The organism is Burkholderia sp. 3C (genome assembly GCF_054589155.1).
Genome location: NZ_BAAILN010000071.1, coordinates 1 through 42,864, shown reverse-complemented (window position 1 = coordinate 42,864; position 42,864 = coordinate 1). Strand labels below are relative to the sequence as shown.

Here is a 42,864-nt window from a genome sequence, read left to right as displayed (position 1 = left end):
GGCGGCGCGGCTCGCCGCCGCGCCGCCGCCCAAACCCGCGATTCCGCCTGCGGCGCTGGCGGCCGACCGGCTGGCCGGTTTCTATCGTGGGCTCGGCGATTCGACGCATACCGGCGAGATCGTCCAGCATCTGTTCGAGGCTGCTGCTGCGGCCGGCGTGACGCTCGACAAGGCCGAATACAAGCCGGGGTACGATGGGTTCGGCCGCTTCGATACCTACACCGTCGTGTTGCCGGTGAAGGGCGATTACGCGCGGCTGCGGCGGTTCGGCGAGACGGTGCTGGCGGCCGTGCCGTACGCCGCGCTCGACGACATGCGCTTCAAGCGCAGCTCGGCCGAGGATGCCGGCGTGGAGGCCAATCTGCGCTTCACGGCGTTCTTGCGGCCGGTGGCGATCGCGCCGTTGAGCGCGTCGGAGGAGGCGGCGATCGAGGCGGGGGCTTCGGCGGCTGACGGTGCTTCGGCGGTTGCGGGGGCTTCGGCGGTTTCGGCGGTTTCGGCGGTTTCCGGGGCGTCGGCTGTCGATACGACCGGGCGTGTGCTGGCCTCGGGCGACGGCTTCGTGCCGTTGCCGGTGTCGGATGCGGCAGTGGGGGCAGTGGGGCATCCGGCGACGGTCGTGTCGGTCAACGCGCAACCGCGTGGAGCGGATGCCGCGTTGGCGAAGGGGCCGGTGACGTTGCCGGGGCTGGCGGTGATTCGGCCGGTGGAGACGCGTTCGGCGCAGACGAAGGGAGCGGTTGCGCCGGAGGCGCGTGCTGCCGAACCTCGCGAAGCAAAAGCGCAGTCGCCGGAGGTGCGTGCGGGTGGGGCGCATGAAGGGAAGACATCGTTGCCGGTTGCGGGTGCTGTCGAGGCGCATGAAGGCAAGATGCCGTCGCCAGTTGCGCGTGCGGCTGAAACGCATGAAGGCAGGATGTCGTCGCCGGTTACGCGTGCGGCTGAAACGCATGAAGGCAAGACCTCGTCACCGGTGGCGCGTGCCGTCGAAACGCGCGAGCCAAAGCCGGTGTCCCCGGCTGCACGTTCGGCCGCCACGCGCGAAGCAGAAGTCGCATCGCCGGTCGCACGCGCCAACGCAACGCACGAGGCAAAGCTCCCGTCGCCGGATACGTATTCGACTGCAAAGCCCGAAGCCCGCACCGCCAATGCGGCGAACGCGCCCGGTGCGGCTGGCGTCGCGATGCCGGTGGCGGTGCCACCACCGGCCGCTACGGCCAGGCGCGAGGCAACGTACCTGCCCGCATCGGCACCGGCCGCGCTCGCCCGCTCGGTGGTTGCGTCGACCGAACCGGCAGCCCCCCATCCCGCCTTGGGCGGCTCCGCCCGCATGGCGAACCTCGCCGCGCAAGCCGCCGTTGTCCGCCGGTTCGCGCCGACGCCCGCATCGTCCGGCCCGGCTCGCCCGTTCGCGCCGACGCCCGCATCGTCCGGCGTGGTTCGCCCGTTCGCGCCGATACCCGCATCGTCCACATCGCCAGCATCATCGTCATCCGCGAACGCCGTGCACGTTATCGATCTGCATGCCCAATCCGGCGGGTCCACGCGCACCTTTGCGAGCGGCGCGGTGGTCACGCCGGCCGCGCTCGCCGCCGCCGCCGCTTCGGCCCCCGATCCCGCCGATGCCACCGCCTCCCCTCCCGGAGGCACCCCATGAAAAAGCCGCAACCGAAGCACATCGCGATGGCCGTGCTGTTCGTCGCGTGCGCGGTGGTGCTGGTGTTCACGCACCACGATGCCGACGACGGCCTGGTCGAAGCCGCCCCGCACGCGGCGCGGCCCGGCGGTGCGTCCGACACCGCGCCGGCCACCGCGCGCGCCGCCGACCCGCGCGCGCCGGGCGCCGTCGAGATCGCCGCGATCCGTCCGCGCACCGTGCGCGGCGATGCCGGCGCGCACGCGCTGTTCGGCACCGTGATGCTGGCGCCGCCGCTGCCCTCGGCCGCACCGGCGCAGGCCGATATCCCGCCGCTGCCGAACACGCCCGCGATGCCGTTCGCGTATCTCGGCAAACAGAAATCGGCCGGACATTGGGAGGTGTATCTCGCGCGCGGCGACGACACGCTGATCGTGCACGACCAGATGGTCATCGACGGCGCCTACAAGATCGATTCGATCACGCCGCCCACCATGACGCTTGTCTATCTGCCCCAGAAACTAGTTCAGACGATGGATATCGGCAGTGCCGACTGATCCGCGCGCCATGAGGAACGAACCGTTGCGCAAGCTTTCTTCGAATCGAATCCGCCCGCGCGCGCCGCACGCCGTCGCGATCGCGCTGCGGCGCGCCGCGCTGGTGGTCGCGCTGTCGGTCCTGCTCGGTGCGTGTGCCGCCCAGCAGGCCTTTCACGACGGTCAGAAGCTGACCGCGTCCGGCAAGGTGGACGCCGGCATCGCCAAGTACAACGAAGCGTCCAAGGCCGAGCCCGAGGACGCCGAATACCGCAAGACCTGGCTGGCCGAGCGCGAGAAGGCCGTCGACGATCTGGTGGTGGCCGGCGACCGGCTCGCGGCGGCCGGCTCTCGCGAGGACGCGCGCAAGTCGTACCAGCACGCGCTGGCGCTGAACGCCGGCAACGAGCGCGCGGCGGACGGCATCGCGCGGCTCGACGCCGACGCGCGCCTCAACATCGCGTTGAGCCGCGCCGAGGCGCTGTTCCTGCGCCACCAGCCCGACGACGCGCGCCGCCTGCTCGATGCGGTGCTGACCGAGGCGCCCACCAACCCGCGTGCGCTCGACCTGCAACGCCGGCTGGCCGGCGAAACCGGCTCGGCGCGCGTCGAGGCCGCGCTTGCGGCGGCCTATCGCAAGCCGATCCAGATCGACTTCCGCGATGCGCCGCTCAAGCAGATCTTCGACGTGATCTCGCACAGCTCGGGCATGAACTTCCTGTTCGACCGCGACGTGAAGACCGACCAGCGCACCACGATCTTCCTGAAGAACAGCACGATCGACGCGACCGTGCGCTACGTGCTGGCCACCAACGGCCTCGCGCAGCAGGTGCTCGACGAGAACACCGTGCTGATCTATCCGAACACGGCGGCCAAGATCAAGGATTACCAGGAGCTGGCGGTCCGCACGTTCTTCCTGTCGAACACCGAGGCGAAGACCATCGCCAACACGCTGAAGACGATCCTGAAGATCCACGACGTGGTGGCCGACGAGAAGCTCAACATGGTGATCGTGCGCGACACGCCCGACGCGATCCGCATGGCCGAACGGCTGGTGTCGCTGGAGGACGTGCCCGAGCCGGAAGTGATGCTCGAAGTGGAGGTGCTCGAAGTGCAGCACAACAACGAGCTGAACCTCGGCGTGGCGTGGCCCGGCTCGGTGAACGTCACGCCGCTGCCGCTCGGCAGCGTGATCGCGCCGGTCACGGGGCAGACCACCACGACCACCACCGCGCTGAACCCGTTCGGCATCGGCAGCAGCGTGGTGGGCAGCGGTTCCGGCGTCAATTCGCCGGCGCTGACCATGAACGACCTGCTGCACCAGACGGTGCGCACGCTCGGCCTGTCGTCGCTGCAGGCGACCGCCAACGCGAACGTGCAGGATTCCACCGTCAAGCTGCTGACCAACCCGCGCATTCGCGTGCGCAACCACGAGAAAGCCAAGATCCTGATCGGCGAGCGCGTGCCGAACTTCACGTCGACGGCGACTTCCACCGGCTTCCTGTCGTCGTCGGTCAACTATCTCGACATCGGCCTGACGCTGAACGTCGAGCCGACCGTCTATCTCGACGACACCGTCGGCATCAAGCTCGCGCTGGAGGTCAGCAGCCTCGGCAACTCGATCCAGAGCAGCACCGGCACGTCCGCGTTCCAGATCGGCACGCGCACCGCCAGCACCGTGCTGCAACTGAAGAACGGCGAGACCGACGTGCTCGCCGGCCTGATCGACAACGAGGAGCGCACCTCGGGCAACAAGGTGCCCGGCCTCGGCCAGTTGCCGATCCTCGGGCGGCTGTTCGGCGCGACCGACGATCAGGCCAAGAACACCGAGATCGTGCTGGCGATCACGCCGCACCTGATCCGCAACATTCGTCGCCCCGATGCCGACCTGGCGTATTTCACGTCGGGCACCGAAACGAATCTGCGCAGCATGATCCAGTCGAACGGGCTGGCGCAGCCGGCGGTCAGTTCGGGCGGCGCGGCGGCAGGTGCCGCGGCTTCGCGCTTCGGCGCGGGCGGTGCGGGCAACACCGGGGCATCGGCCGGTGCGAACGGAGCGGGCAGTGCCTACGGCGCGAGCGCGGGCAGCAGCGGCTACGGCGGCGGCTATGGCACGGGCACGCTGGGGGGCGACGGGCTGGCCGCGCCGGGCGTCGGGCCGACGGTCGGCACTGCGCAGATGACGGTGGACGGGCCGCCGCTCGTCAAGACCGGCGATTCGGTCACCGTATCGCTGACGCTGTCGGCCGATCAGCCGGTGGCGAGCGCGTCGACGACGGTGGGCTTCGACGCCACCAAGCTGCAGTTCGTCGGCGTCAGCGAGGGCGATTTCATGAAGCAGGGCGGCACGCCGACCACCTTCTCCAGCCGCGTGGGCACGGGCCAGGTGCAGTTGTCGGACGCCGTGCAGGGCGGCTTGGGCGCGGCCTCGACCGGCACCTACGCGGTGCTGACGTTCAAGGCGCTCGCACCGGTCTCGCAGACCTCGATCAAGGTCCAGCCCGGCGCGTTCGTGGGCCTGACCGGCGGGCCGATCACGCTGGCCACGCCGTCGGCTTATACGCTCGGCATCGATCCGAGGCCATGATGGGGGCGCTGACTTTGCGGTTGGTCGGGTCTTGGCTGCGGCGGCTGGTTTTGGCGCAGGTGTGGCCTTTGGCGCAGGTTCTGCCTTCGTTGCGGTCGCGGTTTTCGTCGCAGCGGCAGGCTTTGTCGCAGGCGCGGCTTTCGTCGCAGCGGCAGGCTTCGTTGCAGGCGCGGTTTTCGTCGCAGTGGCAGGCTTCGTCGCAGGCGCGGCTTTCGTCGCAGCGGCAGGCTTCGTCACAGGCGCGGCTTTCGTCGCAGCGGCAGGCTTCGTCGCAGGCGCGGCTTTCGTCGCAGCGGCAGGCTTCGTTGCAGGCGCGGCTTTCGTCGCAGTGGCAGGCTTCATCGCAGGCGCGGTTTTCGTCGCAGTCGCAAGCGTCATCGCAGTCGCGGCCTTCGTCGCAGCGGCAGGCCCCATCGCAGGCGCATCCTTCATCGCAGTCGCAGTCGCAGTCGCAGTCGCAGTTGCCGTTGCCGTTGCCGGCGCAGCTTTCGCAGCCACCGCGCATGTCCCGCTGGTTCGCGACGGCGCGGCGCGCGCACGGCGAGTGCGCCGCCATGCGCCCGTCCACCACGCGCCGGGCCGCCGGCTTCACGCTGATCGAGTTGCTCGTCACGCTGGCCATCCTCGGCGTGCTGGCCAGCATGACCGTGCCCGTCGCGCAGGTGATGCGCCAGCGCGAGCGCGAGCAGGAACTGCGCGACGCGCTGCATCAGATCCGCACCGCGCTCGACGCCTACAAGACGGCCGGCAAGGACGGCCGGATTCCCGTCGAGAGCGGCAGCTCGGGCTATCCGGCGAAGCTGTCGGTGCTGGTCGAGGGCGTGAAGGACCAGACCGACCTCAAGGGCCGCAAGCTCTATTTCCTGCGCCGCCTGCCGCGCGATCCGATGAACCGCGACGCCGCGCTCGACGCCGCCGACACCTGGGGCAAGCGCGCCTATTCGAGCGAACCCGACGATCCGCAGGAAGGCGACGACGTCTACGACGTCTATTCGCTGTCCCGGGGCGTCGGCCTGAACGGCATTCCCTACCGCAATTGGTGACGGCGATGACACTTCCTCCGATCGGCCGCGCGGGTGCGCCGCGCCGCCCTCTCGGCCGCGGCTTCACGCTGATCGAGCTGCTGCTGGTGCTGTCGATCATCGCGCTGATGCTGACGATCGCGCTGCCGCAGTATTTCCATTCGATCGATTCGTCGAAGGAGAAGATCCTCGCCGAGAACCTGCACGCGACGCGCGACGCGATCGATGCGTTCTACGGCGACGCGGGGCGCTACCCGGATTCGCTGCAGGAACTCGTCGACAAGCACTACCTGCGCGCGCTGCCGTTCGATCCGGTGGCCGACAGCGCGACCACGTGGCAGATCATCGCGCCCGAGGAGCAGTTCCCCGGCAAGGTCTACGACCTCAAGAGCGGCGCACAGGGCGCCACGCAGGACGGGCGGCCGTTCGATTCGTTATGACGGCGACCGGACGCCGCCGCGCACTCGCCCGCATTCGCCGCCGCGTTCCACGCGCCGGGCAGCGCGGCTTTGCGTTTATCGCGTTGCTGATCGGCATCGCGATCATCGCCGTGGCGGCCGCCGCCACGATCCAGATCGGCGCGCTGTATCAGCGGCGCATGGCCGAACGCGCGCTGCTCGATGTCGGCGACGCGTTCCAGCGCGCGCTGCTCAGTTACGCCGACAGCACGCCGGCCGGCCTGCCACGCGCGCCGAGCACGCTGGAGGATCTGCTGCACGACCCGCGCTTTCCGAACCCCACGCGGCACCTGCGTCGCATCTACGCCGATCCGCTGACGGGCAAGGCCGACTGGGTGCTGATCCGCTCGCCGGACGGACAGGGCATCGTCGGCATCCATAGTGCGTCGCGCGCGCGGCCGATCCAGATCAAGCAGTTTCCGAAGGAGTTCGCCGGCTTCGAGAATCAGCGCCGCTATACGCGGTGGGTGTTCGTCGCGAATTCGCCGGAGCGGGCGAACCTGCCGGCCGGCACGCTGGGCGGGGCGGTGGGGCCGGGAGGCGGGGCCGTGCCGGTGCCGGTTGGTGGAGGCGTGACGGTGAATGGGCAGCCTGCGTCGAGCCTGGTGGGGAAGGACGCGGACGATCCGTTCGGCGACGACGATGGCGGTATCGCCAACGGTGCGGGATTTGCGGGCGGTGGCGGGTTCTCGAACGGCAGTGGATTTTCGGGCGGCGGCGGGTTCTCGAACGACGGCGGTTTTTCTGGCGGCGGCGGGTTTTCGAGCAACGGCGGCTTTTCTGGCGGCAGCGGCTTTTCCAACAACGGTGGTTTTTCTAGCGGCAGCGGATTTTCGAGCAACGGTGGCTTTTCGAGCGGCAGCGGGTTCTCAAGCAACGGTGGCTTTTCGAGCGGCAGCGGGTTTTCAAGCAACGGCGGATTTTCGGGCGGCAGCGGCTTTTCAAGCAACGGCGGATTTTCTGGCGGCAGCGGATTTTCGAGCAACGGCGGTTTTTCCAACGGCAGCAGCATGTCCGGAGAAAGCGGCTCTGCGAATGGCGGATTTTCGTCCGGCGACGGTTCGGTCGGCCGCTGATCGCTCAAACGCCGCTCACTCACCTCTTCAGCCGCCGATCACTCGTTCTTCACCCGCCGCTCACCACCCCCAACCGCGCCAACCGATCCGGCCGCGCCACCGCTTCTCCGGCCAGCCAGGCCCGCGCCTGCTTCGCCTCATCGACGCCCACCGCCACCCCGCTGCCCAGCGCCGCGCTCGGCACGAACACCGGCGTCTCGCGTTCTTCACCCGCCGCTCACCACCCCCAACCGCGCCAACCGATCCGGTCGCGCCACCGCTTCTCCGGCCAGCCAGGCCCGCGCCTGCTTCGCCTCATCGACGCCCACCGCCACCCCGCTGCCCAGCGCCGCGCTCGGTACGAACACCGGCGTCTCGCCGTCGCGCCATGCCGAGGCCGACGCCAGCGCCTCGGTCACCACCGGGCTCGCCGCGCGCCGCGCACCCGCGTGGTCGGCTCCACCAGCCTGCGCGAACGGCGTCAACGCGCCGCCCGCCACCATGAACAGCAGGTTCTGCCGCAACTCGCCCGCATTTCGCGTGGCCCCGCCGCCGAGCCGCGCGACGATCTCTCCGATCGGCATCGCGCCGTGCGCCATCAACGCCCGCAGGTCCTCGACGAAATCGGGCTGAAAACTCAGCGCCCCGCGCGGAATCGTCACGCGCGCCTCGATCCGCGCCGGATCGCCGACGCAGCCCACCGGCAACGCATCGAGTTGCCGCAGCGCGTCGCCGGGCGCCTGCGCGGTGCGCGCGCCGCGCACGAACACGTCGCGCCGGAAGCGCCGGTTGACCGCGAAATCCTCGGCCAGATGGCGCAGCCGCGCATTCGGCAGCGCGCCGATCGCGTCGGCGGCCGGGCGGTCCATCAGCAGCATCGGGTAGTTGTCGGCGAGCGTCGCGCTGCCCGCGTACGCCAGGCCCGCCGCCGCGAACTCGTCGGCCACGTCGACCGAGTAGTGCACCTGCCAGCTTCGGTTCAGGAATTCGTGCGCGAGGTAATCGTGCGGATCGTTCGCGAGCGCGGCCAGCGCCTCGGCGGCCGACGGGTTGTCGCGGAAGTAGCGCAGCGCGGGCTGGCCGAGCCGCTGCAGGTCGGCCACGGCGCGGCCGGTGCGCGCGGCGGTGTTGCCTTCGGCGGCCTGCGCGAGTTCCAGCATCAGCTTGCGCAGCGGCGCCTCGGCGGCCCAGCCGGGCTGGCAGTTGTAGCTCAGATACACGCGCCCGTTCTCCGACAGATGCCGCGCCACCAGTTGCCGCACCGTCTCGCGCACGTCGGCATCGACCCAGCTGTACACGCCGTGCATCGCGATGAAGTCGAACGACGGCAGCCCCGCATCGAGCAGCGCCGCGAAGCTCGCCTCGTGGAACACCAGGTTGCCGACCCCGAGCCGCTCGGCGCGGTGGCGCGCCATCGCGATATGGGCCGGATTGATGTCGCAGACGTGGAATTCGGCGTGCGGGAACGCGGCGGCGTGGATCGTGCTGGCGTAGGCGAAGCCGCAGCCGAGATCGAGGTAGCGGAACGGGCGGTCCAGCGGGACCGGGCGAAAGCCGCCCGGCACGCTCGCGTAATTGAGCCAGGCGGGCGACAGCTCGCGGTGAAAACGGTCAGGAAACGTGATGTCGCTGACGTAGCCGGAATAGGGATCGGATGCGTGCATGAGTCTCGTCGACACGGCGCGGAAGGGCCGCGGCGGCGGCTGGCCGCGCGAGCTTACCACGCAGGCCGCGCGCCGAATTCGTCACGCCGTTGCCGACGCGACGGCCGTCCGGCATTACGATCGCCGGGCTGTGCCGTGTCATGATGCCGCATGTCGGCGGGCAGACGATGCGTAGGGCGAAGCCGTCCCCGCCCCGAATCCGACGAGGAGGATGACGACGTGACCGATCCGAAAACGAACCCCGGCCGCAAGCCGGCCGACCCCGCCGCTGCCGATGACGGTGGCCGCGAAGCCAGCGCCGCCGCGAACTCGGCCAACTCGGCCCACCGCCCTGCCGGCACGCCCGATCCCGACCGCCGCCGCGCGCTCGGCGGGATCGCCGCGTTCGGCGCGAGCCTCGCGCTGGCCGGCTGCACCACGCGTTCGCAGGACAGCGCCGCCGCCGCGCCCGTGCCGCGCACCGAGGCCGAACTGCGCGTGGACAGCGCGCTGCGCGAGCAGGTGCGCCACATCGTGGTGATCTACGCCGAGAACCGCAGCTTCGCGAACCTGTACGGCGATTTCCCCGGCGTCGAGACGCCGCTGTCGTCGGTCGCGGCGGCGCGCGCCACCCAGCTCGACCGCGACGGCAAGACCCCGATGTCCACGCTGCCCGCGATCTGGGGCGGGCTGGTGCCGCAGGCGCAGGAGGTGAACGGCACGCGCTACATGATCGCCGAGCGCGATATTCAGGGCCTGAAGAACGCGCCGTTCCGGATTCCCGACGCGCACGGCAAGCCGCTGCCGAACGGCGTGATCACGCGCGACCTCTGGCACCGCTTCTATCAGAACCAGATGCAGATCAACGCGGGCAGGAACGACCAGTTCGCGGCCTGGGCCGATTCGGGCGGCCTGGTGATGGGGCATTACCGCAATTCGGCCGACACGCTGAAGCTCTGGCAGCTCGCGCGCGACTACACGCTGTGCGACAACTTCTTCATGGCGGCGTTCGGCGGCTCCTGGCTGAACCACATGTTCCTGATTTCGGCGCAGGCGCCGTTCTATCCCGACATCGCCACCAGCCCGGCCAAGCATCTGGCCTCGGTGGTGGAGGGCGACGATCCCGCCGGCACGCGCCTGAAGGTGGCCGGCGATTCGCCGGCCTCGGCGCTCGACGGCCCGCCGAAGTTCGTCAACGACGGGCTGTTCACGCCCGACGGCTACGCCGTCAACACGATGGCGCCGCCGTATCAGCCGAGCAACGTGCGCCCGCCGGAAGACGGCAATCCGGCCTATGCCGATCCGTCGAACCCGCGCGTGCTGCCGCCGCAGCGCTACGCGACGATCGGCGATCGCCTGTCGGAGAAGGGTGTCGACTGGGCCTGGTACAGCGGCGCGTGGCAATACGCGATCGACCATCGCGACACGGGCATGATGCCGGACTTCCAGCATCACCATCAGCCGTTCAACTATTTCGTGAACTACGCGCCCGGCACCGAGGCGCGCCGCCGCCATCTGCGCGATGCGGGCCTCGGCGACGATCCGTCCACCAACCGCCTGCTGGCCGATATCGACGCCGGCAAGCTGCCGGCCGTCACGTTCTACAAGCCGCAGGGCAACCTGAACATGCACGCGGGCTATGCCGACGTCGAGTCGGGCGATCGGCATATCTCGACCGTCATCGACCACATCCGCCGCGGCCCGCAATGGGCCAACACCGTGATCGTGATGACCCACGACGAGAACGGCGGCTGGTGGGACCCGGTCGCGCCGCCGCAGGGCGACCGCTGGGGGCCGGGCTCGCGCATTCCGGCGCTGGTGATTTCGCCGTTCGCCCGGCGCGGCCATGTCGATCACACGCTCTACGACACCAATTCGATCCTGCGTTTCATCAGCCGCGTGCATGGCCTCGCGCCGCTCGACGGCGTGACGCACCGCGACCGCGCGTTCGCCGCGCGCGGGGCCACGCCGCCGGGGGATCTGGTCAATGCGTTGACGATCGGGGACGCGGCGGCGTGATGCGCCGGTGAGGGCACCGCGCTGAAACGCGCGCTGCAACGACAACGGGCAGCCGCGATGGCTGCCCGTTGTCGTTTGAAGCACGGCAAGCCGCGCCGCTCGCTCAGTGATGCGACAGCCGCAACGTCAGCGCGCCCGCGCCGTCTGGCGCACGGCAAGCCGCGCCGCTCGCTCAGCGATGCGACAGCCGCAACGTCAGCGCGCCCGCGCCGTCTGGCGCACGGCAAGCCGCGCCGCTCGTTCAGCGATGCGACAGTCGCAACGTCAGCGCGCCCGCGCCGTCTGGCGCACGGCAAGCCGCGTCGTTCGTTCAGCGATGCGACAGTCGCAACGTCAGCGCGCCCGCGCCGTCTGGCGCACGGCAAGCCGCGTCGTTCGTTCAGCGATGCGACAGTCCCAACGTCGGCGCGCCCGCGCCGTTTGGCGCACGGCAAGCCGCGTCGTTCGCTCAGTGATGCGACAGCCGCAACGTCAGCGCGCCCGCGCCGATCAGCACCGCGCCGCCGCCGTAACCGAAACGGCGCTGCGCATCCGCGCCGGTGAGCCGCGAGGCCGCGTAGCGCGCGAGCCGCGCATAGCAGGCGGCGTTCAGCGCGGCGAGGCAGACGAAGGTCGGCAGCAGCAGCGCGCATTGCGACGCGAAGCTCTGATGCGGCGAGACGAACTGCGGCACGAACGCGACGAAGAACACGATGCTTTTCGGGTTCAGCGCGGTCACCGCATAGGCGGCCAGGAAGCGGCGGCCGGCCGATTTCGGTTCGACCGGCACGCTCTGGCGGCCGGCCGCGCGCGCCTGCAGGATCGAGCGCACGCCGAGATAGATCAGATACGCGCCGCCGGCCAGCTTCAGCACCGTGAACGCGGTGGCGGAGACGGCCAGCAGCGCGCCCGCGCCGGCCAGCGAGACGGCCATCGCGGTGGTGTCGCCGGACGCGACGCCGGCCACCGTGCTCCACGACGAGCGGTTGCGGTTGGCCAGCGAATCGCCGATCACGAGCAGGATGGTCGGGCCGGGGATCAACAACAGCAGGATGCTCGCGCCGGCGAACGCGAGCCAAGTTTCGAGGCTCATCGGAAGGTTCCGGGAAAGGGAGGAGGCCTCAGTGATCCACGGCGGGAGCAGGGCTGTCAAGCGGGACGAGGATGGCGGCGCGATTCGGTTCGACGGCCGGTTCGCGATTCGACCGGGTGGCCGGTAGGCGATTCGACTCGCGCGTCGGCCCGCGCTTCGGGCTCGAGAGTCGGTCCGCTTTCCGGCCCCATCGCGCAGCCCGAAACGCCGGCCGAAACACCGGCCATCGCGTCCATCGCGCCACCCGGAACGCAGTCCGCCCCGACCCTTCAGGCCGCCCCGACCCTTCAGGCCGCCCCGACCCTTCAGGCCGCCGAGGCCGCCGCCGTCACGGCCACCGCCACCCCAGGCCGCAGCGCCGCATCGAACGCGCGGCACGACGCGCGGAAATGGTCGATCTTCGCCTCGGTATCGGCCGGGAACGTGAGCGGCGCCATCTGCCACGCGTCGCGCGGCATCCGTTGGCAGATCGCATGATCCTCGTCGAACACCTGGCGGTTCAGCCGCGCCGTGGAGGCGAGGAACGGCTCGACGATCGCATCGGCCGACGCGCCCGTGGTGGGCACCGCGTAGAGCCGGCTCGTGAAGCGCGTGACGTTCGCGTCGCCTCCGGGCGGCAGGAAGTGCTGGAGCGAATACGAGTAGCCGTAGGTCGACGAAATCATCGTGAACGGGAACAGGTACAGGCTCAGGTAGCCCTCGTACTGAAAATCGATCGCGAACAGCCGGCGCAGCTTGGCGAGCTGGTTGCGCTGGCGCGAGGCGCCGAGCGGCGCGTACCAGGCCGAATTCGCGCCGTCGTAGCGGTTCTCGCCATCTTCGAGCGCGAGCGTGCCGAGCGAGCCCGGATGCACCGCGCCGATGTGATACGGCTCCAGCGCATTTTCCACCGCCAGCGGCCAATAGCACTGGAAATCGTAGCGGTTCAGGTCCACACGGCGGTCGATGTTGAACGAGATGTCGGCCACCAGCGCCTCGAACTCGCCGAGCTGGGTGCTCAGATCGGTGGCCGGACGAATTCCGACGAACAGGAAATCGCCGCACCAGTCGAGCGCGTAGCGGCGCAGTTGCGCGCGCTCGACCTGGCAGTGCCGGAAGCGCTCGCGTTCGGGCACGATCAACTGCCCGTGACGATAGGTCCAGCCGTGATAGGCGCAACTGGCCGGCTGGTTGCCGCCGTCGTCGAGGTACATGCGCGCGCCGCGATGCGGGCAGCGGTTGTCGAACGCGACGTAATCGCCGCCGTCGTTGAACACCACGATTTCGCCGGCCGCACAGTCGAAGCGCACGAAATCGCCGTCGGCCGGCAGCTCGCGCCGATGCGCCACCAGGTGCCAGTGCCGCGCGACGAGTTCGAGATCGAAATCCATCTCAGAGCTTCTTGGCCGGGGCCGCGTACAGGGTCGCGCCGTCGGGCACCTTGCGCATCACCACCGCGCCCGCGCCGATCCGCGCGTCGTGGCCCACCGTCACGCGCGGCAGCACGCGCGCGCCCGAGCCGAAGAACACGCGCTCGCCCACCACCACGTGGCCGGTCAGATCGACGTGCGCGCTGAGCGTGGAGTAGGCGCCGAGCACGACGTCGTGGCCGACGCTCGACAGGATGTTGATGGCGGCGAAATCGCCCACCCGGCAATCGGCCGACAGCACGGCGTGCGGGCAGATCACCACGCCGATGCCGAGCGTGGCGCGGCGCGCCACCACGGCGCTCGGATGGCGCAGCGAGGCGAAGCGCGCGCCGCGCGCGGCCAGCCGCGCGACCACGCTGGCCTTGCCCAGCGGATCGCCGATCCCGATCAGCACGGCGTCGCCGTCGGCGGGCTGGTAGGCGTCGATGTCGCCGAGCCAGGGCAGGTCGTAGCCGAAGTTGGCCAGCGCATCGGCGCTGGCGTCGAGAAAGCCGGCCACGCGCGGGCCGAGCCCGGCGTCGGCCACATCGTCGGCCCAGTTGATCAGCTCGCGCGCGAACGCGCCGCCGCCGGCGACGATCAGGCGGGTGGCGTCCGGTGCGGCGGCCAGGGCGAGCGGGGCGGCCTGCGCGGCGGTGAGCGATGCATTCATCGGCTTGCCCTCAGCGCACGCGGTAGCCGCCGTCGACGGCGAGCGCGGTGCCGGTGATCCAGCGGCTCGCCGCCGACAGCAGGAACAGCGCGGCCTGCGCCACGTCGTCCGGTTCGCCGAAGCCGAGCAGGTGGCTGGCCTCGTAGGCGGCCACGGCCTCGTCGGGGCTGCCGCGCGTGAGGCGCTCGTGCATCGCGGTGCGCACCGCGCCCGCGGCGATCGCGTTGACGCGAATCCGGCGCGGCGCCAGCTCGCAGGCGAGCGAGCGCACCAGGCCCTCGATGCCGGCCTTGGCGGCCGAATAGGCGGTCATGCCGACCTGACCCGTCGCGGCGGCCACCGACGACATCAGCACCAGCGAGCCGCCGTCGGCCAGCACGCCCTTCTTCGCGGCGGCGCGGGCGATGCCGAACGCGGCGAACAGGCTGCCGCCGAAGGTCTCGTCGAGCTGCGCCTGCTTCGTCATGCGCGCCGGGCGGATCAGTTCGGTGCCGGCCGCGTGGAACACGCCGGTCAGGCCGCCGTGCTGCTCGGCCAGTTGCGCGACCCAGTCGGCGGTGGCGTCGGCGTCGTCGAGCGCGCGCGCGTCGGCCGCGTGGCCGTCGCCGGCCAAGGCGGCGAGCGTGGCGGCGAGCCGTTCGGCGTCGCGCCCGCCGGCGATCACGCGGCCGCCCGCGGCGGCGATCGCGACGGCCGTGGCGCGGCCCAGGCCCGACGACGCGCCGGTGACCAGATAGGTGCCGCCGGCCAGGCAGCGATCGGAGAAGGCAGTCATAGTTCGATGGTGTCGACGACGGCGAGCGGCCCCGTCACGAGCGAGGCCGAGGCCCACGAGTAGCCGACGCCGAAGCCGAACATCGCCAGTCGCATCTCGCGCGTGGCGAGCGCCTCGCGCAGGTCGGTGGTCATCAGCAGCGGGATCGAGGCGCAGCTCGTGTTGCCGTAGGCGTTCAGGTTGAGGGGCACGCGATCGGCCGGCAGCCCGGCCTTCTTCGCGAGGTGCTTCAGCATGAACAGGTTCGCCTGGTGGAACAGGAAGGCGTCGTGGCCGTCCACGCCGTGGCCCGAGAGTTCGAGCGTGCGCGCCACCAGCGGCGGAATTCGCTTGAGCGTGAAATTGAAGATCTCGCCGCCGTCCATGTACAGGTGCGCGAGCGAGCGGCCCGCCAGGCGCGCGTCGTCGGCCGGCGCGGGGCGGCAGCCGCCGGCCGGCACGATCAGGTTCGGCACGCCGCCGCCGTCCGAGCCGATCACGAAGTGCGCGTCGGGGGCGGTGTCGTCGGCTTCGAGCGCCGTGACGGTGCCCGCGTCGCCGAACAGCAGCGCGGTGGCGCGGTCCTCGGGATCGACCAGCTTGCTGATGGTGTCGCCCACCGCCAGCAGCACGCGGCGCGCCGCGCCGCTGCGGATCAGGTTCATGCCGAGCCACAGCGCCTGCGGATAGGCCGAGCAGCCGAGGTTGATGTCGAGCGCGATGGACGCGGCCGGCAGCCCCAGCGCGGCCTGCAGCACGAAGGCGGTGCCGGGCAGGCGGTAGTCGGGCGTCTGCGAGACGAACAGCACCGCGTCGACGTCCTCGCCGCGCCAGCCCAGCCCCTGCAGCAGATGCGCGCCGGCCGCGCGGCACAGGTCGCCGGCGGTCTGGTGCTCGGCCGCGCGGCGGCGGCTTTCGACGCCGATCATCTTGACCACGTCGCGCACCGCCGCCTCGCCGAAGCGCTCGACGAACACCGTGTTCGGCACTTCCTGCGCGGGCAGGCACGACACCACGCCGGCCAGGCGGACGCCGCCTGCGCGCAGTTCCCGGCCGATCGGGGCGAGCGGCGCGTTCAAGTTCAGCCCTTTTGCGCGGCGACGAGCGCGTCGATGTCGGCGACCGTCTTGCACTCGCCGAGCGCCTGACCGCTCAACAGCACGCCGAAGCAATCGTCGGCCAGCGCGATGGTCGAGACGATCGCGAGCGAATCCCAGTTGTGTTCGGCGAGCACCAGGGCGGGCGACACCTCGGCGGTGTCGATTTCAAAGACTTCCGCGAGTCCTTCGTAGAATGCGTTCATTGCGTTTCCTGCTAACAGTTCAACAGACAGCCGGCCCACGAGTAGCCGACGCCGAATCCGAGCAGCATCGCACGCGTGCCGCGCGCGAGCCTGCCGTCGGCGCGCAATTGCTCGAGGGCGAGCGGCAGCGTCGACGACACCGTGTTGCCGGTGTGCTCGACGAGGATCGGGAAGCGATCCTCGGGAATCTTCATCTTCTTGCGCAGCGCTTCGAGCATGAACCGGTTCGCCTGGTGCAGCACGAAGCAATCGATCTCGTCGCGCGCGAGGCCGGCGCGCTCCAGCAGCCGGTCGGCCGCGCGCGGCACCTCGGCGAGCGAGAACGCCATGACCTCGGCGCCGTTCATGTACAGGTGCTCGTCGGTGCGCACGTTGCCGGAAGCATCCTCGCGCTCCACGGCGCTCGCCGCGCTGCGCGGCTCGCGGAACAGGCCCGCGCGCACGATCAGGTTCTCGGCGCCGCGCCCGTCGGTGCCGAACACGAACGGGCCGATGGGCTCGGGGCTGGCGGCGTCAGCGTGCTCGTCGGCGCCGATCGCGGTGGCGGTCGCGCCGTCGCCGAACAGCGTGCGCACGCTCTTGTCGAGCGGGTGCAGGTATTTCGAATAGGTATCGGCCGTCAGCAGCAGCACGCAGCGCGCCGCGCCGGTTTCCACCAGGCCCTTGGCCAGCGACAGCCCGTACACGTAGCCCGAACAGCCGAGGTTCACGTCGAACGCGCCGGCGTGGGTCGGGATGCCGAGCCGGTGCTGCAGGATGCAGGCCGAGGCGGGCAGGATGTAGTCGGGCGCCTGCGTGCAGAGGATCACGAAATCGATTTGCGACGCGCTCACCGTGCCCTTCGCGAACAGCCGCTGCGCGGCCGCGAACGCCAGGTCGGAGGCGGTTTCGCCGTCCGCGGCGATGCGCCGCTCGCGAATCCCGGTCTTCGCGAGGATCTTCTCGGCCGGCCACTCGGGATAGAGCGCCGCGAGCGTGTCGTTGCCGAGCACGCCGTCGGGAAGATGGCTCGCGATGTCGAGGATCGCGGCGCGTGGGTTCATCGGCCGGCCCCGGCGATCAGCGACACCACGCGCTCGATGTTCGCATCGGTGAGCGCCGGGTAGATCGGCAGGCACAGCACGCGCCGCGACACGTCGCGCGCGACCGGCAGGTTGTCCGGATGCGCCGACGGCAGCCCGCGATAGTTCGGGAAATCCGAGATCAGCGGATAGAAGTAGCGGCGGCTGTAGATCTCGTGCTCGCGCAGGTGCTGATAGAGCGCGTCGCGTGCGAGCGGGTAGTCGTCGTCCACCAGGATCGGGAAGTACGAGTGATTGACCACCTTCGCATCCACCGTCGGCACGCAGCGGATGCCGGGCACCTCGGCCAGCAGCTCGCGATAGCGCGCGTCGATCTCGGCGCGCCGTGCGAGCGCGGCATCGACGTGTTCCAGTTGCAGCAGCCCGAACGCGGCGTTGATCTCGCTCATCTTGGCGTTGATGCCCGGCGCCACCACCGTCACCTCGTCGACGAAGCCGAAGTTCTTCAGGTGATCGATGTGCTGCTTGGTCTTCGCGTCCGGGCAGATGATCGCGCCGCCCTCGAAGGTGTTGAACACCTTGGTGGCGTGGAAGCTCAGGATCGACAGGTCGCCGTGCTCCAGCACGCTGCTGTCGTGCATCTGCACGCCGAACGCGTGCGCGGCGTCGTAGATCACCTTCAGGTTGTAGTTGTCGGCGATGCGGCGGATTGCGTCCACGTCGCACGGCCGGCCGTAGCAGTGCACCGGCATGATGGCGGCCGTCTGCGGCGTGATGGCCGCCTCGATCTTCTTCGGATCGAGGTTCAGCGTGTGCGGATCGATGTCGACGAACACCGGCTTGATGCCGTTCCACAACAGCGAATGCGCGGTGGCGACGAACGAATACGGGGTGGTGATCACCTCGCCCGTGATGCGCAGCGCCTGCAAGGCCGTGACCAGCGCCAGCGTGCCGTTGGTGAACAGCGCCAGATGCTTGACGCCGAGGTATTCGCAGAGCGCCTTCTCGAGTTTCTGGTGGAACGGGCCGGCGTTGGTGAGCACCTTGCTGTCCCAGATCTGTTCCAGATACGGCAGGAACTCGGCCAGCGGCGGCAGGTGCGGCTGCGTGACATAGATGCGCTCGTCGGCAACCGGTTCGACAACCGATTCGACGGCGCGCAGCGGCAGGGCGTTCATCGTGCATCTCCGGTGAGAGCGGCGGATTCCTCGGCAGCGACGGCGGGCTCGGCGGTGCGCTCGGGCACCGTGAACGGCGCGGCCGGCTGGTCGGCGCACCAGCGCCGCCAGGCCATGCGCATCGCATCGGCCACGCCCTGCGCGACGCGCGCGGGCTGGAAGCTGGTCATGTTGCGGCAACGCGCGCGCATGCTGCCGCGCAGGGCGGCCAACTCTTGCGGGTCGTTCGCGAAGGCCACCGCCTTGGCCACGAAATCGTCGGCGTCGCGCGCCACGAACTGTTCGAGGCCGACCGACGACATCCACACCGCGCCGGCGCTGCCCGCGAGCGTGGCGCCGCGGATCGTCACGGTCGGCACGCCCATCCAGAGCGCGTTGAGCGCGGTGGTCGAGCCGGTGTACGGGAACGTGTCGAGGCAGAGGTCGACGTGGTGGTGCTGTTGCAGGTACACGGCGATCGGTGCGCGCGGCTGCAGGTCGAGCCGGTCGTGCGCGATGCCTTCGGCCGTGAACCAGTCGAGCAGCATCGCGGTGCCGCCGTCCTGCGGGATCGCGCCGATCCGCATCCGCGAGCCGGGCACCGCGTGCAGCACGCGCGCCCACACCGCGATCACGTCGCGGCGCAGCTTGTTCAGGCGGTTGAAGCTGGCGAACGTCACATGCCCGTTGTGCAGCGCCGGCAGCAGGTTGACCGGCGGCGCGTTGTCGGCCGGCTTGAACGCGCTGTTGGCCGGCATGTGGATGATCTTTTCGGTGAACTGGCGTTCCATCTCGCCGAACGGGATCGCATGGCGGTCGGCCAGGTAGTAATCCATCGCCTCCAGGCCGGTGGTGCCCGGGTAGCCGATCCAGGTGATCTGCACCGGCGCCGGCTTGCGCGCGAACACCGGCAGCCGGTTGCGGCCGGTGTGGCTCGACAGGTCGAGCAGGATGTCGATCCGGTCGGCGCGGATGCGCTCGACCAGGCGGTCGTCGGTGAAGCCGGCCACCGTCGTCCAGTGCTGCACGCAGGCGCGCAGCCGCACCGTGATCTGATCCTCGAGCGTGTGGTTGTGATAGACGTGCAGCGAGAACGTCGGGTCGTCCTTCAGCGTCTCGAGGATCGGCAGCGCGTACGAGGCCACCGCGTGGTTGAACATGTCGCCCGAGACGATGCCCACGCGCAGCTTGCGCTCCGGTTCGCGCTTGTTGGCGTGGCGCGGCCAGCGCGCAAGGTACGGCGCTTCGTGGATCTTCGCGAACTGGCGGTGTTCGTCGAACAGCGTGGCGGCGTCGAGGCCCGGGTGGTGGGTGCGGCAGAACAACAGGTTGCTGTGCATCGCGGCGTCGCGCGGCGACAGTTCGTGTGCGCGGCCGAAGCTGGCCTCGGCTTCGGTGGTGGCGCCCAGTTCGCTGAGCGCGACGGCCAGCGAGCCATGCATCTGCACCGAATTCGGCGCCAGCTCGACCGAGCGGCGGCCCGCCTCGATCGCCTCGACGGTCCGGCCCGCGGCCGTCAGCGTCGCATTCAGCACGCGCCACATTTCGGCGTTGTCCGGATCGAGCGCGAGCACGCGGCGGATCTCGCGTTCCGAATCGGCAAGGCGGTTGCCGAGGCGAAACACGTCGGCGAGCAGCAGGCCCATCGCGACGTCGCTCGGATCGAGCGTGGTGGCGCGGATGAGCGGTTCGGTCGCTTCCAGGTATTGGCCGTCCTTGTGCATCGCGTTGCACAGCGAACGCCAGGCCACGCTGCTCGACGGGTAGCGTTGCGTCAGCGTGTGCGCGAGCTTGATGGCTTCGCCATAGCGTTTCTTGTTGTAGAGCGCGTTGAAGCGGCTCGTGTCCTGAGCGCTCGGATGGCGCACCACACCGCGCGTTTCCGCGGCCGGCGCGGGCGCCGGGGCTGCGGCCACGCGGGCCGGCGCGGCGCTGGCTGCGTTCGCGGCGGCCGTGAACACCGTGGCCGCCTTGCCCTCCGCCGACAGCGCCAGGCGCTGGATCAACCCATCGACCGCCGGCCCCTTGAAGCCGCGCTGCTGGCACATGCCGAGCGCCGTCCAGGCCGCCGAGACCTGGCCCGCCTCGATCAGCGCGTTGACATAGCTGACCCAGTGCTGGCCGTTGTTCGGATCGATGCCGAGCGCTGCCTCGAAGTGCGGCAGCGCGCCGTGGGCGTCACCGCTCTGCACTTTCAGCACGGCGAGGTTGTAGTTGGCGTCGACCTGATCGGGCTTCGCGCCGAGGATCGCCTCGTAAAGCGCCTGCGCGTCGGCGAGCTCGCCGCGATGATGATGGGCGATTGCGTTCTTGAGCACGAACGCGATGTCCGCGTCGAACTGCTGTTGCTGTTCAGGCGAGAGGCCGGCGGACATCGTATCGGACATGGGAAAACCGGACGGAAGAAGCGAATGGTGAGAATTATCCGGCTGGCCCCGGCCCGGCGAAGCGTGGAACTGACCGGTAAACGGGCGTCAATTTCATCGATGTGAATGCGGACGGGGAAACGGGGCGGGAACGAAGACCGAGGGGGCGGGATGCGTGGGGCGTCGGCGGCCGCACAGAAAAAACGGCCCGCGCAAGGCGGGCCGTGAGTTGAACGAGCGCGCGCTCGTGCGCGCGAATTGTTATTCGGGCAGGCCGCTCAGAAGCGCAGTGCGGCCTGGTTGTACTGTTTGGCCGCGTTCAGGCGTTCCGAGGCGGTCCGGTATTCGTGTTGCAGTTCCTCGCTGGCGCGCGCCGTTTCGGCCGTGATGCCGGCGTCGAGCGCCTGGATTTCGCGGATCATCAGCAGATCTTCCGGCGTTTGGGCCGCGTCGAGCGATTGCAGGTAGGGCGCGCGCGCGCCGATCAGGCGCTCGGCGCCTTCCCAGTCGGCAAGCCGCACCGCGCGGTCGATCTCGTGCGTCATCGACAGCAGTTGCGAGACGAGGATGTGCTGGTCCATGTCCGGTTCTCCAGGAGGCGGGCGTGGCTCAGGACGACTTGTTGGTCGCCAGCGCGCCGGCGCTGTTGGTGCCGCCGAACAGCGCGGTCAGGTAGTTCTGCTGCTGGTTCATGTTGGCCAGCACGGTGTTCAACTGCGTGAACTGCGCGTTGTACTGCGTGGTCAGCGTCGCCGCGTAGGCCGACAGCGTGGTCTGCTGCGCCGTCAGGCTCTTCAGGTCGGTCTGCACCGCATTGGCGCTGAGGGTCAGAATGCCGCTTTTGGGGTCCGTGTACGACGTGATCGCCGCGTTGATCTGCTCGCCGAGGCCGTTGGTGCTGTTGAACAGCGTCGAGGCCGCGGTGGGATTGTTGGTCAGCGCGTTGGTCAGGGCCGTCTGGTCGACGATCAGCGTGCCGGCCGGCTGCCCCGCGGTGGTGCCGTCGGCCACCGTGATGCCGAGCTGTTGCAGCGTCGCACCCACGCCGTTGCTGTTGACGGCGCTGCCGAGGATCGACTGCATCTGGGTGCTGATCGTGTTCAGCGTCGAATCGCCGAACAGCGGGCCGGTGACGGGGGCGGTCGGGTTGGTGTTGTCGAACGAGCCGACCGTGGCGATCGCCTGCACCAGCGTGTTGTAGTTGCTGACGAACGTCGTGACCGCCGAGGCCTGCTTGGTCGTATCGGCCGCGATCGTCAGCGTTTGCGTGGTCGCCGGGTTGGTCACGGCGGCTTGCGTGAGATTCAGCGTGACGCCGTTGATCACGTTGGTGACGGCGTTGGTCGGGCTCAGATTGGTCACGCCGTTGACCGTGACCGAGGCGTCCTGCGCGCCCGACGATTGCGTCCATTTGGTCGCCGTGGTGGTGCCGGTGGTGATCGTCGACTGGCCGCCCGTGGTGTTCGGCGTCGAGCTGACCGCCAGGTTCGACAGGCCGTTGTCGGTGGTGGCGTTGACGGCCACCGAGATGGTGTTGGCCGCGCCGCTGTTGTTCGAGCGCAGCACCAGGTGGGCGCCGTCGCTGCCGGTCACGATGCTGGCCGTCACGCCGGGGTTGTCGCTCGCGTTGTTGATCGCGGAGGCGATGCCCGACAGCGTGTTGTTGGTGGAATCGAGCGAGATCGTCGACGATTTGCCGTTGACCGTCAGCGTCATCGAGCCGGTGCCGAGCGCGGCGGTGGAATCGAAGGCCGGCGAGGTCAGCGATTGCGATTGCGCGATCTGGTTGACGGTCACGCCATAGGAGGCGGCCACGGCGCCGGAGGCGGTGGTCGCGGTCAGGCCCGTGCCGCCCGTGGTGGTCGCGGTGAAGGTTTGCGCGAACGAGCCGTCGGTCAGCGTGGAAAGCGAGCTTTGCAGGTTCTGCAGCGCAGTCTGCAGGCTGGTGTACGCAGCGGCCTTGTTGTTGTCGGTGAGGACAGCGGTCGACAGGATCGCCGTTTGGCCGGCGGTCTTGGAGTTGACCAGCGCGGTCACGAGCGAATTGACGTCGAGGTTGGCATTGCCCGTCGTGCCGTTGATGATCGACTGTGCGGCTTGCTGCAACGCGGAACTGCTGCTGATCGCGTTGTTGGACGTGGATGACGTGGACGAAATCGTGGACATCGCGGAGCTCCGTGGCGCTGACAAGTCGGTTTGACCGTGCGGATACTGCGGGAAACCGGGGGAAAACGGAAGACTTCAAAAGCAAAAAACGCGCGGCAGCCACGAGGAAGACTGCACCGCCGCGCGAACGGGCCGCCCATGAGGGCGCGGCCCGGTTTTCAAAGCACCTGCCAGATGCCTTACTGCAGGAGCTTCAGAACTTGCTGCGGCAGCGAGTTCGCTTGAGCCAGCACCGAGATGCCAGCTTGTTGCAGCACTTGTGCCTTGCTCAGGTTCGCGGTTTCCTGCGCGAAGTCCGCGCTCTGGATTTGCGACTGGGCCGACGACAGGTTCGTCGAGTTTTGTTGCTGCGTTTGCGCGATGGCGGTCAAACGGTTTTGCGTCGCGCCCAGCGTTGCCTGCAGGTTGTTCACCGTCGACAGCGCGTTTTCGATCGCGACCAGGGCCTGGTTGGCGCCCGTGGTGTTGCTGATGTTGATGTTCGCCACGGTCGGCGGAGCGTTGACCGAGTTGATCTGCGTGATCATGTTGGCGGCCGCGCTGGCTTGCGCCGTCGTCATGCCGCTCGTGGCGCCCGTCGACAGCGTCAGGTTCGTGACGGCCGTGCCCGTGCCGGCTGCCGTACCCGTCGTGAAGATCGCGCCGACTGCCGTCGTGCTCAGCGCTTGACCGTTCTGGTCCGTGAACGTGAAGCCGCCCTTGCCGTCCGACAGAACGTTGACCGACGTGATCGCCGGGTTCGTTGCGGTCGTGGCTGCGCCGTTGGTGTCGAGGTGCAGGTTCGAGATCGTGCCGACCGTTTCACCTTGTGCCACCAGACCGCCGCCGATCTTGGCAGCCGACAGGCTTTGGCTCAGGTCCAGGCTGACCGTCTGGCCGACGTTCGCGCCGACCTGGAACGTCGTGATGCCGGCGGAACCGTCGAGCAGGTTCTTGCCGTTGAAGTTCGTTTGCGAAGCAATACGATTCACTTCCGAGATCTGCGCGGCAACTTCTTGCTCGGCAGCAGCCTGGTCGCTGGTCGACAGCGTGCCCGTTGCGGCCTGGTTGGCCAGCGTCCGGATACGTTGCAGGCTGGTCGTCAGTGCCGACAGGGCGCTCGACGAGCTCTGGATCAGCGAGACGGCGTCGTTCGTGTTCGACACGCCTTGGTTCAGGCCGTTGATGGCCGTTTGCATGCGGGTCGAGATTGCCAGACCGGCTGCATCGTCTGCTGCGCTGTTGATGCGGTTGCCCGACGACAGACGCGTGATGGCTTGCGACAGTGCGCTTTGCGAGCCGTTCAGGTTTTGCTGAGCGACCAGCGAGTTGATATTGCTTGTAATTCCGAGCATGGTAAATCTCCTAAAAGCCGATAAGCCTTTGACAAGCCAACGTGGGCATCGGCGGACGCACTCGTTCTTTGCTGGCCGCCTCAAAGCAGGATTTCGGCGCTCCCAAAAAAAACTTGAGGGGGAAGATTGCGATCACTTGCAATTTCTTCCGATTTTTTGTCGGAGGCGCACTTGCCGGGGATGTTTCGCTCGAATCCCGCAGTGGTGCTGCGTTGCGGGATGCCGAGCGGGGGTGTTGCAGCCCCGTCCCTGATTGTTAACGGTTTTCTCGCGATTCTCTTGAGTCGTCGTGTGCTCGAAATTTGTCTGGCAGGCGTGGTAAACCGCTGGCTCTACGAATGTTTACCTGCTAGCATGGCGGGCTGAATTGAGATTTCTGTCAAGCCCTTGCCGTTTCGGCATGTCAAAGCTGGCAGTCAAACGCGGCGCCGGTTGCAGCTTGCCGAGCGTTTCGCGGCGCATTCCGCCTCTCTTTTCCGGCCTCCCAGGCCACAAAACCCGCTCGTTTCGCCTGTTGTGGGAACGCCCGGAAGGCCGGTGCGTGGCGCTTGGCCGCTACGTTTTTGACCGTATCAAGCAATTTAGGAACGACATGACGACGATTCTTCTGAAAGAAAACGAGCCGTTCGAAGTAGCGATCCGCCGCTTCCGCCGCGCGATCGAAAAGAACGGCCTGATCGCTGAGCTGCGCGAGCGCCAGTCCTACGAAAAGCCGACCGCCGTGCGCAAGCGCAAGAAGGCGGCAGCTGTGAAGCGCCTGCACAAGCGCCTGCGCAGCCAAATGCTGCCGAAGAAGCTCCACTAAGGCTTCCCCGGTTCGCATTGAAGCGGCGGTGTCCCTCGAAAGAGGGGCGCCGCCGTTTTGCTTTGGGGCGGCGGTTTCTTGTTTAACGTGGTGTTGCGTTCAGGCCACGCCGGTTTTTCCGGCCCGCTTGGCGGTGGCCGGCTTTGCGGCACCCGGTTGTTTCACTGCCCTGGCCGTGGTTTTCTCCGTTGCCTTGGCGCCGGGCTGGCCCAGCGCCGCGCAGGCGTCGCGGCACGGGCAGTCGAATTCGTGATCGTTGACCATCCCGGTGGCCTGCATCAGCGCATAGCAGATCGTCGAGCCGACGAACTTGAGGCCATAGCCCTTGAGCGCCTTGCTCATGGCGTCCGACAGGGCGGTGGAGGCCGGCGCGTCGCGGTACGACTTCCAGCCGTTCTGGATCGGCACGCCGCCGACAAAGGACCACAGAAAGGCATCGAGCGAGCCGTGTTCGGCGCGAATGCGCTGCACGGCGCGCGCATTGCCGATCGTCGATTCGATCTTGGCGCGGTGGCGCACGATGCCGGGGTTCTGCATCAAGGTGTCGACCTGCGCGGGCGTGAAGCGCGCCACGGCGTCGGCGTCGAAATTCGCGAACGCGGCCCGGTAGCCTTCACGCTTGTTGAGGATCGTCGACCACGACAGCCCCGCCTGTGCGCCTTCCAGGGTCAACATTTCGAACAGATAGCGTTCGTCGTGGGCCGGACGGCCCCATTCGGTGTCGTGATAAAGCGCATCGGCATCCGTGCGGACCCAGTTGCAGCGTTCACTCATCGATTCCTCGCGCCTCGGGTGGGTGCCGGCGCCCATGCCGGCACGGAAGGCGCCCAGCATAGCGCAATGCCCGTGCCGCGCAAGCCGGCCATCCGGCCAATGGGCGGGGCGCGCCGATGCGGTTAAGCTCTCGGCTCGACTGATCGGCAATCCCGGAGTGTTTCACCATGACAGAGCCCACTTACCTGATCGGCATCGATGGCGGCGGCACCGGCACGCGCGCGGTGCTGGCCGATGCCCGCGGGCGCGAACTCGCGCGCGGCAGCGGCGGCCCGTCGGGGCTGGCGCTCGGCATCGAGGGGGCATGGCGCTCGATCGAGGCGGCCTGCGCGCAGGCGTTCGAGCAGGCCGGCCTGTCGCTGGACTGGGCGCGCTGCACGATGGGCTGCGGCCTGGCCGGCAGCAATCACGCGGCATGGCTCGCGGCGTTCCTGGCCAGCGCACCGGTACCGGCGCTGGCGGTGGAGAACGATGCCTACACCACCGTGCTCGGCGCGCACGGCGGGGCGGCGGGCGTGATCGTCGCGCTCGGTACCGGCAGCGTGGCGGCCGCGATCGATGCGCAGGGCGCGTGCCGAATCGCGGGCGGCTACGGTTTCCCGTCGGGCGACGAAGCCAGCGGCGCCTGGTTCGGGCTGCGTGCGCTCGCGCATGCGCAGCAGGCGCTCGACGGTCGCGCGCCGCGCGATGCGTTGGCCGAGGCGCTGATCGGCCTCACTGGCGCGACCGACCGCGACAGCCTGGTGGTCTGGTCCTGCGCCGCCAACCAGACGGCCTACGCCACGCTCGCGCCGGCCGTATTCGCGCACCGCGCGCATCCGCTTGCCGAACGCCTGATTGCCGAGGCGGGCGAGGCGATCGGCCGCATGATTGATGCGCTTGATCCTGATCAATCTTTGCCGGTTGCGCTGTGCGGCGGGCTGGCCGGTCAACTCGAAGCGGCCGTGCCGGCTGCGCACCGGGCCCGGTTGCGCGCGCCGCTGGCCGATTCCGCGCACGGCGCGTTGCAACTGGCGCAACGCGAAGCCGCGCGCCGCGCCGGGGGGCGCTGAGGTGGGCGATGACCGGCCCGGCCGGCAGGCTGCGGCCGGCGCTGCTGCAGCGCGACGCGTTGGCGCGGCAGCGTAAAATGCCAGCTTTCCGCGCCCAGCCCACCCCCGCCATGTACAAAGTCATCTGCACCGATCTCGACGGCACGCTGCTCAACCGCGACCACCAGCTCGATCCGTACACGGTCGAGACGGTCCAGCGGCTGGCGTCCGACGGCGTGCCGTTCATCATCGCGACGGGGCGCCATCATGCCGACGTGGCCGGCATTCGCGACGTGCTCGGCATCCGGCCGTACCTGATCACGTCGAACGGCGCGCGCGTGCACGCACCCGACGACACGCCGCTCCACGCGCGCGACATCGCGCCGGAAATGGTGCGTGAGCTGGTGCGTCCCGAAGTGGTCGGCCAGCACGGCCGCGTGATCGTGAACCTGTTTACCGACAAAAGCTGGCTGATCGACCGCGAAGCGCCGGATCTGCTCGAGTTCCATCAGGATTCGGGCTTCGTCTACCGTGTCACCGATCTGCTGGCGCACGACGGCACCGATGTCGCCAAGGTGCTCTATATCGGCGAGCCGCAGGATCTGGCGGCAGTGGCCGCCAATCTGAAGAACCGCTTCGGCGAAGCGTTGTACGTCACCTATTCGCTGCCCGATTGCCTGGAAGTGATGACGGCCGGCGTCTCGAAGGGCCGCGCGCTGCGTGTCGTGCTGGAGCGGCTCGGCCTCGATCGCGCGCACTGCGTGGCGTTCGGCGACAACATGAACGACATCGACCTGCTGGAAACGGCCGGCTTCCCGTTCATGATGAACAATGCCAATCCGGACCTGATGCTGCGCCTGCCCGAGGTGCCGCGCATCGGCAGCAACGCCGAAGCCGGGGTGGCCCGGCATCTGCGCAGCCTGTTCGAACTCGACGCCGGGGCCGGCATCGCGCGCTGAGGGGCACCGGCCCGGAACCCGTCGGCCGGCCTTCACACTCGGGCGCCATCGCGCTCGCTGATAAAACAATGCGCCGGAGTACCGGTTGGAGAAAATAGACCGAATGGCGTTTCTGATTCGGCAGTGCCGGTGCCGGGCGTTTCTCCATTGCCGTGCATGCACCATTCGGCTAGCCGCCAGCCTTTTGCCGGCGTGGCTTGGCGCGATTGCACAACACCTCTCGCACGTTAACTTTCCGACACCTTTTCGTCACGATTCGAGTCAAAAAGGGCGTTAATTTTGTCACCGTGATGGGACGTAACGCGATGCAATTGACGCATCCTGTTTCGTTAAGGATTATGGGGAAAGCCAGAGCGTGTCGAAGCGTCAAGGATTGTTAAATCCGAGATGGATCCGGTACGAATTTCTTTAGAATTAACTCGGTGTCCAAATAGAGTGGGTCCGCTATAAATTCTTTTCGTAAGCATTCGTTTTGATTGAATTCCGGTGCAGTGCCGATTGCGAAAAGCGGGAATAGTGATTAGGCTCCGATGGCCTGGCGAATCGTGAATAGGGAGTAAACATGTCTCAATACGCAAAACTCAAGGCGCAGATCGCTGACCTTCAAGCGCAAGCCGATGACGTTCGCCGTCAGGAAGTGGAGGCCGTGATAGCCGATGTGCAACGCAAGATCGCCGAATATGGCCTGACCGCGCAGGATCTCGGTTTTGCCGAGAAAGCCCGGCGCGGCCGTCCGCCGAAAAAGGCGCCGCTGCCGCCCAAGTATCGGGATCCGAAGTCGGGTGCCAGTTGGAGCGGCCGGGGCAAGCCGCCGAATTGGATCGTCGGTAAAAATCGCGAGCGCTTTCTCGTCGAGTAAGCCGCCGCGTTGTGTTACCGGAAATAAAAAAGCCGCATCGTCGATGCGGCTTTCTTTTTTTGATTCGAATTTCGGGCCGCTCGGCCCGAATGCCGATCAGCTTGCGGCCAGTCGCGTCAAATGCGGTTGACTTGCGGTGGCGCCCAGCTTTTCGTAAATCTCCACGTATTGGCGCGCCATTGTCTTCGAGCTGAAGCGGGTTTCGAAACGTTCGCGAATCGCGGTGCGCGAGAGCATATCGATTTTCTGCAGTGCGCCCACCGCGCTGTGTTCATCCTCGACGATGAAGCCGGTCAGACCGTCTTCGATCACTTCCGGCACCGAGCCGCGGTTGAACGCGATCACCGGCGTGCCGCACGCCATCGATTCGATCATCACCAGGCCGAACGGCTCCGGCCAGTCGATCGGGAACAGCAGCGCCTTGGCGCCCGACAGGAACGCCGGCTTCTGCGCTTCGTTGATCTCGCCGATGAATTCGACATCGGCCGATGCCAGCAGCGGCTCGATCTCGGTCTTGAAGTATTCCTCGTCGACCTTGTCGACCTTGGCCGCGATCTTCAGCGGAAGGCCGCTCTTGGCCGCGATGCGGATGGCGGTATCGACGCGCTTTTCCGGGCAGATACGGCCCAGGAACGCCAGGTATTCGGGCTTGCGGTCGGTGTGCGGCGTGAGCAGCGTGTCGGGCAGGCCGTGATAGACCGTGCCGGCCCAGCCGGCTTGCGGCAGCGGCACGCGCTGCGAGTTCGAGATCGACACCACCGGCGCATTCGGGAACGCGTTGAACACCGGCTGCAGCTCGGGCAGGTCGAGACGGCCGTGCAGCGTGGTCACGTAAGGCACGTCGAGGCGCGAGAGCAGCGGGAACGGCAGATAGTCGAGGTGCAGGTGAAGCACGTCGAAATCCTGGGCGACGCGAGCGATCTGCTCGAGCAGGCGCATGTGCGGCGCCATCGAATCGCGGATCGACGGGTCGAGACGCAACGCGCGCGGCCACGACGCTTCGAGCTTCGCCGACGTGACGGAATCGCCGCTTGCAAACAGCGTGACGTCGTGGCCGAGTTCGACCAGCGCTTCCGTGAGGTAAGACACGACACGTTCGGTGCCGCCGTAAAGTTTCGGCGGGACGGCTTCGTAGAGCGGGGCAACTTGTGCGATGCGCATGAGTGGTTCTCCTGGGCGTAGGGTGGCCGGGCCTGCCGGAAGGTCGCGCCCATGCAGGGCGTCGCCGGCGGCAGACGATGGGGCGGCGCTGACGAAAATCTTTTGACCGCCGGCCGACCGTTCGACTCTATTATCGGGATGGCTCGCGGCGAATCGAGCGAATTTTCAAACGCTTAACCCTTGTTACAGGCTGAAATAGGGAGTTTACCGGGTTGCCGCCACGGGGACCTCGCCGCGATCGGAAGGTTCTTTCCTACCCTTACCTACCGATTGTTACAGCCGTAGAAATAGTTCTATAATTTGCCAAAAAAACTCTGATCGGTCGCCCTATATCCCTTACTGATCAACGGCTTACGCGATTTTTTCATCTCCGGTAATTCTCTGACACTGTCGGAAAAATTCCTACACGGTTTACAGAGAAATCCTGCGTTGTAGATTCGTCTTCGCTGATACCGGCGCAAAATCCGATTGGCCACAATGCCGTAAGAATATAAACGCCGGTTGCCGACCCATGGAGGGCGAGCGATCGAGGCAAACGTTTTCAAAGCAGATGGCCAAGATTTCTTACGGGGGAATCATGAGCGCGACCAGTGAAATGCTCGCCGAGATCAAGGAAGTGAACCTGTCGTACCTGTTGCTGGCGCAGCGTCTGCTGCGTGAGGACAAGGCTATGGGCATGTTCCGCATGGGTATCTCGGAAGATCTCGCGGAAGTCCTCGCGAACCTGACACTCGCACAAACGGTCAAGCTGGCCGCATCGAACCAGATGCTCTGCCGCTTCCGTTTCGACGATCATGCGTTGCTGTCCTCGCTTGCCGACAAGGGCCGAAGCACGGCCGTCGCGCAGGCACACACGGCCATCCTGATGGCCGGCCAGCCCGTCGAAAGCCTCCGATAATTTTTTTCCCAGAACACTGGCAGCCGTGGCCCGGTACGCGTTCGCGCGTCCGGTGAGCGCGAGCGCCGACTCATTCCCGGAAAATCCGGAGGCTAGCAATGGCGACGAAGAGCGTGGTGCTCGAGGTCAAGGAAATCACCTTGGCGATCGAGCTGATCGAGCTGGGTGCACGACTGCAACTGCTCGAGGCCGAGACCAACCTGTCTCGCGACCGGTTGATCAAGCTGTACAAGGAACTGAAGGGCGTCTCCCCGCCGAAGGGCATGCTGCCGTTCTCGACCGACTGGTTCATGACCTGGCAGCCGAATATCCATTCGTCGCTGTTCTATAACATCTACCGTTTCATGCAGGCACACGGCGGCTGCGATTCGATCCAGTCGATCGTCAAGAGCTACCGGCTCTACCTGGAACACGTCGGGCTGTCCGACGACGAAGCGGCGCTGAGCCTCACGCGCGCCTGGACGCTGGTGCGTTTCTTCGATTCGGGGATGCTCCAGATGACGCCTTGCACGCGCTGCGGCGGTCAATTCGTCGCCCATGCCCACGATCCGCAGCACGGCTTCGTGTGCGGCCTGTGCCAGCCGCCGTCGCGCGCCGGCAAGACCCGCAAGGCCGCGGCGAAAGCGGAGACACGCCTGGCCGAGCTGCCGGTGCCGGCCGCCGCCTGAGCGGCTGACCGGGCAGCCGCCCGGTGCGCGCCCGCACGGCCGGTTCGGCACGAAATTCCCGGCGCGAGCCGATCGATCGACACGACCCCATGGCAGGACCGGCGCCGCATCGCGATGGCCGGCGACGGGCGCCTGGTGGCCCGCCGCGCGGCCGTCCGGCTGCCGGCTCGCCGGCCGGCGCCGATATCGGGTTAGCCCCCGCCCGGGACGGTGAAAGTTTTCGCCCCATCTGCCGTAAACCACTTAACGGCGGCCTTCCCGCCGGCCACTCGTGAGGGACAGGCTGTGCTGATTATCGTGGGAACTCTCGTGACGTTGTTGTCCGTGTTCGGCGGCTACGCGCTCGCGGGCGGCCACCTGGGCGCCCTGGTTCAGCCGCTCGAAATCCTGATGATCGTGGGCGCCGGCGTGGGCGCGTTCATCCTCGGCAACGGCGTGAAGATGATCAAGTCGACGCTGCGCGCGTTGCCGAGCCTGTTCAAGGGCTCGAAGTACACCAAAGAGCTGTACATGGAATTGATGGGGCTGCTCTACGTGCTGCTCGCCAAGGCGCGCAAGGAAGGCACGCTGACGCTCGAGGCCGACATCGACGACCCCGAGAAGAGCCCGATCTTCACCCAATACCCGAAGATCCTCGCCGACAAGCACATGGTCGAGTTCCTGACCGACTACCTGCGCCTGATGGTCGGCGGCAACATGAACGCGTTCGAGATCGAAAGCCTGATGGACGAGGAAATCGAGACGCACCACGTGGAAGTGGAAGGCCCCGCGCATGCGCTGAACCGCGTCGGCGACGCGATGCCGGCGTTCGGGATCGTGGCGGCGGTGATGGGCGTGGTGCACACCATGGCCTCGGCCGACAAGCCGCCCGCGGTGCTCGGCGCGATGATCGCGCAGGCGCTGGTCGGCACGTTCCTCGGGATTCTGCTGTCGTACGGCCTGATCGGCCCGCTCGCGAGCCTGGCCGAGCAACGCGCGGCCGAATCCACCAAGCTGTTCCAGTGCATCAAGGTGACGATCCTCGCGAGCCTGAACGGCTATGCGCCGGCGATCGCCGTGGAATTTGGCCGCAAGGTGCTCTTCTCGACCGAACGCCCGTCGTTCGCCGAGCTGGAAGAGCACGTGCGCCGTGTGAAGGCGAAGTAAGCGGAGCGGCCGGGCGATGAGCAAGGGCAAGGATCGAGCGATCGTCGTCAAGCGGGTCGCGCCGGCGAAGAAGGGCCACCACGGTGGCGCCTGGAAGCTCGCCTATGCGGACTTCATGACCGCGATGATGGCGTTCTTCCTGCTGATGTGGCTGCTGTCGGCGGCCACGCCGGTGCAGCTCAAGGGCATCGCCGACTATTTCAATACCCCGCTGAAGGCCGCGATCTTCGGCTCCGGCGATCGCAGCTCGCAGGATTCGAGCATCGTCAACGGCGGTGGCGCGGACATCACGCGCAGCGACTCGGGCACCACGCGCCGCACCGACGGCACCTCGGCGCTGGCCAACCGGCTCGCGCAGAGCGGCCGCGAGGACGAGCACAACACCGAACAGACCGCCGGCGCGCAGGACCGTCTCGAACAGGTGCGCCTGCACGACCTGCAGATCAAGCTGATGGCCGCGATCGAGGCCAACCCCGTGCTGCGCCAGTTCAAGCAGCAGATCCGCATCGATTCGACCATGACGGGCTTGCGCATCGAGATCGTCGATACCCAGAAGCGGCCGATGTTCGCGCTGTCGAGCGACGCCGTCGAACCGTACATGCGCGACATCCTGCGCGAGATCGGCAAGACGCTGAACGACGTGCCGAACCGCATCGTGATGCAGGGCCACACCGACGCCATTCCGTATTCGGGCGGCGAGAAGGGCTACAGCAACTGGGAACTGTCGGCCGACCGCGCGAACGCGTCGCGCCGCGAGCTGGTGTCGGGCGGGATGGACGAGGCGAAGGTGCTGCGCGTGACAGGCCTGGCCTCCACGCAGAACCTCAACAAGGCCGATCCGCTCGATCCGGAAAACCGCCGGATCAGCATCCTGGTGCTGAACCACAAGTCGGAAATGGCGTTGATGCGCGACGACTCGACCGCCACCACGCTGTCGAACGACGCCGCGGGCTCGCAAGCGCTGGCCCAGCAGATCGCGGGCGGTGCCGGCAAGCCGGCCACGGCGGCGCCGGGCACGGCCGTGGCGCCGGTGGCCGGCAAGCCGGCGGTTGCCCCGGCGGCGCCGATCGCGCCGCTGGCCCCGGCGACCGGCAGCGCCCACTAATGTGAACCGGAACCGAACGACATGATCCGCTCCATTCTCGCCATCGACGACTCCGCGACCATGCGCGCGCTGCTCCAGGCGACGCTCGCCGACGCGGGCTACGACGTGCACGTGGCCGCCGACGGCGAGATCGCGCTCGAACTCGCGGCGGCGATCGCCTTCGACCTGGTCGTGACCGATCACCACATGCCGGGCAAGAACGGCCTCGACGTGATTCGCACGCTGCGCGCGCGCGGCACCTACGCGGACACGCCGATCCTGGTGCTGACGACCGAAAGCAGCGACGAATTCAAGTCGTCGGTGCGCGAGGCGGGGGCGACCGGCTGGATCGAAAAGCCGTTGGACCCCGACACCCTGCTGGACCTGGTGGCCGCGTTGGCGGCGCCGAGCCACCCGTAGTCGCGCGAGCGCACCGCGACCGAACCCCATAAGACGCCAACCGACGACACCGACGTGGATCCGGCATGACTCTCGATATCACCCAGTTCTATCAGACGTTTTTCGACGAGGCCGACGAGCTGCTCGCGCAGATGGAGCAGTTGCTGCTCGGTCTCGACGCAGGCTCGCCGGACCCCGAGGATCTGGCCGCGATCTTCCGCGCCGCGCATTCGATCAAGGGGGGCGCGGCCACCTTCGGTTTCGCGGCGCTGACCGACACCACCCACATTCTCGAATCGCTGCTCGACCGCGCGCGTAATCACGAGATCACGCTGACGATGCCGATGATCGACGCGTTCCTCGAAACCAAGGACGTGCTGTCGGATCAGCTGGCCGACTATCGCGCGAGCGCCGAGCCCGATGCGGCGGCCGCCGCGGCGATCTGCGCCAAGCTCGAAACGCTGCAGCGGGAAGCGCTCGGTCAAGCTGCGGCTCCCAAGGCGGCACCGGCCGCCGCCGCACCGGCTGCCGAGGAAGACGAATCCGAAGCCGATCTCGAACTCGCGTTCGCGGCGGCCGCCGCCGAATTCAGCGCGACGTCCGGCAACGGCGCGCCCGATCACGTCATCGCGCAGGCGGTGGAAGCGGCCCATCCGGGCAGCGCCCCGGCCGCCGGTGGCGAGAGCGGCCCGCATCTGCGCATCACGCTGCGCGGCGTCGGCGCCAAGGATCGCGACCTGCTGGTCGAGGAACTCGGCAACCTGGGCCGCATCGTCGGCCGCAGCGAAGCGGGCGACGACGTCACGCTCTGGCTCGACAGCGACGTGCCGTCCGATGACATCGTCGCCGTGCTGTGCTTCGTGATCGACGACAGCCAGATCTCGATCGGCCACGGCACCGCGCCGGGCGACGGCGCCGCGAGTGCGCCGGCCACGCTCGAAGCGGCCCCGGCGCCCGCGCCCGCCGCGCCGGTGGCTGCCGCGCCGGCCGCCGCGCCTGCACCGGCTCCGGCTGCCGCACCCGTTGCCGCTGCGCCGGCGCCGGTCGCCCCCGCGCCGGCCGCAGCCGCACCGGCCGCCGCCCCGGCCGACGGCGACGCCAAGGCCGCGCACGGCGAGGACCGCCGCGCCCGCTCGCACGCGCCGGCGAACGCCGAAGGCAGTTCGATTCGCGTCGGCGTCGAAAAGGTCGACCAGCTGATCAACCTGGTCGGCGAGCTCGTGATCACGCAGGCGATGCTGGCCGAAACGACCAGCGCGTTCGATCCGGCCCTGCACGACCGCCTCTACAACGGCATGGCGCAGCTCGAACGCAACGCGCGCGACCTGCAGGAAGCGGTGATGTCGATCCGCATGATGCCGATGGATTACGTGTTCAGCCGCTTCCCGCGCCTGGTGCGCGACCTGGCCACCAAGCTCGGCAAGGAAGTGGAACTGGTCACGTTCGGCCAGGCCACCGAACTCGACAAGAGCCTGATCGAACGGATCATCGATCCGCTGACCCACCTGGTGCGCAACAGCCTCGACCACGGCATCGAAACGGTCGAGAAGCGCCGCGCGTCGGGCAAGGATGCGGTCGGTCAACTGGTGCTGTCGGCCGCGCATCACGGCGGCAACATCGTGATCGAGGTCAGCGACGACGGCGCCGGCCTGAACCGCGAACGGATTCTCGCCAAGGCGGCCCAGCAGGGCATTCCGGTGGCGGACAACATCAGCGACGACGAAGTCTGGAACCTGATCTTCGCGCCGGGCTTCTCGACCGCCGAGACGATCACCGACGTGTCGGGCCGCGGCGTCGGCATGGACGTGGTCAAGCGCAACATCCAGTCGATGGGCGGCCACGTCGAGATCCAGTCGTTCGCGGGCCGCGGCACCACCACCCGGATCGTGCTGCCGCTCACGCTGGCGATCCTCGACGGCATGTCGGTGAAGGTCGGCAACGAGATCTTCATCCTGCCGCTGAACTTCGTGATGGAGTCGCTGCAACCGGCCGCCGCCGACATCTACACGGTCGGCAACGGCGAACGCGTGGTGCGCGTGCGCGGCGAATACCTGCCGCTGGTCGCGCTGCACGAGGTGTTCTCGGTGGAGGATGCGCGCACCGATCCGACCCAGGGCATCGTCACGATCATGGAAACCGAGGGCCGCCGCTTCGCGATGCTGATCGACGAACTGGTGGGCCAGCAGCAGGTGGTCGTGAAGAACCTCGAAACGAATTACCGCAAGGTTCATGGCATTTCGGCCGCAACCATCCTCGGCGACGGCAGCGTCGCCCTGATCGTGGACGTGGCCGCCCTCAACCGCGATGCCCGCGCCGCGCATGGCGCGGGGGCGCTCGCGACTTTCTAACCGCTACGCGGCTTGCCCGCACTGGAGGACAACGTGTCCGAAGTCCAATCGATCCAACAGGCGGCCGCGCTCGCGGGCGCCAACCGGCGCGACGCCGCGCATGCCGACGCAGCCGGCCAGGAATTCCTGGTATTCACGCTCGGCGACGAGGAATACGGCATCGACATCCTGAAGGTTCAGGAAATTCGCGGCTACGACAGCGTCACGCGCATCGCGAACGCGCCCGAGTTCATCAAGGGTGTGATCAACCTGCGCGGCATCATCGTGCCGATCGTCGACATGCGCATCAAGTTCCATCTCGGCCGCATCGACTACGACCATCAGACGGTGGTGATCATCCTGAACGTCGCGCATCGCGTGGTCGGGATGGTGGTGGACGGCGTGTCCGACGTGCTGACGCTGACTTCCGACCAGATCATGCCGGCGCCGGAATTCGGTGCGACGCTGACCACCGAGTACCTGACGGGCCTCGGCAGCGTGGACGGCCGGATGCTGATCCTGATGGATATCGAAAAGTTGATGACCAGCCGCGAAATGGCCCTCATCGACCAATTCGGCGTGTAATCGCCAACCCGACTTCTCACGGGGAGAGTCACGATGTTGCACAACTGGTCGATCCGCACGACGCTAACCGCGATCGGATTGTCGTTCGTATTGCTTACCGCCGTGGTCGGCGGCCTGGGCCTCGTGGCGCTGAACCAGACGGGCAGCGCGCTCGACGAAATCGTCGGTGGCGATATCCCCGCCATCCGGGCGCTGACCAACGGCTCGTCGTATCTGCTGCGCACGCGCGTCTCGCTCGATCGGGTCCGCTCGCTGACGGAATCGGGCAAGACCGAAGACGCGCAAAGCGCCATCGCCCGCACCCAGCAGCTCTACGATCTGGCCGTGCAGAACTGGCAGTCGTTCCAGGCGCTGCCGAAAACCGGCGTCGACAGCGCGCAGCTCGATGAAGTGTCGGCGCGCCGCGATACGCTCAAGACGGCGCTCGACGCCGAGATCGCCGCGGTCAAGGGCGGCGACATGGCCGCCTACCACGCGATCGCGGATACGCAGATCAGCCCGATGTTCGTGGCCTACGACAACGCGGCCACGGCCGTGGTGGCCGCGCTCGACAAGCGCGTCGCCGCGCATCACGATCGCACCGAAGCGCAGATCTCGCTGATGCTGACCTGCATCGCGGTGGGCATCGGCCTGTCGGTGCTGCTGATCGTGCTGGTGCGCTTCATGTTGCGCGGCCTGATCGTCGGCCCGCTCGAAGAAGCCATCGGCAAGTTCGAGAAGATCGCCGCGGGCGATCTGTCCGAGCGCGTGCAGCGTCAGGGCAGCAACGAGATCGGGCGTCTGTTCGGCGGCATCGGCCACATGCAGGAAGCGATGACGTCGATGGTGAAATCCGTGCATCGCGGCACCGAGTCGATCGATGTCGGCGCGCACGAGATCGCCAGCGGCAACGTCGATCTGTCGCAGCGCACCGAGCAGCAGGCCGCGTCGTTGCAGGAAACCGCCTCGAGCATGGAGCAACTGACGGGCACCGTGCGCCAGAACGCCGAGAACGCGCGCCAGGCGAGCCAGTTGGCCGTCAACGCGTCGGACATCGCGACGCGCGGCGGCGAGGTGGTCAGCGAGGTGGTGTCCACCATGCAGGCGATCTCGGTCAGCTCGAACAAGGTGGTCGACATCATCGGCACCATCGAAGGCATCGCGTTCCAGACCAACATCCTGGCGCTGAACGCGGCGGTGGAAGCGGCGCGGGCCGGCGAGCAGGGCCGCGGCTTCGCGGTGGTGGCCGGCGAAGTGCGCTCGCTCGCGCAGCGCAGCGCCACGGCCGCGCGCGAAATCAAGCAGTTGATCGGCGATTCGGCCGACAACGTGCGCAACGGCTCGGAGCTGGTCGAGCGCGCGGGCGCGACGATGGCCGAGATCGTGCAGGCGGTGCGCCGCGTGACCGACATCATCGGCGAGATCAGCGCCGCGTCGCACGAGCAATCGACCGGCATCGAGCAGATCAACCGCGCGGTCGGCCAGATGGACGCCGTCACGCAGCAGAATGCCGCGCTGGTCGAGCAGGCCGCCGCGGCTGCCGCTTCGCTTGAAGATCAGACCCGCCAGTTGAAGGCGGTCGTGTCGGGCTGGCGCGTGGAGGGCGGCGTCGCGGCACTGACGCTGGCCGTGGCCGAACCGGCGCGCCGTCCGCAAGCGGCGGCGCTGCCCGCGCCGAAGCCGGCGGCCAAGCCTGCCGCCAAGCCGGCCGCACTGCCGTCGCCTGCGGCCGAACCGGCCAAGGAACACGCCAGCGCGGCATCGGCACCGGCATCGTCGGCTGCCAAGCCGCCGCGCCGTCCGGCTGCCGCCGTGGCCACGCCGCGCGCCGGCAGCGCCTCGGCCGCGCCGGCCGCCGCCAAGGCGGGTTATGCACCGCGCGTCGCGAAAGCGGCCGCAACCGAGAACGGCGGCGCGCTGAAGCGCCCGGCGTTGTCGGGCGAGTCGAAGCCGGCCGCCGTGGCAGCCGGTTCCGACGACGATTGGGAAACCTTCTGATCCCGGCCCAGCCATGAACGCCCGCCCTGCGTCCCGTCTCGATCTGCCTGCCGCGCTGCCGCCGCGCGTGTCGGAGGCCGGCCGCGATTTCGCCTTCACCAGCGAGGATTTCGCGCGGATTCGCGCGCTGATCCATCGCCGGGCCGGCATTTCGCTGTCCGAGCACAAGCGCGACATGGCCTACAGCCGCCTGGCGCGCCGCTTGCGCGCGCTCGGCCTCGACAGTTTTCGCGATTACCTCGACCAGCTCGAACGCAACAACGATCCGGCCGAGTGGGAAGCGTTCACCAATTCGCTGACCACCAACCTGACCGCGTTCTTCCGCGAGGCGCATCACTTCCCGATCCTGGCCGAGTTCGCCAAGACGCGGCAGGCGCCCGTCACTGTCTGGTGCTCGGCCGCCTCGACCGGCGAGGAGCCGTATTCGCTGGCGATCACGCTGCTCGAAGCGCTCGGCCCGTCGGCCTCGCGCTCGGCCACGATCCTGGCGACCGATCTGGATACCCAGGTGCTCGAAAAGGCGCGCGCGGGCATCTACACGTTCGACCAGGTCAAGCACCTGTCGCAGGAACGGCTGCGGCGCTTCTTCCTGAAGGGCACCGGCCCGCAGGCGGGGCGCGTGAAGGTGCGGCCCGAGCTGAAGCAGATGATCCGCTTCGAGCCGCTGAACCTGACCGACGCCGATTACGGCATCGGCCAGACGTTCGACGCGATCTTCTGCCGCAACGTGATGATCTACTTCGACAAGCCGACGCAGGGGCAGGTGCTGACCCGCTTCGAGCCGCTGCTGAAGCCGGGCGGCCTGCTGTTCGCCGGCCATTCGGAGAACTTCTCGTACGTGACGCAGGCGTTCCGGCTGCGCGGCCAGACTGTGTACGAGCGCACCCGCGACGCGTCGCCGGGCGCCGCGCCGCGCGCGCGGCCCAAGGCGGCCGGCGCGTCGGCCGGGGCCGGCGTGCCGAGCCTGGCCGGGGAGGACGCATGAGCGGCCTGCCGATCGCCACCAATCACTATCAGGACACGCATTTCGGCAAGCCCGGCGTGAAGCTGCTGCCGAACGAGTTCTTCACGACGCGCGACGACATGGTGCTGGTGACCGTGCTCGGCTCGTGCGTGGCCGCCTGCCTGCACGATCCGTTCATGGGGTTGGGCGGGATGAACCATTTCATGCTGCCCGACGACGGCGCCGACGCCCGCGCGACGGCGTCCGATTCGATGCGCTACGGCGCCTACGCGATGGAAGTGCTGATCAACGAACTGATCAAGGCGGGCGGCAGGCGCGAGCGCTTCGAGGCCAAGGTGTTCGGCGGCGCGGCCGTGCTGGCCGGCATGACCACCATCAATATCGGCGATCGCAACGCCGATTTCGTGCGCCGCTACCTGGCGCTCGAGAAGATCCGCATCGTCGCCGAGGATTTGCAGGGCGTGCATCCGCGCAAGGTCGCGTTCATGCCGCGCACCGGGCAGGCGATGGTCAAGAAATTGCGGCTGGCGGTGCCGGGCGTCGCGGAGCGCGAAGCCGCGCTCGCGCGCTCCGCCGCCGACGCCCGCGCCGCCCGCGCACAGCGGGCACGCGCCCACGTCGAGCTGTTCGCCGCGCCGGCATCGCCGAAGCCGCGCATCGAGCTGTTCGGCTCGACCGCCCCGAGCGGAACAAAAAAGCAGGAGGCCTGAGCACCGTGCAGAAAATCAAGGTATTGTGCGTCGACGATTCGGCGCTGATCCGCAGCCTGATGACCGAAATCATCAACAGCCAGCCCGACATGTCGGTCTGTGCCACGGCGCCGGATCCGCTCGTCGCGCGCGATCTGATCAAGCAACACAACCCCGACGTGCTGACGCTCGACGTCGAAATGCCGCGCATGGACGGCCTCGATTTCCTCGAGCGCCTGATGCGGCTTCGTCCGATGCCGGTGGTGATGGTATCGTCGCTGACCGAGCGCGGCTCCGAAATCACGCTGCGTGCACTCGAACTGGGCGCGGTGGATTTCGTCACCAAGCCGCGCGTCGGGATTCGCGACGGCATGCTCGATTACGCGGAGAAGCTGGCGGACAAGATCCGCGCCGCGGCGCGCGCCCGTGTGCGCCAGGCGGCGCCGGCCCGACCGGCGGCTGCGGCGGGGCAGGCGAACGCGCCGTTGATGAACAACCCGCTGGTCAGTACGGAAAAGCTGCTGATCGTCGGCGCGTCCACCGGCGGCACCGAGGCGATTCGCGAGCTGCTGGTGCCGCTGCCGCCCGATGCGCCGGCGGTGCTGATCGCGCAACACATGCCGCCCGGCTTCACGAAGTCGTTCGCGCAGCGCCTGAACACGCTGTGCCGGATCGCCGTCAAGGAAGCCGAGCATGGCGAGCGGGTGCTGCCGGGCCACGCGTATATCGCGCCGGGCCACGCACACTTGTTGCTCGCACGCAGTGGGGCGAACTATATTGCACACCTGTCGGACGAGCCGCCGGTCAACCGGCATCGTCCGTCGGTCGACGTGCTGTTCCGCTCGGCGGCGACGCACGCCGGCAAGAACGCGATCGGCGTGATCCTGACCGGCATGGGCCGCGATGGCGCGGCCGGTCTGCTGGAAATGAAACGCGCGGGCGCGCGCACCTTCGCGCAGGACGAGGCGAGCTGCGTGGTGTTCGGCATGCCGCGCGAGGCGATCGCGCTGGGTGGGGCCGACGAGGTGGTGCCGCTCTCGGAAATGAGCCGCCGCGTGCTGTCCGCAATGGGTGAGCGTACGCAACGTGTCTGACGTTGCGGCGAGAATACGGAATTTTGCAGAGGAACTGTGATGGACAAGAACATGAAGATTCTGGTGGTGGACGATTTTCCGACGATGCGTCGGATCGTTCGCAACCTGCTCAAGGAACTCGGCTATTCGAACGTCGATGAAGCCGAAGACGGCGCGGCCGGGCTGGCGCGCCTGAAGAGCGGCGGCTTCGATTTCGTGATTTCCGACTGGAACATGCCGAATCTCGACGGCCTGGCGATGCTGAAGGCGATCCGCGCCGACGCCGCGCTCACGCATCTGCCGGTGCTGATGGTGACGGCCGAGTCGAAGAAGGAAAACATCATCGCGGCGGCCCAGGCCGGCGCGAGCGGTTATGTCGTGAAGCCGTTCACGGCCGCCACGCTCGACGAGAAGCTGAACAAGATTCTCGAAAAAATGGCGAAGGCCGGGAGCTGAGATGGACGAGCCGATTCATGCAGCGAAGGCCGGCGCCGATTTCCCCGACGACGATTCGGCGGACGGCGCGGATTTCACGAGCGACCGGATCCTGGCGCGGATCGGCCAACTGACGCGCACGCTGCGCGATTCGATGCGCGAACTGGGCCTCGACAAGCATGTCGAGCAGGCCGCTCAAGCCGTGCCCGATGCGCGTGATCGGCTGCGTTACGTCGCCAACATGACCGAGCAGGCCGCCGAGCGCGTGCTGACCGCGATCGAGATCGCCAAGCCGGTGCAGGAGCGGCTGCAATCCGAGGCCGAGGCGCTCGACGCCCGCTGGGAGACCTGGTATCGCGCGCCGATCGAGCGGACCGAAGTGCGCGAGTTGATGGACGACACGCGCGCGTTCCTCGGCACGCTGCCCGAGGCGACCTCCGCCACGCGCACGCAATTGCTCGAAATCATGCTCGCGCAGGATTTCCAGGATCTGACCGGCCAGGTGATCAAGAAGATCATGGATATGGTCTACCTGATCGAGCAGCAATTGCTCGCGGTGCTGGTGGACAACATCGCGCCCGAACGGCGCGAGCAGTTCGCCGCGAACGCCGCCGCGCTGGCCGCGGTGATGGCCGACGAGGCCTCGCCCGAATCGTTGATGAACGGCCCGCAAATCTCGCCGGAAGGCCGCACCGACGTGGTCCAGGATCAGGCTCAGGTCGACGACCTGCTGGCCAGCCTGGGCTTCTGAGCGACGCGGGTTCGGCCCGCCTTCGCCGCTGTTTCGGGATGCCCGCGCGCCCGCCCCCGGTAAGCCGGCGGCGGGCGCGCGCACGTTG

Annotated in this window: 42 protein-coding genes; 24 read left to right on the top strand and 18 right to left on the bottom strand. The window is 68.0% G+C overall.

What is annotated here, in order from left to right; all coding sequences use genetic code 11:
• The first annotated feature begins 277 nt into the window (after window positions 1-277).
• Genes ACYP33_RS13045 through ACYP33_RS13035 form a run of 3 tightly spaced genes read left to right on the top strand, consistent with a single transcriptional unit; the run spans window position 278 to window position 4,759 of the window.
• Complete coding sequence (locus ACYP33_RS13045) at window positions 278-1,657, top strand: hypothetical protein (protein WP_459622155.1); 1,380 nt, start codon at window positions 278-280, stop codon at window positions 1,655-1,657.
• Window positions 1,654-2,193 (top strand): hypothetical protein, encoded by a 540-nt coding sequence (locus tag ACYP33_RS13040; RefSeq protein ID WP_459622153.1) that lies wholly within the window; start codon window positions 1,654-1,656, stop codon window positions 2,191-2,193. Before ACYP33_RS13045 ends, ACYP33_RS13040 begins: the two co-directional genes overlap by 4 nt.
• A gap of 25 nt (window positions 2,194-2,218) precedes the next feature.
• Window positions 2,219-4,759: a secretin N-terminal domain-containing protein gene (locus ACYP33_RS13035; RefSeq protein ID WP_459622151.1), complete on the top strand. Its 2,541-nt coding sequence runs from the start codon at window positions 2,219-2,221 to the stop codon at window positions 4,757-4,759.
• On the opposite strand, the gene ACYP33_RS13030 is transcribed toward ACYP33_RS13035, so the two are convergent.
• Window positions 4,707-5,315: a hypothetical protein gene (locus ACYP33_RS13030; RefSeq protein WP_459622149.1), complete on the bottom strand. Its 609-nt coding sequence runs from the start codon at window positions 5,313-5,315 to the stop codon at window positions 4,707-4,709. The genes ACYP33_RS13035 and ACYP33_RS13030 overlap by 53 nt on opposite strands.
• Between ACYP33_RS13030 and ACYP33_RS13025 the strand changes: the two genes are divergently transcribed.
• Window positions 5,314-5,802, top strand: a complete 489-nt coding sequence (locus ACYP33_RS13025) for a prepilin-type N-terminal cleavage/methylation domain-containing protein (protein WP_459622147.1) — start codon at window positions 5,314-5,316, stop codon at window positions 5,800-5,802. The two genes, ACYP33_RS13030 and ACYP33_RS13025, sit on opposite strands and share 2 nt — an antisense overlap.
• A 5-nt stretch (window positions 5,803-5,807) precedes the next feature.
• Window positions 5,808-6,221, top strand: a complete 414-nt coding sequence (locus tag ACYP33_RS13020; protein ID WP_414450586.1) for a type II secretion system protein — start codon at window positions 5,808-5,810, stop codon at window positions 6,219-6,221.
• Here ACYP33_RS13020 and ACYP33_RS13015 read toward each other — a convergent pair.
• Window positions 6,158-6,499: a hypothetical protein gene (locus ACYP33_RS13015; RefSeq protein WP_459622145.1), complete on the bottom strand. Its 342-nt coding sequence runs from the start codon at window positions 6,497-6,499 to the stop codon at window positions 6,158-6,160. The two genes, ACYP33_RS13020 and ACYP33_RS13015, sit on opposite strands and share 64 nt — an antisense overlap.
• A gap of 75 nt (window positions 6,500-6,574) precedes the next feature.
• Between ACYP33_RS13015 and ACYP33_RS13010 the strand changes: the two genes are divergently transcribed.
• Window positions 6,575-7,315, top strand: a complete 741-nt coding sequence (locus ACYP33_RS13010) for a hypothetical protein (RefSeq protein WP_459622144.1) — start codon at window positions 6,575-6,577, stop codon at window positions 7,313-7,315.
• 49 nt (window positions 7,316-7,364) lie between these two features.
• Here ACYP33_RS13010 and ACYP33_RS13005 read toward each other — a convergent pair whose 3' ends face one another.
• Both ACYP33_RS13005 and ACYP33_RS13000 read right to left on the bottom strand, forming a co-directional pair.
• Window positions 7,365-7,505, bottom strand: a complete 141-nt coding sequence (locus ACYP33_RS13005) for a hypothetical protein (RefSeq protein WP_459622142.1) — start codon at window positions 7,503-7,505, stop codon at window positions 7,365-7,367.
• Between the two features lie 16 nt (window positions 7,506-7,521).
• Complete coding sequence (locus ACYP33_RS13000; RefSeq protein WP_459622141.1) at window positions 7,522-8,958, bottom strand: class I SAM-dependent methyltransferase; 1,437 nt, start codon at window positions 8,956-8,958, stop codon at window positions 7,522-7,524.
• A 219-nt stretch (window positions 8,959-9,177) separates the two neighbouring features.
• Here ACYP33_RS13000 and ACYP33_RS12995 point away from each other — a divergent pair, with 219 nt between their 5' ends.
• A complete protein-coding gene (locus ACYP33_RS12995) occupies window positions 9,178-10,956 on the top strand; it encodes an acid phosphatase (RefSeq protein ID WP_459622140.1) in 1,779 nt (592 codons plus the stop codon).
• A gap of 448 nt (window positions 10,957-11,404) precedes the next feature.
• Here ACYP33_RS12995 and ACYP33_RS12990 read toward each other — a convergent pair whose 3' ends face one another.
• The 12 genes from ACYP33_RS12990 to ACYP33_RS12935 form a co-directional block, all read right to left on the bottom strand.
• Window positions 11,405-12,028: a LysE family translocator gene (locus tag ACYP33_RS12990; RefSeq protein ID WP_414450582.1), complete on the bottom strand. Its 624-nt coding sequence runs from the start codon at window positions 12,026-12,028 to the stop codon at window positions 11,405-11,407.
• 305 nt (window positions 12,029-12,333) lie between these two features.
• Entirely contained in the window at window positions 12,334-13,398 is a 1,065-nt protein-coding gene (locus ACYP33_RS12985; protein ID WP_459622137.1) for an aromatic ring-hydroxylating oxygenase subunit alpha, read from the bottom strand.
• Between the two features lies 1 nt (window position 13,399).
• Window positions 13,400-14,089 carry an acetyltransferase gene (locus ACYP33_RS12980; RefSeq protein ID WP_459622135.1) on the bottom strand — a complete coding sequence of 230 codons (690 nt, stop codon included), beginning with the start codon at window positions 14,087-14,089 and terminating at the stop codon, window positions 13,400-13,402.
• Between the two features lie 10 nt (window positions 14,090-14,099).
• Window positions 14,100-14,864, bottom strand: a complete 765-nt coding sequence (locus tag ACYP33_RS12975; protein ID WP_459622133.1) for an SDR family NAD(P)-dependent oxidoreductase — start codon at window positions 14,862-14,864, stop codon at window positions 14,100-14,102.
• Complete coding sequence (locus ACYP33_RS12970; protein ID WP_459622131.1) at window positions 14,861-15,922, bottom strand: ketoacyl-ACP synthase III; 1,062 nt, start codon at window positions 15,920-15,922, stop codon at window positions 14,861-14,863. The genes ACYP33_RS12975 and ACYP33_RS12970 overlap by 4 nt, the downstream gene beginning before the upstream one ends.
• Before the next feature lie 2 nt (window positions 15,923-15,924).
• Window positions 15,925-16,146: an acyl carrier protein gene (locus tag ACYP33_RS12965; protein ID WP_414443584.1), complete on the bottom strand. Its 222-nt coding sequence runs from the start codon at window positions 16,144-16,146 to the stop codon at window positions 15,925-15,927.
• An 11-nt stretch (window positions 16,147-16,157) separates the two neighbouring features.
• Complete coding sequence (locus ACYP33_RS12960) at window positions 16,158-17,189, bottom strand: ketoacyl-ACP synthase III (protein WP_459622129.1); 1,032 nt, start codon at window positions 17,187-17,189, stop codon at window positions 16,158-16,160.
• Window positions 17,186-18,346, bottom strand: a complete 1,161-nt coding sequence (locus ACYP33_RS12955; RefSeq protein ID WP_414450576.1) for a DegT/DnrJ/EryC1/StrS family aminotransferase — start codon at window positions 18,344-18,346, stop codon at window positions 17,186-17,188. The genes ACYP33_RS12960 and ACYP33_RS12955 overlap by 4 nt, the downstream gene beginning before the upstream one ends.
• Window positions 18,343-20,712, bottom strand: coding sequence for an O-linked N-acetylglucosamine transferase, SPINDLY family protein (locus ACYP33_RS12950; RefSeq protein ID WP_459622127.1), 2,370 nt, complete (start codon window positions 20,710-20,712; stop codon window positions 18,343-18,345). Before ACYP33_RS12950 ends, ACYP33_RS12955 begins: the two co-directional genes overlap by 4 nt.
• Window positions 20,713-20,969: 257 nt before the next feature.
• A complete protein-coding gene (locus ACYP33_RS12945) occupies window positions 20,970-21,272 on the bottom strand; it encodes a flagellar protein FliT (protein WP_414443588.1) in 303 nt (100 codons plus the stop codon).
• 28 nt (window positions 21,273-21,300) lie between these two features.
• On the bottom strand, window positions 21,301-22,857 hold the full coding sequence (gene fliD / locus ACYP33_RS12940; protein ID WP_414450573.1) for a flagellar filament capping protein FliD: 1,557 nt from the start codon (window positions 22,855-22,857) through the stop codon (window positions 21,301-21,303).
• A gap of 179 nt (window positions 22,858-23,036) precedes the next feature.
• Entirely contained in the window at window positions 23,037-24,191 is a 1,155-nt protein-coding gene (locus ACYP33_RS12935; protein ID WP_414443590.1) for a flagellin, read from the bottom strand.
• A 592-nt stretch (window positions 24,192-24,783) separates the two neighbouring features.
• Here ACYP33_RS12935 and rpsU point away from each other — a divergent pair.
• A complete protein-coding gene (gene rpsU / locus ACYP33_RS12930) occupies window positions 24,784-24,996 on the top strand; it encodes a 30S ribosomal protein S21 (protein ID WP_006401410.1) in 213 nt (70 codons plus the stop codon).
• Between the two features lie 99 nt (window positions 24,997-25,095).
• Here the strand turns inward: rpsU and ACYP33_RS12925 are convergent, their stop codons facing one another.
• Window positions 25,096-25,770, bottom strand: a complete 675-nt coding sequence (locus ACYP33_RS12925) for a DNA-3-methyladenine glycosylase I (RefSeq protein WP_459622124.1) — start codon at window positions 25,768-25,770, stop codon at window positions 25,096-25,098.
• A gap of 167 nt (window positions 25,771-25,937) precedes the next feature.
• On the opposite strand from ACYP33_RS12925, the gene ACYP33_RS12920 reads away from it, so the two are divergent.
• The 3 genes from ACYP33_RS12920 (at window position 25,938) to ACYP33_RS12910 (ending at window position 28,619) form a co-directional block, all read left to right on the top strand.
• Window positions 25,938-26,822, top strand: a complete 885-nt coding sequence (locus ACYP33_RS12920; protein WP_459622122.1) for a glucosamine kinase nucleotide-binding domain-containing protein — start codon at window positions 25,938-25,940, stop codon at window positions 26,820-26,822.
• Between the two features lie 110 nt (window positions 26,823-26,932).
• Window positions 26,933-27,760 carry a Cof-type HAD-IIB family hydrolase gene (locus ACYP33_RS12915; RefSeq protein ID WP_414450571.1) on the top strand — a complete coding sequence of 276 codons (828 nt, stop codon included), beginning with the start codon at window positions 26,933-26,935 and terminating at the stop codon, window positions 27,758-27,760.
• A 562-nt stretch (window positions 27,761-28,322) separates the two neighbouring features.
• Entirely contained in the window at window positions 28,323-28,619 is a 297-nt protein-coding gene (locus ACYP33_RS12910) for an H-NS histone family protein (protein ID WP_414443594.1), read from the top strand.
• Between the two features lie 96 nt (window positions 28,620-28,715).
• On the opposite strand, the gene ACYP33_RS12905 is transcribed toward ACYP33_RS12910, so the two are convergent.
• Window positions 28,716-29,780, bottom strand: a complete 1,065-nt coding sequence (locus ACYP33_RS12905; protein ID WP_459622119.1) for a glycosyltransferase family 4 protein — start codon at window positions 29,778-29,780, stop codon at window positions 28,716-28,718.
• Window positions 29,781-30,357: 577 nt separating this feature from the next.
• Between ACYP33_RS12905 and flhD the strand changes: the two genes are divergently transcribed.
• The 13 genes from flhD (at window position 30,358) to cheZ (ending at window position 42,776) form a co-directional block, all read left to right on the top strand.
• A complete protein-coding gene (gene flhD, locus ACYP33_RS12900; protein ID WP_277396217.1) occupies window positions 30,358-30,678 on the top strand; it encodes a flagellar transcriptional regulator FlhD in 321 nt (106 codons plus the stop codon).
• A 98-nt stretch (window positions 30,679-30,776) separates the two neighbouring features.
• Window positions 30,777-31,346, top strand: coding sequence for a flagellar transcriptional regulator FlhC (flhC, locus tag ACYP33_RS12895; protein ID WP_414443596.1), 570 nt, complete (start codon window positions 30,777-30,779; stop codon window positions 31,344-31,346).
• Between the two features lie 285 nt (window positions 31,347-31,631).
• Window positions 31,632-32,492, top strand: coding sequence for a flagellar motor stator protein MotA (gene motA, locus ACYP33_RS12890; protein ID WP_414443597.1), 861 nt, complete (start codon window positions 31,632-31,634; stop codon window positions 32,490-32,492).
• Window positions 32,493-32,508: 16 nt separating this feature from the next.
• Entirely contained in the window at window positions 32,509-33,597 is a 1,089-nt protein-coding gene (gene motB / locus ACYP33_RS12885) for a flagellar motor protein MotB (RefSeq protein WP_414443598.1), read from the top strand.
• Window positions 33,598-33,618: 21 nt separating this feature from the next.
• Entirely contained in the window at window positions 33,619-33,996 is a 378-nt protein-coding gene (locus ACYP33_RS12880; protein ID WP_414443599.1) for a response regulator, read from the top strand.
• A 65-nt stretch (window positions 33,997-34,061) separates the two neighbouring features.
• Entirely contained in the window at window positions 34,062-36,323 is a 2,262-nt protein-coding gene (gene cheA / locus ACYP33_RS12875; protein WP_459622116.1) for a chemotaxis protein CheA, read from the top strand.
• Between the two features lie 33 nt (window positions 36,324-36,356).
• On the top strand, window positions 36,357-36,887 hold the full coding sequence (gene cheW, locus ACYP33_RS12870) for a chemotaxis protein CheW (RefSeq protein ID WP_414443601.1): 531 nt from the start codon (window positions 36,357-36,359) through the stop codon (window positions 36,885-36,887).
• Between the two features lie 33 nt (window positions 36,888-36,920).
• The gene (locus tag ACYP33_RS12865) at window positions 36,921-38,864 is read left to right on the top strand and encodes a methyl-accepting chemotaxis protein (protein WP_459622114.1); all 1,944 of its coding nucleotides are present in this window, start codon (window positions 36,921-36,923) and stop codon (window positions 38,862-38,864) included.
• 13 nt (window positions 38,865-38,877) lie between these two features.
• The gene (locus tag ACYP33_RS12860; protein WP_459622112.1) at window positions 38,878-39,849 is read left to right on the top strand and encodes a CheR family methyltransferase; all 972 of its coding nucleotides are present in this window, start codon (window positions 38,878-38,880) and stop codon (window positions 39,847-39,849) included.
• Window positions 39,846-40,538 carry a chemoreceptor glutamine deamidase CheD gene (cheD, locus tag ACYP33_RS12855; protein WP_414450568.1) on the top strand — a complete coding sequence of 231 codons (693 nt, stop codon included), beginning with the start codon at window positions 39,846-39,848 and terminating at the stop codon, window positions 40,536-40,538. Before ACYP33_RS12860 ends, cheD begins: the two co-directional genes overlap by 4 nt.
• Window positions 40,539-40,543: 5 nt before the next feature.
• A complete protein-coding gene (locus ACYP33_RS12850; RefSeq protein ID WP_414443605.1) occupies window positions 40,544-41,611 on the top strand; it encodes a protein-glutamate methylesterase/protein-glutamine glutaminase in 1,068 nt (355 codons plus the stop codon).
• A gap of 39 nt (window positions 41,612-41,650) precedes the next feature.
• Window positions 41,651-42,046 (top strand): chemotaxis response regulator CheY, encoded by a 396-nt coding sequence (gene cheY / locus ACYP33_RS12845; protein WP_414443606.1) that lies wholly within the window; start codon window positions 41,651-41,653, stop codon window positions 42,044-42,046.
• Between the two features lies 1 nt (window position 42,047).
• Window positions 42,048-42,776 (top strand): protein phosphatase CheZ, encoded by a 729-nt coding sequence (gene cheZ, locus ACYP33_RS12840; protein WP_414443607.1) that lies wholly within the window; start codon window positions 42,048-42,050, stop codon window positions 42,774-42,776.
• The last annotated feature ends 88 nt before the right edge of the window (window positions 42,777-42,864 follow it).

Excerpts from the sequence above, each read along its gene's own strand:
- ACYP33_RS13040 (WP_459622153.1), top strand. The coding sequence starts at position 1,654 with ATGAAAAAGCCGCAACCGAAGCACATCGCGATGGCCGTGCTGTTCGTC.
- ACYP33_RS13025 (WP_459622147.1), top strand. The coding sequence starts at position 5,314 with ATGCGCCCGTCCACCACGCGCCGGGCCGCCGGCTTCACGCTGATCGAG.
- ACYP33_RS13030 (WP_459622149.1), bottom strand. The coding sequence starts at position 5,315 with ATGGCGGCGCACTCGCCGTGCGCGCGCCGCGCCGTCGCGAACCAGCGG.
- ACYP33_RS13020 (WP_414450586.1), top strand. The coding sequence starts at position 5,808 with ATGACACTTCCTCCGATCGGCCGCGCGGGTGCGCCGCGCCGCCCTCTC.
- ACYP33_RS13000 (WP_459622141.1), bottom strand. The coding sequence starts at position 8,958 with ATGCACGCATCCGATCCCTATTCCGGCTACGTCAGCGACATCACGTTT.
- ACYP33_RS12990 (WP_414450582.1), bottom strand. The coding sequence starts at position 12,028 with ATGAGCCTCGAAACTTGGCTCGCGTTCGCCGGCGCGAGCATCCTGCTG.
- ACYP33_RS12985 (WP_459622137.1), bottom strand. The coding sequence starts at position 13,398 with ATGGATTTCGATCTCGAACTCGTCGCGCGGCACTGGCACCTGGTGGCG.
- ACYP33_RS12980 (WP_459622135.1), bottom strand. The coding sequence starts at position 14,089 with ATGAATGCATCGCTCACCGCCGCGCAGGCCGCCCCGCTCGCCCTGGCC.
- ACYP33_RS12975 (WP_459622133.1), bottom strand. The coding sequence starts at position 14,864 with ATGACTGCCTTCTCCGATCGCTGCCTGGCCGGCGGCACCTATCTGGTC.
- ACYP33_RS12965 (WP_414443584.1), bottom strand. The coding sequence starts at position 16,146 with ATGAACGCATTCTACGAAGGACTCGCGGAAGTCTTTGAAATCGACACC.
- ACYP33_RS12960 (WP_459622129.1), bottom strand. The coding sequence starts at position 17,189 with ATGAACCCACGCGCCGCGATCCTCGACATCGCGAGCCATCTTCCCGAC.
- ACYP33_RS12955 (WP_414450576.1), bottom strand. The coding sequence starts at position 18,346 with ATGAACGCCCTGCCGCTGCGCGCCGTCGAATCGGTTGTCGAACCGGTT.
- ACYP33_RS12950 (WP_459622127.1), bottom strand. The coding sequence starts at position 20,712 with ATGTCCGATACGATGTCCGCCGGCCTCTCGCCTGAACAGCAACAGCAG.
- ACYP33_RS12945 (WP_414443588.1), bottom strand. The coding sequence starts at position 21,272 with ATGGACCAGCACATCCTCGTCTCGCAACTGCTGTCGATGACGCACGAG.
- fliD (WP_414450573.1), bottom strand. The coding sequence starts at position 22,857 with ATGTCCACGATTTCGTCCACGTCATCCACGTCCAACAACGCGATCAGC.
- ACYP33_RS12935 (WP_414443590.1), bottom strand. The coding sequence starts at position 24,191 with ATGCTCGGAATTACAAGCAATATCAACTCGCTGGTCGCTCAGCAAAAC.
- rpsU (WP_006401410.1), top strand. The coding sequence starts at position 24,784 with ATGACGACGATTCTTCTGAAAGAAAACGAGCCGTTCGAAGTAGCGATC.
- ACYP33_RS12925 (WP_459622124.1), bottom strand. The coding sequence starts at position 25,770 with ATGAGTGAACGCTGCAACTGGGTCCGCACGGATGCCGATGCGCTTTAT.
- ACYP33_RS12920 (WP_459622122.1), top strand. The coding sequence starts at position 25,938 with ATGACAGAGCCCACTTACCTGATCGGCATCGATGGCGGCGGCACCGGC.
- ACYP33_RS12915 (WP_414450571.1), top strand. The coding sequence starts at position 26,933 with ATGTACAAAGTCATCTGCACCGATCTCGACGGCACGCTGCTCAACCGC.
- ACYP33_RS12910 (WP_414443594.1), top strand. The coding sequence starts at position 28,323 with ATGTCTCAATACGCAAAACTCAAGGCGCAGATCGCTGACCTTCAAGCG.
- ACYP33_RS12905 (WP_459622119.1), bottom strand. The coding sequence starts at position 29,780 with ATGCGCATCGCACAAGTTGCCCCGCTCTACGAAGCCGTCCCGCCGAAA.
- flhD (WP_277396217.1), top strand. The coding sequence starts at position 30,358 with ATGAGCGCGACCAGTGAAATGCTCGCCGAGATCAAGGAAGTGAACCTG.
- flhC (WP_414443596.1), top strand. The coding sequence starts at position 30,777 with ATGGCGACGAAGAGCGTGGTGCTCGAGGTCAAGGAAATCACCTTGGCG.
- motB (WP_414443598.1), top strand. The coding sequence starts at position 32,509 with ATGAGCAAGGGCAAGGATCGAGCGATCGTCGTCAAGCGGGTCGCGCCG.
- ACYP33_RS12880 (WP_414443599.1), top strand. The coding sequence starts at position 33,619 with ATGATCCGCTCCATTCTCGCCATCGACGACTCCGCGACCATGCGCGCG.
- cheA (WP_459622116.1), top strand. The coding sequence starts at position 34,062 with ATGACTCTCGATATCACCCAGTTCTATCAGACGTTTTTCGACGAGGCC.
- ACYP33_RS12865 (WP_459622114.1), top strand. The coding sequence starts at position 36,921 with ATGTTGCACAACTGGTCGATCCGCACGACGCTAACCGCGATCGGATTG.
- ACYP33_RS12860 (WP_459622112.1), top strand. The coding sequence starts at position 38,878 with ATGAACGCCCGCCCTGCGTCCCGTCTCGATCTGCCTGCCGCGCTGCCG.
- cheD (WP_414450568.1), top strand. The coding sequence starts at position 39,846 with ATGAGCGGCCTGCCGATCGCCACCAATCACTATCAGGACACGCATTTC.
- cheY (WP_414443606.1), top strand. The coding sequence starts at position 41,651 with ATGGACAAGAACATGAAGATTCTGGTGGTGGACGATTTTCCGACGATG.
- cheZ (WP_414443607.1), top strand. The coding sequence starts at position 42,048 with ATGGACGAGCCGATTCATGCAGCGAAGGCCGGCGCCGATTTCCCCGAC.